Below are 57,671 nucleotides of genomic sequence, written 5' to 3'. Positions count from 1 at the left end.
GGGGTTATATCCCTCGATCGGGGACTGCATAGAGATCATTTACAGCAGGCAAGACCCGGAAGTATCGGCAATCAACTTTAAGCGGGGCATTATTCCTTGCCAATGAAAACAGAGAGACTAGCAGATACCGGGCTTTTCTGTTTTGGGGTTGTTTTTATTGGGGTAGTCTAGCGCAGCCGCACGGAATTGAGACAGAGCTTGCGTTTACCTAAACGGTCCCAAGGTAAACGCGGCTGTTCAAAATAAGGAGTATTATAACACCATCCTCTTCCCACGGCCGATGGCTACTAAGTAATCCACACGGGAATTTCGCGCTCGACGCGTCCCTGATACACTTGGTACACGTTCCCCTGGGCATAGCGCGAAGGTCTGCCGCCTTCCACGCCGGTGCGTTCCACGTAATAGTAGTGACGGCCGTCCCGGCCGTCGCACCGGGCCGAAAACGCCAACAGGATGGCATTCGCTGCGGTGCCGGGACCGTTGACTTGGGTGCGCAACGCTTGCCATTCGGGCGAGGCGTTAGGCGTGGCCAAACACTCCGCCCGCACGGTGAGCGCCATCCCCGCGTCCAAATTGCGGCCTAGCTTCTCGCTTCGGGCCGCAAAATTGGAGAAGTCCGTTTCCTCGGGGAACCGGTGAAAACGGGCGGGCACCACATAAGAGAACATGCTGGGCGGAAGTGGGCCGCGGGCCCGGCCCTGGCCAAGGAGGTGGTCGTGCCCCTCCTGGCGAAGGAGGTCGTCCTGGCGAACGATGTAATCGTAGACCACGCCCACCTCGGACGGTCGGTGCGGGGACGAAGTTTCGTGGCAACCACTGCCCAGGACAGCCACCAGGGCCCAGGCATAGCCAAGCAGAAGAGGTAGACTTTTGGCCATGGCTAAAAAGGTGATCACACAAAGGAAGCGGCTTTCTCCGTTCAAGAAAACGGTCCCAAGGTAAACGAGGTGCTGTCACGCGTTTGGTTACTTGTCGCCGCCTTTCGATAGGTACCGATCATAAAAAGCACCGGTCCCTTTGGCGTCCAGCCGGCCGACAACAACTTCCACTGAACTGTTGCTAAGGTCCAGGTTGGGCCGCAAAGAAATGTGTGCTCGTGCGCCCGGTGGCAGGGCCGGGAACGCGTCTTGCTCGAGGTCGGCTAAACGGAGCAAGAGTTGGGCAAACGAGCGGAGGCCCTCCGGGTCGCCGTGAATCAGGACGGATTGCCATTGTTCGGTTTCGCCTTCCACCAACTCTTTATTGTCTGCCACAAAAAGGTCCAAATGGCCCGTGATTTCGGATTTATACGGTTTCATGGTTACTGCGCCCTTTGAGGCCTTGTGGAAGGAAGCTCACCACAGATGATGCGTTCAACATAAACGGTGGTGCCGTAAACGCGCTCCGTTTAAATTAAGGAGGATTGTACTGCTACTCGTCGCTTTTAACCCAGCGGTACCAGTGTCCCTCCATCTGGTGCCAGTACGTGTACTGCTCCGCTCCTGGGCTGGGTTTCTCCCCCGTCGGGGAATAGGCGTAGCCCCACTGGTGAAAGCTGGCTTGTCCCCCCGTGGGGAACAACTGCACGTCCGAGCGCTGCCTCAGGGACACGTCCGCCGTGCTGGCCGGTGCCCCAGCGAATGGCCCAATTGGCCCGGCGAAGGCCCGGGCCGGGCCAGGCCCCTCCCCCTGCGCCGCCGGGTGGCTGCGGGCGAGCACGAGCGCCTCCAAGCGCGCCCGGCGGCCGAGAAAATCCACGTAGTCGCCGGCTTGCTGCAGCGCCGGGTACACAAAAGCCAGCAGTCCCGCGGCGGCCAGCCCCCCTTAAGCATAGCCCAGGCCCGTGCCGGCTATACGCCGGTGGGGCGTGCCAAACGCCAATGCGGTCGCGGCGGCGGCTGCTACCAGCAGGCCGAGGACCGTGTACGCAAACGGCGCCAGGGATAGGGTCCGTGGCACGAGCACAGGCGGCAGGTAGGCCAGCAGCAGGCCGCCGTAAAACAGGAACCGGGCTACCGATTTTTTGGTCATGGTACGAGGGCGGAGCAATGGCTCCCGGGGCAAGTTAACGCGGGCTTGCTGCTTGACTGGTCCGCGCCGACTGAGCAGCCCCTGAGTGCACCAACACGGGCATTTTGCCTGCTCCTAAACGTTCAGGAAAACGGTCCGAATAGTAAAAGGAGCGTATGTTGTGACACCTTTAGGCTGGTGTATGGTAAAAGCATTGCTTCTGCTCGTTCTGATGATTCCGGCCCTGCCAACTCGGGCGCAGACGCCTTTGCCATCGCGTAAAGCCGTGCTGCCCGCCCCGCCAAACGTTGAGCAGGCCCTTAACGGCCTGATGAATCCGCGGTTGTTGCACGTGCCCCAGGGCACGGTCCTCTACCGGCAGTTGCGCGACACGCTGGGTAACGGCTACGCGCGCCCGCTGCCGCCCGGGGATTGGGACTTGCGCTGGGTGGCGAAGGTGAACCCACGATGGTTAGCGGTGCGTTGGCTGAAGGGCTCGGCCCCCTACGCGGCCGGAGACACGGCCCTCTACTACATGCCTGCCATCAAAGGCTGGGCAACCATCATCCAGCTGTGAGCCGCTACCTGGTTTAAGAAAACGGTGGTGGCTGTTGCAGAACACGTGGGTGGCGCCTGAAATCATGGGAGATGGCGCGTTCGGAGGCAAATAAGCCTCATAAACGGCCGTTCTTGCGGTTGGTCCGGTGAAATAACTTGGGAGCGTTAGCTCGGTCACGAGTTCTGCAACAGCCACGGTGGTTGAGGCAAACGAGCGATACTTTCGTGTGGGAATGGGTGAGGCCTCCCCATCCTGCGCGCGGCAGGCTCTAGTAAATGAGCTGTTACATAGTACTCACCACGATGCGGACAATAAGGCGGGGGCTCCCAACTGCGAGGCCTTGACCCGGCGATGCCATAATGTGATCAGTATGTGGCCAGACTGCCTACCTTTAAATTTATCGAGGGCTTCCTTTTTGCGAATCATCTTGTTTTTCTTTCATGCTATCACTCGCTGCTGCGTTCCGGTATCTTACGGTGCTATTTCAAAGCACCGCGCTGCCGCTGTTATTGCTTGCCGCAGCTAGCTGTTCCGCTCCGGCTCCCCAGCCCTACCGCATAGGCTTTTCGCAGTGCACCAACGGCGATGCCTGGCGGCTGGCGATGATGGCGGGCATGCAGAAAGAGCTCAGCTTTTACCCGCAAGTGACCTTCCGAATGAAGGATGCGCACGATAACAGCGCCGTGCAGCGTGAGCACATTGCCGAGTTTTTGCGCGAAGGCATCGACTTGCTCATCGTCTCGGCCAACGAAGCCGAGCCGATTACCCCCATCGTTGAGGAAGCTTATAACCGGGGCATTCCCGTGGTCATCCTGGACCGGCGCACCACCTCCCCGCTGTACACGGCCTACGTGGGCGGCAACAACCAGGAAGTAGGCCAGACGGCGGCCCGCTACATCAGCAGCCTGTTGCGCCAGCGGGGCGAGGTACTGGAAATCCTGGGGGCGGCGGGCTCTTCCCCGGCCGTGGACCGCCACCGGGGCTTCGTGGAGGGGTTGGCTGCTTACCCCGGCATTCGACGAACCGCCCAGGTGCAGGGCGACTGGAAGCACCCCTCGGTGCTACGAGCCCTGCCGGCCGTGCTCCGCGACCACCCGGAGGTAGACCTGATTTTTGCCCACAACGACCGCATGGCCCTGGGCGCCTACCAAGTGTGTAAACAGCTGGGCTTGGCCGGACGCATCCGCATTGTAGGCGTTGACGGGCTGCCGGGACCGCAGGGCGGCATCCAGATGGTGCAGGACAAGGTGATGACGGCCACGCTGCTTTATTCTCCCGGTGGGGAAGAAGCCATTCGCACCGCCATGAAGATTCTCCTTCGGCAACCTTTTGAAAAGGAGAATATCCTCAGCACCATGGTCATCGACTCGACAAACGTCTTGACCATGAGAATGCAAACCCAAAAGCTGGCTGACCAGCAGCAGGATATTCAGCGGCAGCAGCAGCTGCTCCAGGCGCAGCTGGTCACCTATACCAGCCAGCGCACCGTGCTCTACATTCTGGTGGCCGCGCTGGTGGGGGCCCTGGTGCTGGGGGTGGTGCTGTGGCGCGCTTTTCAGTTTAATCGGCGCATCAGCCGCAAGTTGGCTGGGCAAAACGATGAAATCCGTGCCCAACGCAACCAGATTGAGTTGCTGGCCGAGCAGGCGCGGGTGGAAACCGAAGCCAAGCTGCGCTTCTTCACTAATTTCTCGCACGAGTTGCGCACGCCCCTGACCCTCATCATGGGGCCCGTGGAAGAGTTGCTGACCAACGGGGCCGACCTATCGGTTTCCCAGCGTCACGACCTGAACCTGGTCCGGCGTAATACCCAGCGCCTGCTGCAACTCGTCAATCAGCTCCTCGACTTCCGCAAAATCGACGTGGGCAAGATGCCCGTGCGGGCCACGGAAGGCAACGTAGTGGCCTTTGTACGCGACATCATGGACGTGTTTGAGAAGCCGGCCCGACAGCGCGGCATCAGCCTGCGGTTTTTGCCGGCTGAGCCCAGTATCCGGCTGTGGTTTGACGTGAACATTCTCGATAAAATCATTTTTAACCTGCTTTCCAACGCCCTGAAGTTCACTCCGGAGCGCGGGCAAATTACCGTCAGCATCCAGCCCCTGCCAGCCGAGCGTCAGGTGCGCATCAGCGTCGAAGACACGGGCCGCGGCATCAGCGAACAGGACCGGGCCCACATTTTTGAATGGTTCTACCAAGGCCAGCAGGGCAGCGCCAAAGGGTCGGGCATGGGCCTTGCCCTGGCCATGGGCCTAGCGCGCCTGCACCAGGGAGAGCTCAGTTTTACCAGCACCCCGGGCCAGGGCAGCACCTTCACCGTGACCTTGCCCCAGGAACTGCCCGCAGCCTTACGCAGCACGGAGGCGCTTGCTTCGCCTTTGGCGCTGGCCGCGGTGGAAGAGGCTGCAGCACCTGACCAAGTGCTTGCCGCCGGCCAACCCAGCAAGGACCGCAAGGAGTTGGTGCTGGTGATAGAGGATAACGAAGAAGTTAACGCCTTCCTGGCCCAAAAGCTGGGTGCCCATTTCCAGGTGCAAACCGCCACTGACGGCGCCACTGGCCTGCGCCTGGCTGGTGAGACCATTCCGGACCTCATTGTGTGCGACGTGAACCTGCCCGAGCTCAGTGGCCTGGACGTGGCCGCGGCCTTGAAGAGCGATTGGCGCACCTCGCACATTCCGCTGGTGCTGCTCACCGCCCGCAGCGCTCCCGAGCAACAGGTAGAAGGCGTGCAGGCCGGGGCGGACCTCTACCTGACCAAGCCCTTCAACCCGACCTTTCTGCTCGAAAGCCTGCGCACGTTGCTCGGCAATCGGGAGCGGCAGCGCGAACATTTTCGGCGCGGTATTTCCGTGGACACGGCGACCGTAGCTCCCCAGCGGGTGGACCAGAAATTTCTGGCCGACCTCACGGCCATAGTGGAGGCTAACTTGAGCAATTCTAAGTTGAGCGTGGAAGACGTGGCCCGCAGCTTGGGCACTTCGCGGGTGCAACTCTACCGCAAAACCAAGGCCCTGCTTGGCACGGGCGTTACCGACTTCATCCAGGACATTCGCTTGACCAAAGCCCGGCAGCAGCTGCTCAACACGGAGTTGAACATCGCTGACGTGGCCTACCAATTGGGCTTTGCTTCGCCCTCGTACTTCTCGGCCAGCTTCAAGGCCAAGTACCGCATCTCGCCCTCCGAGTTCCGGGCGCTGCACACAACGCCGAGCGCGTGAATCAATTCTGATAGTCGGGTAACATGAGTGATAGGCTGTAAGCGGCTTATGCTAAATTGCTCTTGCTTAATTTCTGATTATCAGCAGGTTATTTTATTTTCTGTAGGCGAACGAATAGTGATACTATTTGGAATAATCGCGCTACCGGCTGGCCCCGACGCTGCCCCACCTTTGGGACATGAAGCCATTGTGCCTGCTCCCTACTTTTCCTGCCTTCTCTGCTGCAGCTCCCGAGCTGCCTGCTGCCTACAATCGTTTCCGGACGAGCGGGGTAAGCATTGAAGCGCCCCTGAAGGAGTGTGGCTTGATGCGCAAACGCTGCATTTTTCCACTTTCACTTTTCCAAATTCCCATGCGCAAACAAGTACTCCTGGCGCGCCGGCTGTTGTTGCCGACGCTGCTGGCCGCCGTGCCCCTGCTGGCCACCGCGCACCCCGACGGGGCCCACTCAAGTGAGACTTTTGCGGCACCGACTGCCGTGGCGGACCGTCCTATCACGGGCCGCGTGACCGACGAAAAGGGCGAAGGCCTACCCGGCGTAACGGTGCTCGTGAAGGGCACAGCAATTGGAACGAGCACCGGACCGGACGGTAGCTTCGCCCTCACCGTGCCCGACAACGCCACGCTGGCGCTCTCCTTCGTGGGCTACAAGACACAGGAAATCGCGGTGGGTAGCCAGACGACAGTGGCCGTGCAAATGGTGGCCGACGCCGCAGCGCTGGATGAAGTAGTCGTGACCGGCTACCAAAGCCAGCGCAAGGCCGACTTAACCGGTGCCGTGGCCGTGGTGAAGACCGATGAAATCAAGGACATGGCTTCCAACGACGTCACGCGCAACCTGCAAGGCCGCGTACCGGGCGTGCAAGTCAACACGGACGGCGCTCCGGGCAGCGCGGCCACCGTGCGCATCCGCGGCATCGGTACGTTGGGCAACAACGACCCGCTCTACGTCATCGACGGCATTCCCACGAAGGAGGGCATCAACCAAATCAACCAGAACGATATCGAGTCGATTCAGGTGCTGAAAGATGCTTCGGCGGCCAGCATCTATGGCTCGCGGGCGGGCAACGGGGTCATCATCATCACGACGAAGAAGGCCAAGCGCGGCGCGACGCGGGTAGATTTCTCCACCTTTTTCAGCGTGCAGCAGCCAGGGCCGAACATCCAGCTGCTCAACACCCAAGACTACGGCCGCGTGTACGCCCAGGCGGCCATCAACGACGGCACGGTTCCCAGCCTGCCCTACTACAATTTTCAGACGCGCCGCGACGCCAGCGGGCGGCTCGTGCTGGATGGCGTGACGGTGCCCGAGTTCATCGACGCCGACAAAACCCAGCGCGCCGCCAACACCGACTGGTTCAAGGAAACCCAGCAAAACGCCCTGATTCAGAGCTACAACCTGAGTTTGAGCAGCGGCGGGGAGCGGGGCGGGGCGTTGTTCTCGCTGAACTACTACGACAACAGCGGCACCCTGAAGCACACCAGCTTCGACCGCATGACGGCTCGCCTCAACTCCGACTACAATTTCCTGGAAGGCAAGTTGAAAGTGGGCGAAAACCTGACTATTGTGAAGTCGCAGCGGGCCGAGTTTGACCTGAACCTGGTACGCGACCGCACCACGCAGCTCCCTTCCATTGTGCCGGTGCGCACCGTGGATGGCGTGGGCTGGGGCGGGCCGGTGGCGGGCATGAGCGACCGGGACAACCCATTGCGCCTGCTCACCGACAACAAGCAGAACCGTTCTAACACGGGCCGGGTGTTTGGCAATTTGTTTGCCGACGCCGAAATCCTGAAGGGCCTGCACCTGCGCACCAGCTTCGGCATCGACTACAGCCTTTTCAAGTACCGCCAGATTTACAAGACCTACAAGGCAGGCTTTCTCTCCGAGCAGAATAACCGCGTCACCGACAACAACCGTTTCTGGGGTAACTGGGTGTGGCAGAACACACTCAACTACGACATGACCCTGGGCGACAAGCACCAGTTGGGCGTGGTAGCCGGAACGGAACGCATCAGCTACTACGACGAGAGCAGCTTTGCTTCGCGCACCAACTTCGCCAGCGAAGACCCCAACTACGCCTACCTCGATGCGGGAGCTGCTAACAAAGACAACGGCGGCGGGGCCACCGCCTTCCGCCTGGCCTCCTACTTCGCCAAAATCAACTACTCCTTCGCCGACCGGTACCTGCTGTCGGCTACCCTCCGCCGCGACGGCTCGTCGCGCTTCGGCGAAAACGAGCGGTTCGGGGTATTCCCGGCCTTGTCGGCGGGCTGGCGCCTGAGCGAAGAGACCTTTGTGAAGGACGCATTGCCCATCCTGTCGGACCTGAAGCTGCGCGCCGGCTGGGGCCAGACCGGCAACCAGGACATTGCCAACTTCGCTTCGCGCGGCCTTTATCAGTCGTTGTTGGGCACGCTGGACCCCAACTTCGAGTACGACCGCGGCACGGCCTACGACATTTACGGCAACGACACGAACCTGCCCTCGGGCTACCGCCGCGTGCAGCGCGCCAACCCGGGCCTGAAGTGGGAAACCACGACCCAAACCAACATCGGCGTTGATTTTGGCCTGCTGCAAAACAAGCTCTCCGGCTCGGTCGATTACTTCGTCAAGAACAGTAAGGACATCCTCGTGAACCTGCCCTTTCTGGCAGTGGTGGGCGAAGGCGGCGACCAGTTCGTGAACGGCGCCTCCATCCAGAACAAGGGCTGGGAGTTCTTGCTCAGCTACCAAAACGAGCTGGCCGGCGGGCTGACCTACGGCATCACGGGCAACCTCTCGACTTACCGCAACAAGCTCACTTACCTGCCCGATGAAGTGATTAACGCTTACGGCGGTAACGGGCAGGACGTAACCCGGCTGGGCCACTCCATCAACGCGGTGTACGGCTACGTGGCCGATGGCCTCTACCAGAATTCCGCCGAGGTAAGTGGTGGACCCACGCAAGTGGGCGCCGCCCCCGGCCGAATCCGCTACAAGGACCTGAACGGCGATGGCAAGGTGGACAACTTCGACCAGACTTGGCTGACGGAAGGCGTGCCTAACTTCAACTACGGCCTGAACCTGAATGCCGGCTACAAGGGCTTCGATGCGCAGGTGTTCTTCCAGGGGGTGCAAGGCCTGGACGCGTTCAACAACGCCAAATTCCGGACCGACTTCTCGTCGCTGGCTTCGGGCGAAAACTGGGGGCAGCGCCTGCTGGATGCGTGGACGCCGACCAACACCGGTTCGACTATTCCGGCCGCTACGCTTATCAACACCAACAACGAAGGCCGCGCTTCCACCTACTTCATCGAAAACGCTTCTTACATGAAGCTGCGCAACGTGCAGCTGGGCTACTCGCTGCCCAGTGCCTGGGTGAGCCGGGGTAAGCTACAGGGCGTGCGCCTGTACGTGCAGGGCCAGAACATTTTCACGGTCAAGAGCAAAGAGTACACCGGCGCCGACCCCGAGGTGACCAATTATCAGTACCCCTTGCCGCGCATTTTCACCGCCGGCCTCAACGTCTCCTTCTAACCACCCACCCGCACTTTTGCCATGAAAATATTTAAAATCAGCGCGGTGGCTTTGTCGCTGCTCGCACTCGCCTCCGGCTGCAACGATAATAAGTTTCTCGACGTGCAGCCCGTTGGCGCCCTCAGCGACGAGCAGCTCAACACTGCCGCCAACATCGAAAAGCAGGTAATTGCCGCCTACTCCCAGCTCGGCAACGACGTGTACCGCGCCCCCTACACCTCCATGTGGCCTTACGGCAACGTGCGCGGCGGCGACGCCTACAAGGGCGGTAACGGCACGGCCGACGTCGACGCCTTTCACTTCTACGAAACCTTCACCTTCAACCGCGTGGACGTTGGCAACACCGACGAGCTGTGGTTCCTGCTGTACATCGGCGTGTCGCGCTGCAACGACGCCCTGCGCCGCCTCGACGGGGTCGATGCTACCGCCATGCCCACCAAAGCCGTGCGCCAGGGCGAAGTGCGCTTCCTGCGCGGGCACTACTACTTCCTGCTGAAGGAGCTGTTCAAGCGCGTGCCGTATATCGACCAGTCGGTGCCCACGGACAAGTACGGCGAGGTGTCGAATGTTGGCTTGAGCAATGAGGACCTGTGGACCAAGATTGCCGATGACTTCCGCTTTGCAGTGGCCAACCTGCCCGATACTCAGCCCGAAACGGGGCGGGTAACGAAATCAGCAGCCCAGGCTTATTTGGCCAAAACGCTGCTTTACCAAGCCTATGTGCAGAGTGAAACCCACGCCGTTACGTCGGTAGACCAAGCCAAACTGCAGGAAGTAGTAACGCTTACCAACCAGGTTATTGCCTCGGGCAAGTACTCGCTGCACCCCGATTTTGCCACCAACTTTCTAACTGCCGGCGACAATGGCGTAGAGTCGGTGTTTGCCATCCAGTTCTCGCGCAACGACGGCACGCCCAAGGGCCGCACCAACCGCGGCAGCCAGCTGAACTACCCCATGAATCCCGACTACGGCTGCTGCGGTTTCCACCAGCCCAGTCAGAACCTGGTCAACTCCTTCAAGACCGATGCCCAGGGCCTGCCGCTGTTCAACACGTTCAATAACTCGGACCTGACGACCCCGGCGGACTTCCAGGTGAATACCGTGGACCCGCGCCTCGACCACACCGTTGCCATTCCGTCGCATCCCTACAAGTACCTGCCGACGTTCATTTTCGAAACCTCCTGGCTGCGCGACCAAAACACGTACGGCGTGTACATGTCGATGAAGGAGACGGTGCTGCCTTCCGACCCCAGCTTCCAGAAGACGCCGCCCTTCATGAATTCCTCGAAGAACTGGGCGCTTATTCGCTTCGCCGACGTGCTGCTGTGGAAAGCCGAAGCCCTGATTGAGCTGAACCGCGCTTCCGAAGCCCTACCCATCATCAACCAAATCCGACAGCGGGCCCAGAACAGCACAGGCCGCTTGAAAACCACGGCCGGCACCGCTACCTCCAACTACAACATCGGGCAGTACGGCGCCGCCCAATGGACTCAGCCGTACGCCCGCGAAGCCCTGCGCTTTGAGCGGCGCCTGGAGTTTGCCATGGAGGGCTACCGCTTCTTTGACTTGGTGCGCTGGGGCATTGCCGGCGACTACCTGAACACCTACTTCGACAAGGAAAAGACCAAGCGCCTGTACCTGAAGGACGCGCGCTTCACGAAAGGCCGCGACGAGTACCTACCCATCCCCATCAACCAGATTAACTTCAGCAAAGGGCTATACAAGCAGAATCCGGGCTGGTAAACAGCGAACAAATACGTGGAACCATCCGGTAGCGGCAGAGCCGAACCGTGGTGGGTGGACACAAGCCCTCTCTACCGGCTGCATAAGCTTGGTACGCCAGAGGAGGCTTACGCACTGCCGCTGCTGGATGCACCCCGAACGCTCTTTCCAGGGTAACACCCCATTCCTTATACTCTTAATCTATCCCACAGTGAAAAACCGCAACGTATTCTTTTGGTCCTTGGTGGTCGCACTGGGCGGCTTCCTGTTCGGCTTTGACACGGCCGTGATTTCCGGTGCCGAAAAAGCCATCCAACAGCTCTGGGGCTTGAGCTCGGTGGAGCACGGCTTCACCATTGCCATTGCCTTGATTGGCACCGTGGTGGGCGCCATCTTCGGGGGCATACCCTCCGATAAGCTGGGCCGGCGGCAAACCCTGTTCTTCATCGCCGCCCTGTACTTGATATCGGCGCTGGGCGCGGCGCTCACCAGCAATTGGACGCTGTTTGTGGTGTTCCGCTTCCTGGGCGGGCTGGGCGTGGGGGCATCGTCGGTCACGGCCCCGCTTTACATCGCGGAGGTGTCGCCCTCCGCGGTACGCGGCCGCATGGTGGGCATGTTCCAGTTTAACATCGTGTTTGGCATCCTGGCCGCCTACCTCTCCAACTACCTGCTGGCCGGCACCGGCGAGCACGACTGGCGCTGGATGCTCGGCATTCAGGCCGTGCCGGCCGTGGCCTTTTTTCTGCTGCTGTTCCGCATTCCCGAAAGCCCGCGCTGGCTGCTGGGCCAGGGCCGCGTGGAGGAAGGCCGCCAAGTGCTGCGCCTCATCAACCCCGAAACAGCCAACGACGAAGTGACCAGCATCTTAACAACCAATGCTGCTGATGCCGCCGAAAGCGACTCGCTCTTTGCCCGGGCCTACCGCGGCCCGGTGCTGCTGGCCATTACGTTCGCCGTGTTCAACCAGGTGTCGGGCATCAACGCCATCATCTACTACGCCCCGCGCATCTTTGAAATGACAGGGCTGGGCAAAGGCTCGGCGCTGCTCTCCTCGGCGGGGCTGGGCCTGGTGAACTTCGCCTTTACGCTGCTGGCCATGAACTTCATCGACCGGTTTGGGCGCCGCAAGCTCATGCTCATCGGCTCGGTGGGGCTGATAGCCACGCTGGGCCTGGTGTCGTGGGCCTTCTACACGCAGCAGTTTGGCGGCGTGCTCGTGCCGGTGCTGCTGTTCGTGTACATCGCCTTTTTTGCCTTTTCGCAGGGGGCGGTTATCTGGGTGTTTATCTCCGAAATTTTCCCCAATACCGTGCGGGCCAAGGGCCAGGCGCTGGGCTCGAGCACGCACTGGGTGATGGCGGCCCTTATTGCCTTCACGTTCCCCTACTTTGCCGAGAAGCTGGGCGGAGGCAACACGTTTGCCTTTTTCTGCGCCATGATGGTGCTGCAGCTCGGGTTTGTGTGGCGCTTTATGCCCGAAACCAAAGGCACCAGCCTGGAGCAGCTGGAAAAGACGCTGGTCGTTCACTAACTGCTTAATCACAGCATCATGCAACCAACAATAGTTTGTTTTGGCGAAACCCTGTGGGACGTGCTGCCCTCGGGCAAGCAGCCCGGTGGGGCCCCCTTCAACGTGGCCGTGCACCTGCATCAGCTCGGCCAACCGGTGGAACTCATCAGCCGGGTGGGCGACGACGACCTGGGCGCGGAATTGGTGGGTTTCCTGCACGAGCGCGGCCTGAGCACCGAATACGTGCAGCAGGGCCAGACCCACCTCACGGGCGTGGTGAAAGCCAACGTGGGCGACCGCAACGAGGTGGTCTACAAAATAGTGCAGCCCGTGGCCTGGGACTACATTCAGTACGAGGAGCGCCTGAGCAAGCTGGTGGCCGACGCCGCCATGCTGGTGTTCGGCAGCCTGTCGGCCCGCACCCCCGCCACCCGCGAAACCCTCTACCGCCTGCTGCCGCAGGCCCGCTTCCGGGTGTTCGACGTGAACATGCGCCCGCCGCACTACACCCGACCCGTGGTGCAGTACTTGCTGGAACACAGCGACCTGGTGAAGATGAACCACCACGAGCTGGCCGAAATACTGGAGTGGTTTGGGAAAAAGGCCGACGAGGACTCGGCCTTGGAGTGGCTGGCGGCGCGCTTTAACCTGCAGGCGGTGTGTGTCACTTTGGGCGCCGATGGGGCCCAGCTGTACACCAACGGCCAGCTCTACAAAAGCAGCGGTTTTCCCGTCAAAGTCACCGACACCATCGGCAGCGGCGACGCCTTCTTAGCGGCCCTGCTCGCGGGGTGGCTGGCGGGCCAACCGCCGCAGGAATGCCTGCAATTTGCCTGCGCCGCCGGCGCGCTGGTCGCTACTCATCAGGGCGCCACGCCCGCTATCACCCCCGCTGATGTGGCCCGGCTGCGGCAGTCTCAACCGGTGTCGTCCCAATCCTAATTCAAGCAGTTCTGCTGCGACATCCTTGCTTATGAAAAAGTCATTTTTACTGGCCTGTAGCGTATTAGCCCTCGCTTTCGCCGGTCACGCCCAAACGGCGGTGCCCATTCCGCCAGCCACTCCGCAATACCGGCCGGCCTATCATTTCACGCCAGCTGCCCATTGGATGAACGACCCCAACGGCATGGTATACTACCAGGGCACCTACCACCTGTTTTTCCAATACTACCCCGACGGCATGGTGTGGGGGCCCATGCACTGGGGCCACGCTACCAGCCCCGACTTGGTGAGCTGGAAAGAGCAGCCCATTGCCCTGTACCCGGACAAGCTGGGTATGATTTTCTCCGGCAGCGCGGTTATTGACGTGAACAACACCGCCGGGTTCGGCAAAAACGCCATGGTGGCGATTTTCACCCACCACAACCCCGAAAAAGAAAAGAAAGGCCAAAACAAGCACCAGTACCAAAGCCTGGCCTACAGCTTGGACGCGGGCAAAACCTGGAAGAAGTACGAGGGCAACCCCGTACTGCCCAACCCCGGCATCGCGGACTTCCGCGACCCCAAGGTGAGTTGGTACGAGGCCGGTAAGAAGTGGGTAATGACCCTGGCCACCAAGGACCGCATCACCTTCTACTCGTCGCCCAACCTGAAAAACTGGACCAAGGAAAGCGAGTTTGGTGAGAAACTGGGGGCCCACGGCGGCGTCTGGGAATGCCCAGACCTGTTTCCAATGACGCTCAACGGCAAAACCCACTGGGTGCTCATCGTCAACCTGAACCCCGGTGGTCCCAACGGCGGCTCGGGCACGCAGTACTTCGTGGGCAATTTCGACGGCAAAACCTTCACCCCCAGCAGCACCGACACCAAATGGGCTAGTTATGGCCCCGATGACTACGCTGGCGTGACGTGGAACAACACCGGCACCCGGCGCCTGTTCATGGGCTGGATGAGCAACTGGACCTATGCCAACCAAGTGCCCACGTCTCCGTGGCGCAGTGGCACCACGGTGGCCCGGGAGTTGGCCCTCCAGCAGGTCGGGAACCAGGTTTATTTAATCTCACAGCCGGTGAAAGAAACCGCAAAGCTCTTTCCATCGGCGACCACGCTTAAGAACCTGACCGTAAACAAAACCCTGGAGCTCACCCCCAAGCTCAAGAGCATTGGTGACAAGTTTCAACTTAAACTCAAGGCGCAGCAATTGGCCAGTTTCTCGCTGGTCCTGAGCAATGGCAAAGGGGAAGAGGTGATAATTGGCTACGACCAGCCGACTAACCAATACTTTGTCGACCGCACCAAATCGGGCCAGTTGGGCTTTAGCGACAAATTTGCGGGCCGCCACACGGCTCCCCGGCTTGCGACGTCGCCCCAGGCCGATGTTACGCTGCTAGTGGATGCCACCTCGGTGGAAGTATTTGCCGACCAGGGCCTCACGTTGATGAGTGAGCTGTTTTTTCCGACAGAACCAATCTCCACACTGCGGCTCACTGCCGATTCCAGCTTTTTGATTCGGGAACTGACGTACGCTCCCTTCGCGCCCAAGGCGCAGTAAAAAATCAAGCAGCGCAATAGCAAATTTACTTTTTTGGGGTGAAGCCTTTGTAACAGGGAGGAAACGCTCGCCATTCGCGGGTTTCACAACTGCCGCCATACGCCGATGTGTTTCCATAAATCATTTACGAGGCATGGAAGTGAGTCATCTCCCTGATAGTGATTGGTCGCCACGCTGGCGTGCTGCCTGGCCTCCCTGTACGTGGCCTACCCCAACGAGCTCACCATCGGCCTTGCTCAGCTGGGGTTGCTCTTCCTTTCCTTACTTTCTGCACATAGTTCTCCGGGGCGCCGTCACGTTGGGCAAGAATTGGATAGCCGCTTACCGACGGAACAAGCGCTAAGTGTTCAGCAAAAGGATCGTGCCGTGAACTTGCTTTGTTCAAAGTAAGAAGTAGTCTGGCCGCTTCGCAAAGGTCTGGCGTGCCACAGCGGCTGCGTCGCGGGGACGCGCTTAGTGCTTCCGCGCGGCCCGGCGCTGGCGGGCCTCCAGCTTCCGGCTGCGCGTGGCGCTGCTTTTGCCGGGAACCGTGGGGCTTTTCACGGCCCCGCGTTTGCGGGCGGCCCGGGCACTGTCCGTTACGGGCAGAATCCCGCCGGTGGCTTTGTCCACCACGGCTTGGGCTTCCGCGCTTTGCGCCGGGGCGGGGGTTTGGGCAAGAACGGGCGCCGACGCCCACAACAGACAGCACAGGAGGAGTTTCATCCGGCGAAGCTACGCCCGGACCGCGGCGGGGTAACTGCAGGTCGGCGGCAGGGCCGTACTGCTTCGAGGTCGGAAGCACCAGCCACTGCCCCCTAGAAGCAACGTTTATCAAAACGGTCCGAATAGTAAAACGAGCCAAATGCTATACGCTGTGCGCTAAACATGCTTCTTCATAGCCCCATTTGTTGTCCAGGACGCCTGCTTCTAAGTACTGCTTGACCTCAGCATACGAAACGCTGGACGGAATATCGACGGCCAAGAGGACCGGCAGATTACTGAGCTCCGAGTCGCACCCTAGCGCCAGTAACGCGGACTGGGTTGGACGAACGGCACTTTCCTCGGTGAACAAGACGCGGACGGTACTATGGCCGGATTCGGCAACCAACCCTGTGACGTACCACTCGCCTGACCGCTCCTCTACAGACACCACGTCCCCCAGCGCGTACTCCGGCGCATAAAACAAGATGTTGTCTAGGCGGTACGTACCGGCTTCGCACGGCTCAGCCCACGCACTTTCTAAGGCATAGTCACCGGCTAAATCAGTGTACTCGAAGAGTATTTTGGTCTTCATGATGGAGGAAATCGTAGTAATTTTTGGCTGGCTCCAAAACTACCTTAACAAGACCTTCCCGGCTTGGAACAACGCCACAAGTGTGTCCACGAAAAGGGTGGTGGCTGTTGCAGAAGTCTCAGATACGCTTCCAGAACCGGTTGCATTCGCTTTACAGAGAACGGAAAGGGCGTCAGAAGCACGTTTTAGGAAGGTGCCGAGTGAGTACACGGCTTCTGGAGCGCAGGGCGCTGAGTTCTGCAACAGCCACGGTGGTCCCGTAAACGCAGTCCGTTCAGTTGAAGCAGTTTTTTTGCTGCCAGACCTTACTCAGCTTTTCGGTCTAATTGCGCAAAGAACTTGAGCGCCATCAGCAGAGGAATGACGACCACTAACACCCACCCCATCAGGCTTAGGGTCATCAAGATGGTCCGAAAAGCAAAACATGGGAATCGTTTTTCGCCGCTAACCACCTAGGGGCCGCCGCGCTCCCGCGTTCCGGTACGGGTTGATGAGCATACCCCTGGAGGTCGCCTGCGAGCCGACGCCGGCGACCTCACACGCCGAGTCCGGCTCACGTGCAAGAAGGGCCGCCGGTGCAACGCTGGAAAAATTACTATCCGCCGGCCGCGGTTCCGGCCCTGACTTGACACCCGCCGCACGCGACAGCCGACAAATTGCGGCCTATTTTACCTGCCTGTCAAGACCAAGCCGGTTTATCACCCCGGCCTGTAAAGCGCCGGCAGGATTAACCCTTCCACGTGTATAGCGGCTGTGGCCGGACGCGCCATATTTCCCGTCAGGCCTGAAAATGCCCCAGCGCTCTGGAATTATTCTGTTAGTATTGCTAATTCATTCCCCTCCCCATGACCGGCATTTTACGCTTCCCTCCCCGACTGCTATTCTGCGCCGTTTTCTTAACGCTCGCCCTCGGACACGCCAGCCACGCGCAGCTGGCTGCCCCCATTGATAAGGCCGTCTTCAAGCCCAAGTTTATCAAGCAGCAGTTGCTGAAGACGGCGCGCTGGCAGCTGGCTCACCCCAAGCACGCGCTCACCGATTGGACCAACGGCGCCTTTTACTCCGGGGTGTTTGCCGCGTACCAAGCCACCCGGTCCAAGCTCCTGCTCGACTCGCTGATGGCCATGGGCGAGCGCACGCAGTGGCGCCCCGACAAGCGCTACGACCACGCCGACGACATCGTTATCTGTCAGACTTACCTGAATCTGTACCGCCTGAAAAAAGACCGGCGCATGATTGAGCCCACCATTGAGGTGGTGGAAAAGCTGCGCACCGAACCCGGCCCCGAGGTGCAAGCCCACGGCATTACCTGGTGGTGGTGCGACGCCCTCTTTATGGGTCCGCCCGTGCTGGTGAAGCTGGGGCTAATCGAGAACCGGCCCCAGTACCTGACCCTGAGCGACACGCTTTACCAGCAAACCTACCGGCGCCTTTACAACCCGCAGGAGCACTTGTTTGCCCGCGATGCGGCCTACCTCTGGAACGAGGCCGGGGAGGGCCGAAAAGAAAGCAACGGCCAGCGCATCTTCTGGAGCCGCGGCAACGGCTGGGTCATGGGCGGCTTGGTGCAGGTATTGCAAGAATTGCCCCCCACGCACCCTAACCGACCTTTCTACGTGAAGCTGTTTAAGGAAATGAGTGCCCGCCTGGTGCAGTTGCAGCAGCCCGATGGCCTGTGGCGCGCCAGCCTGCTCGACCCGGCCGCTTACCCCGGCGGCGAGGCTTCCGGCTCGGGCTTCGACTGCTACGCCATGGCCTGGGGCATCAACCAGGGCCTGCTGGACCAGGCCACGTACCTGCCGGCCGTGCAAAAGGCCTGGGTGGCGCTCAACAACTGTGTTTCGCCGGAAGGCCGGGTGGGTTGGGTGCAGCCCATCGGCGCCGACCCGCGCCGCGACTTTTCGGCCGACAGCTGGGAGGTGTACGGCACCGGGGCCTTTCTGCTCGCCGGCTCGGAAGTCATCAAGCTGAAGCCCTAGTAGCCTTATTCCTGCCCCTTTTTCTTCTGACTGCATGAAACGACGTGCTTTTGTTGCCGGCACCCTCACGGGCCTTTCGGCCGGTGCCCTCCCCGCCTGGGCCGCCCAGGGGCCCGCTGCCGAAGCGGCAGGGCTGCCCGCCGCGGCCAAACCCACGGACCGCGCCTACTGGCTGGACACCCTCCTGCGCGTCGCCGAGCCCGTACTGGCGGCGGGTGCCCGGGGTCAGCTGAAGGCGATCATGCCCATCGAAGCGGCGGCGGGCCAGCAGGAAGGGCGGCGCCAGGTGTCGCACCTGGAGGCGCTGGGTCGTACGCTGACGGGTCTGGCGCCCTGGCTGGAACTGTCCGCCGTGCCGGCCGCCGAGCAGGCGCGCCAGCAGCGGTTCGCCGACCTAGCCCGCCAGGCCATCGGGCACGCCACCAACCCACAGTCGGCTGATTTTCTAAATTTTACGACGGGCGGCCAGCCGGTCGTCGATGCGGCCTTTCTGGCTCACGCGCTGCTACGGGCGCCCACCCAGCTGTGGGAAAAATTGCCCCCCGCCACCCAACAGCACCTGGTGCAGGCCCTGCAGAGCAGCCGCGTAATCAAGCCCTACTACAACAACTGGCTGCTGTTCAGCGCCATCATCGAAGCCGCGCTGCTCAAGTTTACGGGCAAGGGCGACCTGATGCGCATGGACTACGCCATCAAGGAGCACCAGACCTGGTACAAGGGTGACGGTACCTACGGCGACGGCGCCGATTTCCACTGGGATTATTACAACAGCTACGTCATTCAGCCCATGCTGTTGGATATAGTCGGCACCCTGGTGGCGGCGGGCAAGGAACGGCCGGAGCTGCTGGCCACGCTGCGGACCCGCGCCCGGCGCTACGCCATGGTGCAGGAGCGCCTGGTTGGGCCGGACGGCTCCTTTGCCGCCTTTGGCCGCTCCCTGGCTTACCGCTGCGGGGCCTTTCAGCACCTGGCCCAGGTGGCTCTGCAGCAGCAGCTGCCGCCGGAATTACCCCCCGCCCAGGTGCGCAGCGCCCTGACGGCCGTGATTCGGCGCACGATAGAGCCCAAGGGTACGTTTGACAGCAAGGGCTGGCTCCAAATTGGCTTGTGCGGCCACCAGCCCAGCCTCGGCGAACCGTATATTTCCACCGGCAGTCTGTACCTGTGCACCACGGCCTTTCTGCCCCTGGGCCTGCCCGCCACCGACCCGTTTTGGGCCGCCCCCGCCCAGGACTGGACGGCAAAGAAAATCTGGTCAGGGCAGGATGTGCCCGTCGACCACGCCCTATAGCCCCGCGGTGGATTCGCCGCCATTTGCCCGGTAAGAGCAGCCCGGTGGGTTTTGCCACTAGCTTGGGCATTAGCACAAAAGCTGTCCCCCCTGGGCCCAGGACTGAGGAGGTCTAGCGGAGCCAGCCCGCGTTGCGACGTGTTTCGAAGGTGGGCTTCGATAAGGTTGGGGGCGCGGCAACCGAGGGCCGCGTGGCGGCGTTCGGCGTTGTAATAGGGGAGGTAACGGCTGATTTTCAGCCGGGCTTCGGCTAAGCCCGGAAGGTAGCCGACCAAAGCAGGAGAGGTGCGAGGCGCCTGCAGGCTGACGTTGAAGCATCCCCCCCTGAACTTTGGGCAGAGCAAGGGCTAGGATGACTTACTGGAATGGGCGGCGCCACAGGTGGATTCAGCAGACCGGTTAGCGAATCCGCTGTTGCCACGTTTAAGTGCCGCTCCATTAAGTGGGCTAGTGTTCCCGAACGTGAAGCCGCGCTGATTTATACCCCGCTGCTCCTGATGCCCGGAAGTGGTACGGAGGCAGAGCAGAGCTTCACTCGGAGTGTTCACGCAAAGGGTAAGCATTCTAAAAACGGGACGTGCCTTGAAAAAAGAAAAGCCCTGCGACCAAGTGACGCAGGGCTTTTCTTTCTTTTATCTCGCTTAGCGCACTTCCAGCCTCAGACTTTGCTTGCGAAGTTTGGTATTCACCACCACCGTGTAGGCACCCGGTTTCAGGCCCGCGGTGCTCACGAGGACGGACTGGGAGCCATCCGGATATACTTTGTCGGCCAGGGTGCGCACGCACACTCCCATGAAGTCGTAGACACGGATGGAAACCAGGCTTTTCACGGGCAAGGCGAACGCAACGACCGTCTGGTCGGTGGACGGGTTGGGATAGAGTCGAGCAGCGAACGTTTGGGCGCGCGTGGCTTCTGCTTGCGTAGCCGGGGCGGCCAGCCGGTTACTCGTGCACGCGGCGGCGGTTGGGCCGTTGCCCGTTACCTCCAGCCAGTCGATATTGGCAAACTCCGAAGCCACCGTAGTTTCCAACCGGATGGCATTCACGCCCGCAGACAGCGACACCGTGGCCGTGGTGGTGGTCCAGGTGGACCAGGAGGCGGTCTTGGGGAACGGCACGCTAGCCACGGCCGAAGCACCGTTTACCAACACTTGCGCCGTGGTGGCGCTCTTGCTGCCCCCGTTGGCGTAGCGGAAGCGTAGCGTGTACGTGCCCGCGGCCGGCACGCTCACGCGGTAGTCGATGCCTTGCCCAGAGGAATTGGAGAGGTTGAGGTAGTAGCCATTGTCGGCCCCAGAGTAGCTGTTCTGACGCGACCCGTTGACGCCACAGTAGCCGCTCGTGGCCGTCGCGGCGTCTTCGATGCGCAGGGTGGTGCTGGTACTGGTGCTGGCCGTGAAGTTGGCCGTGATGCCCAGGTTGGCGGTCATGGTCACGCTGGTGCTGGCGGTGGTGGCCGTCGAAGCGCCGCTCCAGCCCGTGAACGTATAGCCCGTGGCCGGCGTGGCCGTGAGCGTGACCACCGTGTTGGGCTCGTACGAGGCGGCGTCGGGGCTGCGTGCAATGGTGCCGCCCGCTGCTGGGTTCGCCGAAGTGGTAAGGGTGTAGGTAGTGGTCGACGTCGGGGTGAAGTTGGCTGTGGCCGTGCTATTGGCATTCACCGTAACGGTCGTGGTGGCGCTAGTGCCGCTGGCCGCGCCGCTCCAGCTGGTGAAGGTGTAGCCGCTGGCGGGCGTGGCCGTGAGGGTGACCACCGTGCCGGCGGGGTAGCTGCTCGCGTCGGGGCTGCGCGTGACGGTGCCGTCGGCTGTGGGGCTGGCCGCGGTGGTCAGCGTGTAGCTGGCGGTGGTGGAGCCACAGCAGCTGGTCGGGCTGCTCAGCGTGGCGCCGGCCCCGCACGTGGAGGTAACCTGGGCCTTGACATCGGCCGCCGGCGTCACCGCTAAAGCGTAGGGCGGAGTAAAAGCGGTCCCGCTGCCCGCTGTATTGCCGGTTGTGCCGATGAATACATTGTTCACGGCAGAAACGGCCGTGAAGTTGTTCTCAAACAGGTCGATGGGCTTGTTGACGTTTTCGAAGTAGTTGCTTTCCACCCGCAGGTCGGCTTCGTAGCCGGCGCGGATGCAATGGTTATTGCCCGCCGAGCTGAAGTAGTTGTTGACGAGGTGGACCTGGCCAAACCGGACCCGCGGCATCCGCTCCCGGCATCCTTGGGCCCACCAGCAGTTCTGCATCGTGATGCGCAGCTTGCCCCGGTCGGCGGTGGCGCCATCACTCGAGCCGAACAAGTTGGAAAACCGGTGGTCGGCCGACCCGCCCGAGCCGCCGGCGATGGGGGGCTTCAGATACACAAAGCGGCACCAGGTGATGGAGATGTAGTCCGCCTGGTTTTTGATGTCGAGGTTGCCGTCAATGCCGTCCTGAAAGTCGCAGTGGTCTACCCAAACGTTGACGCATTGCTCAATTGTCAGGTTGTCGTGTCCGCCCGTATCGTAGGCCCCGGGGCCTTCAAACGTAAGGTTTTTAATGATGACGTTGTTGCACCGCTTCATATACAGAATGCCGGAGCCGGCGGCCGTCAGGTCGGAAGACACCAGGCTGGAGCCAGCCAGACCGTAGATGGTTTTACCGGTCTGGTCCTGAAAGGTGATGCGGCCCGCCGCGGGGATAACAATGCGTCCGGAGATATGCACCACCTTGACGGTGGCCGAAGTGATGGCGTTTTTTAACTCGGTGTACGTGGTGACCACCGTGGGCGTGGCCGAGCCCCCACCGGTGGTGCCCCCGTTTTGCGTGGCCCAGCCCACCACATCGCACGTGGGCGAGGTTTGGGCTGCTGCTTCAAAACTGATGAGCAGCACCAGTAGCAATCGGGTGAAGAGGGATAAACAGTTTGCTTTCATAGGGTTTGGGGTTGGTGGAATGGGGTTGGGAAAAATGGAAATGAAAGAATCAAACACAAAAACCCATCCACCAGCAACCAGAACCGCCTGCTGCGGCAGGCAGAAAGGGCGGCGGTCAGCGATTTAGAAAGGGCGCGTCCCCGTTTTCGTCCAGTGCACCGCCAAGAAGGCAGCGCAGCTGTTGTAGGTCGCTGTATAACTGTGCCTAATGGTACGACGGCGCCCCCACTTTATACCCCAACCGTCGCTACTAAATCTATGCAATCGTTGCCGGCAACGATTGCATAGCACGGGCGGTGAGTTTTGCAGAATAAGACACCTGCCCGGACGTCACTTGCTACCCGATGATGACATGTGCTCGGTGTTCAAGAAAAGGGTCCGAACAGCAAAACAAAGGCAATATTTTTCAGGCTGCACAACCACACGGGCCTGTTTGGTCTACGAGATGCCACGCAGGTAATAAAAAAGCCCCATTTCCAAGGCGGGAATGGGGCTTTTTTACAGGGAAGCGCCGGGGCTTAGCGGCCACCGGGGAAGGCAAAGCCCAGTTGGAATTGAAACACCGAGTTGTACATGTTATTCCCGCCGGGCAGCGCGGCGTCTTCGTCATAAAGCCGGGTGATGCTGCGGTTGTAGCGCACGCCCACATTCGGACCGCTCTCCAGCTGGTAACCCACGCCCACGATGTAGCCGAACTGCAGCTTGTTGAGCTGGCCCCGGGTGGTAATGTCCGGCCTGGCGGAATCCTCGAACTTGGTCTTGTGGGCGAACAAGTAGCCCACCTGCGGACCTGCCTCGAAGACCAGGCCGGCGGCGTTGAGGCGGGCCAGCAGCGGCACGTCGAGGTTGTGAAACGTGGTTTTGGACACGTCCTCGATTTGGTAGCCGCGCTGGGAATACAGCAACTCCGGGTGCAGCTCGAACAGCCCGCCCACGCCCAAGCTCGTCGTGGTCGTGACGCCGGCCTGGAAACCAAAGCGGTTTTGCACGTCGCCTTGGAAGTCTTTGTCGTCGCCGGCCAGCGTGGCGGCCACCACGCCCACTTTCAGACCGAAGCGGGTGCCGCCACCGGCGGTAGATTGGGCCTGGGCAGCTGCGGTCACGCCCGTGAGTAAGGCCAGGGAGAGGAATATCTTTTTCATAGAAAGCAAGAAAGTAGCGGTGGTGAAAGCGTTAAGTGTCGCACAAGAGGATAGGGTCGAAGGGTACAAAATTCACAGTACTTTATCTAAGACGGTACATACGTGGGTTTTGTTTGCTTAACTATTGACTTTCAGTATATAAGCTGGGCTTTTGAGCGAAATAACCAAGTGATTCCTTTACGCTGAAATGGTTGGTGACCCGGTGGAAGAATGTTGCGCTCGCGGCGCTTATCGTGGGCCTGTGCGCCTTTGCCAACGTGGCCAAGTTCCCCCATGAAGAAGGTGTTCCACGCAACCGCAACCCGTGCGTCCCCCGCATTCGATGGCCGATAATCGTATTCGCCTGCTCAGGCTGAGAATGGTGCATGCGCTACAGTGGTCGTTCAGGGAGACGGTCGTGGCTGTTGCAGAACTCGGATTAGATGATTCACCTTCTGGTTAGCGGCTTTGCCAGTGCCCAAGTTGTCGCCTCGATGCGCCAGCTTTGCCGCCCTGCGCGCCGATTGGCCGCTACAGGGGCCGTGGCAGGGCCACGGCCACGCTCACTTGCCGGTTGGGGCGGTGGCGGAGCAGCTTTTTGAGGTTGTAAGCCACGGCCGCGAGCAGCATGGTTTTGTGGGCCCCGGCGTGGCCGCGCACGTTGAGCCGGCGCAGGCCGTAGTAATGCAGCAGATTGCCGAACACGGGCTCGACCGTGCCCTGGCGGACCCGGCGTTTGCGTTGTCCCCGCTGGGTCTGTTGCCGTTCCTAGGCGCGGCGTTAGGCGGCGTCGTAGAGGGTGCGGTTGATTTGCTTGCGCTTGGCCCGCGGCGCACAGAGGGGCTTGCGCGGGCACTGCTGGCAGGTGCGGCACGGGCCCCAGTAGATTTTGTGCCAGCCCTCGTCTTGGTTGGTGTCGTACTTCTGAAAGGGCAACGCCTGGCCTGCGGGGCAGGTGAAGGCATCGGTGGCCCGGTCGTAGGCGAAGCCCTCAAGTTCGGACTTGTACTGGCCAAAGACCGGTATCCACGCCGTAATCCCTTGGCTTTCGAGCAAGGCGTAGTTCGGCCGTTGGCGTAGCCGGGCCTTGGCTTTACTCTACTGGCTGCCCCGTCGTGTCAATTGTGAGGCGGCGGCCTTCAAGGGTGACCTGGGCGCGGCCGTCTTGGAAATCCGTGGCGGCCTCGTACAGTTGAAAGACCGACGGGCCTTTTCCGGCCAGGTTGCCTTGGGTGATGTAGGTGTAGCCTGGCTCGAGGCGCACCCGGGCCAACCCCTCGCGAAAAGAATAGGCTTCCAAAAACAAGAAGGGCGGCGTGGCCGGGTTTTCCGCTTCGGGCCCGCTGATGTAGTGCCAGCCGCGCTGGTCGCGCACGGCCGCGAAGCCTTCCGAGAAGTCACGGGCTTCCAAGTAGGTAGTGGGAAACACCTGTTCTTCCTCGTCGATAAAGGTGTAGGCCCCCTTCACCCGCACCCGGGCGTAACCGTCGGCGTATGGGTAGCGCGCTTTGTAGGGGTCGGCAGCGGGGGGCGCAGTGTCGTCGTTGGCTGACGTTGACTCGGTTTCGTCATCCTCGGCCGAGGGCTTCGGGCGTTCTGTAGTCTGGGTCGGGCTGGTGGCCGCAGCAGGGGCGGAGCGGCTAGATGAAGCCGTATCGGTAGGCGCGGTAGCCGAAGACGGGCTAATGGCCATCCGGCTCACGCCCCACCAGGTACCCAAGCCGAGCAAGGCGGCAATCCCAACCACCGCAGCTGCCCGCGGCAGGTGCCGGCGTCTGCTCGACGGCCGAGTACCGCCGCGGGCCGCAGGAGGTGCCGACTGAAAGGCCCCGGCCGGCCGCTGGGCTCCAGCTGCGGCGGGCTCCGCCGTTCGGGTGTTTAGTCGCTCGATGAGCTGGCCAAGCTGCTGAATCTTGGCGTCCAGGTCCCGGTTGCGGCTGTCTGACTCCGCCCGGGAAGCACGAATGGCTGCTTCCAGCGCGGTTTTTTCCTGGTTTTCGGCGGCCAGACGGTCGCGCAGGGCCTGGGCTTCGGTGGTCACGGGCGGGGCCTGTTCCAATTGCGCACGTAGCTCGTCTATGCGCCGCTCGCGCTCGGCTTCGCGGGCCTCGAGGGCACGGAGTTGCTGCTGCACCTGGGCTTGGGCTTCGCGCTGCAGCTGTTCGAGGCGTTGTTTCTCGGCACTGCTGGCGGCGGCTTGCGCGGCGGGGTGGCCGTAGGGGGTGTCGGCCGGGATGTCGTCGGCCCCGAGCCAACTCCAGGCGCGGCTGAGAAAGCCCCGCTCCGGGGCTGGTTCAGTGGGAGGCAGGTCCGAGGAGTTCCGCAAATCTGGCTGCCGGTCCTCATCAGCGGCAAGGTTATGGGCCCACTCTGTGAGTTCGGCATCGGGCAGGTCAATTTCGGGGCGTGCGAGCTGGGCCAAGCGGCGGGGCAGCTGCCTGGCGTCGGCGAGTAGCTGAAAGCTGCCGTCGGGCAGCTGGCTCAGGTATTGTTCGATTTCGGGGCCGAAGGTGACGGGTGCGCCGAATACAACCAGCCCGGAAATATACTGCAAGTTGGCCTGTTCTGGCCTAAACTGGGGCCCTAGCCACGCCGCCAAAGCCACCTTTTGACGCAGGAATTGCTCGTAGGGATTATCCGCTTCGGTGCCGGACCCGGGCAGAGGGCGGCCGTCGAGCTGCCAGGCGCCGTAGCCCAGGGCCGGCATCTGGAGCTGGCCGCCGCGGGGCACCATCACCAAAATGGTGACGCTGTGCGGACGGATAAGGACGGCATCGAGCGGCTCCCCTTCGTCCTCCACGGCAAAGTGGCCAAGCAGCAGCGTGGTGCCAGGGATGGGGTCAGCGCGCAGCGTGGCCAGCAGCCGGTCATATAGCTGTGCAGTGGCGGGGTCGGCGAAGGGCGCGAAGAGAAAATCGTGCAACATGAGGGCAAAAGAACGGCTTTCTCCCGAACGGAAAGCGAAGCTCCCGCGCCAAAGCTCGCGGGGTAGCTGTGGGGGAGAATGGTTGTGGCCCGAACTTTGACCATAAGGCAGCGTAAGCGCATACATATTCACTTTTTTCCCACCCTCATGAAACTTACTCATTACCTGCTCGCCGCTAGCCTAGTGCTGTCAGCGTCGGCTGCTTCGGCCCAAGACGATGGGAAAGGCAAGGACAAAGACAAGTACAAAAAAGAAAACAAGGACAAGGATTACAAGGACCGGAACGACCGGTACAAGGACAAAGACTACAAAGAGAAAGAGTACAAGGACCGGGACAAAGATGACGACCGGTATAAGAACGGCAAAAATGGCCGCTACGACGACCGGAATTCACGCACCACGGGCGGTGTGGGCGGCGTCCTGGGCCGGGTGATTCTGCCGCGGGCGGGCACGGCCGGGCCGCGGGAGTTGGCGGGCGTGCCGCGCGGCCATTACCCCCCGCCCGGTGAGTGCCGGGTGTGGTACCCGAACCGTCCTCCCGGGCACCAGCCCCCGCCCACCAGCTGCGACCGCCTCGCGGGTGTTCGCCTAGAGCCCGGCGCCTTCATTCTGCACGGCGACCGCGCCTACGACGCCGAGTATAACTGGCGCGAAGAAGACCGGCGCCGCCCCGGCACCGTAGGCCGCGACATCCTCGACATTTTATTTCCGCGGCGCTAGTCGATAGCCAGAAACATAAAACGCCCGACCGCTCATGGAGCGGTGGGGCGTTTGCTTGGCTAACATTCCTGCTGCCCTTCCTTGTACTATTTCTCTCTTATGAACAAGAATCCTTACTCACTGCGCCTGGTGGGCCTGTTTTTCTCGGCTCTGGTGCTGCTCAGCGGCTGCGGCAAAGACAAAGCCGACCCGATGGACCAGGAAATCCGCATCGACAGCTTTGAGGGACTAGAGATAAAAGCAGGCTCTACGGTGGTCCTGACCGAAGGCTCCACCCAAAAGGTGGAGCTGCGCGGTGCTGATGAGAACACCCTGAAGCAACTGCGCACCGGCGTGGACAACGGCACGTGGAAAGTGGAGTTTGACGGCAACGCACCCGACCAGGACCGCATGACCATTGAGGTGACCATGCCCCGGCTGCGGCGGCTGATTCTGACCGGACCAAGCACCGTGCGCGGAACGAATCCGTTTACCTTTTCCGACGTGTCCATCGTCAACACCGGGTCGGGCAGCATCAGTCTGGGGCTGGTGGCCACGGGCGTCAACGTGGAAGTGAAGGGCTCGGGGCCGATAGAACTCGTCGGCACCACGGCCGCCCAAAACGTAATCGTAACCGGCTCGGGCTTCTACCGCGGCTTTGGGCTAAGCAGTGCCAATGCCGACGCGATGGTATCGGGCTCGGGCAATGCCGAAGTGTGGGCCACTTCCGCACTCCGGGCGGTGGTGCAGGGCAGCGGCAATGTGCGCTACCAGGGCCGGCCGGTTATCACGGCGAGTACGCCGGGCTCCGGACGCGTCATTGATAGCAACTAGGATGATGTTGTAGTGCTGTGCTTCGGGCAAGAGGCCGACATTTATGGAATAAACCAAAACGGGCGGGCCAGGTGGTCCGCTCGTTTTGGTTCGGGGCGCTGCTTTCTTTACAGCAAAAGAGCCACCTGACCAGTAAACCGGGCTGTTATGAACCAATCTCCGACCGCTGTTACGAAGCCTACGTTTGCGGAAGCCCTGCGCTTCTGGCTGAAGCTGGGCTTCATCAGCTTCGGTGGTCCGGCGGGCCAGATTGCCATCATGCACACGGTGCTGGTGGAGCAGAAGCGGTGGCTATCGGACGCCAAGTTTCTGCACGCGCTCAACTATTGCATGCTGCTGCCGGGGCCCGAGGCGCAGCAACTGGCCACTTACATCGGCTGGCTGTTGCACGGCACGCGGGGTGGGCTGGTGGCGGGCATCCTATTTGTGCTGCCGTCGGTGTTTATTCTGCTGGCGTTGAGCCTGGTGTATGTGACATTAGGCACGCTGCCGGCCCTGCAGGGCGTATTCATGGGCCTGAAGCCGGCGGTGTTGGCCATCATCGTGCTGGCGATGGTCAAGATTGGGCAGAAGTCTTTGCTGAGCCCCTTGCACTACGCGGTGGCGGTGGCCAGCTTCGTGAGCATCTTTTGGCTGAACGTGCCGTTTCCGCTCCTCATTATTGGCGCGGCGGGGGTGGCGTTGGTAGCTGGCAAACTATTTCCGGCCCCAGCCGCCACCGCTGCCACGCAAGCCAAAGCCGCGCAGGCCGAGGAGGGCTACTTCCTAACGACGCAGTCGGTGGTGCCAGGCACGGGCTTTTCGGGGCCACGCTTGGTGCGGCAGCTCGCCACGGCGGTAGCGCTGTGGGCCCTGCCATTGGTGCTGTTCCGGCTGCTAGCTCCCGATTTTGGGTTCTGGCAGGGGCTGAGCGCATTCTTCACCCAGGCGGCCTTCGTCACCTTCGGCGGGGCCTACGCCGTGCTGCCCTACGTAGCGCAGGTGAGCGTAGAAAAGCTGCACTGGCTCACGCAAGGGCAAATGCTCGATGGGCTGGCCCTGGGCGAAACCACGCCCGGCCCGCTGATTATGGTGCTGGCCTTTGTGGGGTTCATGGGCGGCTACACGCATTTTGGCGGCTCGCTGGCTTTCGGGACGCTGGGGTTGCTCACCACCACGTACTACACCTTTTTACCGTGCTTCGTCTTCATTTTGGTAAGCGCCCCGCTGATTGAGCGCACCCAGCACAATTCCTCCCTTAAAGCGGTGCTGAGCATCATCACGGCGGCCGTAGTGGGCGTGGTCCTCAATCTGGCGGTATACCTGGGACGGGCGGTGCTCTTTCCTACCGGTCAGCTTAACCTGGCGCAGGTGCATTGGCCAAGCCTCACTTGGCTGCTGGTGTCGCTGGTGGCGCTCTACCGCTTCAAGGTGAACATGATACTGTGGATAGGCGTTAGTGCCGGGGCAGGGCTGATGTACTACTTAGTGGCGTCCTACTTCGGGTAACCCTTACCTTCCTATCTTCCCTTTCCTCCACGATTATGAGCGATTCGTGCTTTTCCCGCCGCAACTGGCTCAAGACGGTGGCCTTGGCCACCACGCCAGTGCTGCTGCACCAACGCCCGCAGCGGGTAAAACTCCGGCCCTGACGGCCGGCGAAATCGCGGCCATCGAAGCCGCGATGGGCAAAAAGGGCACTTACGTGGAAGCGCCGGCCACGCACGCCACGCCCCTGCCGCGCAACGATTTGAAGGTCATCATCAAGGGTGAGGCGGTGCCCATTCCGTTTGGCTTGGCGGCTGGGTGGCCATCAAGCGCACGCTGGACGGCAAGTCGTCGCTGCTGATGAGCGACACGGTGCTGCTGCAGGAAGAGGTGAACCCGCTGATGTCGGCGGCGCTTGCCAACGGGCTGGAGATTGGGGCGGTGCACAACCACTTCTTTTACGAGGAACCGCGCATCTTTTATATGCACATCCACGGCATGGGCAGCCCGGGGAGCTGGCCAAAAAGCTTGCCGCCACGGTCAAAGACTCCAAGCTGCTGCCGGCCAACCAGCCCAAGACCGCCGTGGCGGCAGCACCTGCTCAGCCTGGCAACAACGCGACGCCGAGCGCCGGGCCGCCGACGGGCAAGGAGCTATTTGATATTCCAGCATTGGACCAGCTGGTGGGCTACCAGGGGGTGGTCAACGGGCCGACCTACAAATACACCGTGGGCCGGGCCGGCCGGCAGTCCATCATGATGGGCACGGAGATGACGGCCGCCATTGGGCTAAACTCGTGGGCTTCGTTTGCCGGCAAGCAGGCCGACGCGCACATTGCTGGCGACATTGCCATGCTGGAAAGCGAGGTGAATGCGGTGATTAAGATGCTGCGGGCCCACAACCTGGAAGTGGTGGCCGTGCACAACCACATGCTGTTTGACCAGCCCCGCATGATGTTTCTGCACTACTACGGCCGTGGGCCGGCGGCGCAGCCGGAGAAGTGACTTCGCGCCGCCCTCGACCAACGTGGCAAGGGCAAAGCGCCCGGCATGGAGGGGATGAAGCATTGACAAGGGTATGGGTTGTATACGGTCAAACCCAATTGGAATTCACCGCGGCTGCAATGCGTACATAAACCGGAGTTTACTCAAACGGTCGAAACCCCGACCGTTCTCCCAAAGGAGGGTTTTGACAACGTTACGACCCAAGGTTGATGACCGGCCGCGTTTTGTTTTGAAAGCAAGGGGGGTTAGCCCGGCAGTGTGTCAGCGGCAGCAGCGAAGTGGGCCTGGAGAATCGCGGTGACCTTCTCGGCCGTGAGGGGCTTGGTGAGAAAACTGGACACTGGCAGGTGATGGGCGCGCTGGACGTCGCGCGGGTGCAGCGAGGTGGTGAGCATCACCATCACCGTGGCGCACTGCTGGGCGGGTGGTAGCTGGCGGTAGGCGGCTAGAAATTCGAAGCCGTTCATCAGGGGCATGTTCACGTCCAGGAAAATCAGGTCCGGGCACGTCGGGCTGTCCTCATAGCAGTGGGTATTGACCGCAGCCAGCGCCTCTTGGCCGTTCAGGGCGGTAAGCACGCCGTCGGCGATGCCCATTTTGACAAGCAGCTTGCGGTTTAAATAATTCGTGGTCGGGTCATCGTCGACCAGTAGGACGCAGCGTAATTGAGACATAGGAGGGGATTGGCAAGGCCAAAAAGCCCTGCACAGCGTCGAGCGGCGGAAAGCGGGTTATCAGGGAAAGTATACGGAGAAGGTCGAGCCCTGACCGACTTTACTTTCTACTTTGATTTTGCCGCCGGCATTTTCCACCAGCTTCTTCACCATGTGCAGGCCCACGCCCGAGCCCTCCACGTGGGTGTGGAAGCGCCGGAAGAGGCCGAACAATTGGTGGTCGCTGGTTAGGTCCAGGCCGAGGCCGTTGTCCTCCACCTCCAGCACCAGATACGGGGCTTCCACGCGGCTGCGAATGGTCACCTCGGCGGCGCGGGCGGGGTTGTGGTACTTTAAGGCGTTGCTGACCAGGTTGTAGACCACCGAGCGCAGGTTCTTCTCGGCGAAGGTGATGGTGGGCGTGGCCGCGACGTTCACGTGCAGATGGCCGCCTACCTGGGTGAGCAGGGGGGCCAGGTCCAGGCGTACTTCTTCGATGACGTGAGACAACGCTACCAGGATGGCAAACTGGTTGTACTCCTGCTGCAGCTTGGTGATGTCGGTGAGCAGGGAGATGGTGTGGGTGAAGCGCTCCACGGAGTTCTGAATCAGGTCCAGAATGAGGGCCACCTCGCTGCCGGCGGCCGGCGTGGGCAACTCCTCGCGCAGCGTGGCGAGCAGGCCTTCGATGTTGGAGATGGGAGCTTTGAGGTCGTGCGAGGCCGTGTAAACAAAGTTGTCCAGGTCCGAATTGATGCTAACGAGTTGGCTATTGGAATTGCCCAACTCCTCGTTGGTGGCATGCATTTCTTCGTTGATGGCGGCCAGTTCTTCGTTCAGAAGCTGCACCTGCCCACGGGCCGTCACCTGTTCGGTGACTTCGTAGGCAAAGGCCATGACCCCGTCGATGTCGCCGTCGGTATTGCGTCGGGCTTGGTACGTGAACGTGAAGAACATATCCTCCAAGGGGCCACTTTCGGTACGGGCCAAGCGTATCGGCAGTTCTTGCGCCTGGTAGGGTTTACCGGTAATGTACACCTGACGTAGCACTTCGGGAATCGGCGTGTTGGCCAACTCTGGCAAGGCTTCCAGCAAGGGCTTGTTGACTAATTCGCGGCCGGGAAAGATGCGCTGGTAAGCCGGGTTGACAACCTGATACACCATCTCCGGTCCATCCAGGATGACGATGGGCGCGGGGGCCTGCATGAACAGGCTGTGCAACTGCTCGCGCTGGGTTTCGCGCTCCTGCCGGGCCATTTCCTGCTCGGTTACCTCCTCGGCAAAGAGTAAGATGCCGTCGATTTGGCCGGCGGCATCATGCGTGGCTTGGTAGGTGTAGTTGAAGTAGTCCTGGCGCAGCTGCCCGGAATTGTCGCGGTCCAGCAAGACGGGCACCTCCTTGCCGTAGTACGTCTCGCCCGTGCGGTAAACTGCGTCCAGCTGGTCGAAGAAAGGCTGGTTTTCTAAATCGGGCAGGGCCTCCCGGTAGGGCCGGCCGGCAAGTTCGCGGCCGCCAAGCAAGCTGCGGAACTGCTCATTGGCCAACTCCACGAAATGGTTGGGTCCGCGCAGGCGGGCGATGAGGGTGGGGGCTTCGGCAATCAGGGAACGCAGGCGGTGGCGTTCGACTTCGGCCTCGCCGTGGGCCTGTTTCAGTTCCTGCGTGCGCTCCTGCACGCGAGTTTCCAGCTCGTGGTTGAGCTGCTGCAATTGTTGCTGCGCCTGGCTTAGGGCAGTGTTGGTGTTAAGGAATTCGTCGTTACTCGCCCGCAGCTCTTCGTTTATGGCGGCCAATTCTTCGTTGAGCTCCTGCACATGATGGCGAGCCATTACCTGCTCGGTGACATCGTAGGCGAAAATCAGTACGCCCGAGACCGTGTCAGTGTCATCGCGAATGGCTTGGTAGATGAAGTTGAAGTACGCTTCGTCGAGGTTACCGGTATTGGTGCGGTCGAGGGTAGCGGGAACGTCACGCCCGTAATGCGTTTCGCCGGTGCGGTACACGTCGTCGAGCAAGCCTAACAATGGCTGACCTATCAGTTCGGGTATGGCCTCCGCCATGGCGAGTCCCAGCAGCGGCTGGCCACCCGTGAGTTGCTGGTAAAAGGGATTGACAAGGCTGAAAACGTGGTTGGGTCCATCGAGCCGCGCAATGCAAGCTGGCGATTGCATGAACAATGCCGTGAGCTGCTGGCGGCTCCTGGCGGCCTCGGCCTGCGCGGCTCGTTCGGCGGCTTGGCTCTCGCGCAAGGCCACTTCCACAGCCGTCCGGGGTTGGTCGGCCGTGTCGGTAAAACTGGCCACTAGCAAGTCGCCACTGCGCCGAGCGGCTACGTGGAAGTAGTTGTCTAAATCATCGGCTTGGTAGTTGAGGTCGAGGCGACCGTCTTCGCCGCTCTCAAACACGCGCTGGTATAGGTCGAAGACGCCGTTGCTGAAGGTTTCGGGAAAGCGGCTGCGCAGGGTTTCACCGGGCCGTTCGGGCAAGCCCGTCATGCGCTGGCCAGCGGGGTTGAGGTACTCAATGGCGAAATCGTACAGCTCCCCAGTGTGGCTATACAATGGGCGCAACAGGTTGACGGCCGTGAGTGAAACCGCCAGCAGGTCGCGCAGCAGCGGGTCGAACTCAGCAAAGGGAGCGGAGGCCCCGGCAGCATCGTCATGGGTCAAAACCGGAGAGTCAGGCATGGCAACGGGGCTAAATGTTTTCACTGGAGGAGAACGACAAAGCTACAGTAATTCAAGCGCTTTACTCTGTCAGCGTTGTGGTTCTTGGGTTTGCTTGTGGTTGTGGCTGATTCGCTGGGTTTCTCCCTAGAATAAAAAGGGGTGCCAGCAAGTTTCCCGGATTCCATGAAGAATCACGATACTTCGAATGCCTATGCTGGGCTTGTGCCTACTTCGCGGTACCGCTCCACCGCTTGACCGATTGGGCGCCGGACCCGTGACAACCCGCACTACTCTCAAGGGCCAGAACCAAAGACGTAGCTGTTCACCTAAATGGTGGAATTTCTATCCTTTTAATGCTGTCAGAGCTCAATGCCATTAGATAGTTTAACAACCTTTAGTTCAAGGCATGACCAACCCGTCTTAACGGTGCTTAAGCTAATCTTAGCCCGATGCTTCAAAAAAGTCAACAAAAAAGCCCGGCACCTCACGGTACCGGGCTTGTCAAATAGATTAAGCCGAAGCTCAGGCCGCTGCCTTCTCGCCGTTCTCACGGTCGTCGATGGCCTTGCGCAACTTGGCGATGGCCTGCACAGCACGCTCCTCGTCGAGGCGGTTGATGTTGAGCAACATCTTGGTCTTCTCGGGGCGGGTAATCACCGGGTGGTTCAGCAAGCGGATAATTTCCTCTTTCTGAGCCGCAGTAGCATACTGCACCGGAGCAGCCTGCTCGGCAGCAACGGCCGGGACTTCGGCGGGCACCACCTGCATGGCAGGTACGGCCTTGGCTGCGGCTTCAACCGGGGCCGGAGCCGCCGCGGGCGTGTTGGTGTTGTAATCCATTTCTTCAGCAGGCGTCGGCTCGTAGCCAGCGGCGCGGATAATCCAGGCCAGGCAGTTGCGGTACGCCTTGCCAATGGCACGGGTCTGCGCCATGCTCATGATGGCAAACTCCTGGTAGAACTTCTTGCCGCTCTCCTTATTCGAGCACACGGCGAAGCCGGCGCCGACGGTAATCTGATGACGGATGTCAAACAGGGTCACCTTGGCTTGATATTTCATTTCCTGGTCGCTGCTCACGTTGATAACGTGCTCCACGATGGGCACAATACCCAGGCGCGAACCAGCATATTGCCAGCCTTCGACGTTCACGAACTCCTTGCCCTGCACGTTGGTGGTAAGCTTGTTGTCCTTGATGAACTTAGCGAGGTCCTTCGCCAGGTCCAGCGTCTCATCGGAGCGACTGATGTCATAGCTCTCGATTTTCGCTTTTTTGGTAATGTCCTTGGTGTTTTTGGTTGCCTCGTTCATGGCTGTGTTCTTTAGTAATGTGTCCAACTGATGTTCGTATGTATAACCCAAAGATAGAAAATAACGTGCCAGAAAAGCCAGAATTTTTAGTAAATTTTATCACTGTAAGTCAGTTGATTAACAGCAATGGTAAAAATTGTCAAAACTAACATCATTGGGATGAATGACGCCAATTAGAAACACTTGTACTACTTGATTAGTGTCGTCATAAAAGTGATAAATAGTGAGGCGACACACCGAGGGCAGGATAGCGAATATCATATTGATAATCAAATGCTCTTGCCTTTTCTGCTGAGCTTGTCGAACCGAGAGCAGGCGTTACCAAGCGCCACTGTCATTTCACTGGTCATTCAGCAAACGTCTGTCATGCTGAGCCTGCGAAGCATCTTCTCACATTCCAACAAAATCGTTGTGGCGTAAGAGGATGCTTCACAGGCTCAGCATGACAGACGATTTTAACGAAGCGGTAGAGATGCTTCCTTCGTCAGCATGACAGACAGGAACAAAAAAGCCGAAGCATCTCAGGATGCTTCGGCTTTTTAACGATAGTGTTTTGGGCAAGTGCCGTGCGGAATGCGAGAACGATGTATAGACGCGACACTTCGCGTCTCGGCGTCCGCGCCATCAGGGAAATGCAACGGGACTATCGTTCGGGCATCGTTGAACGATGTAGAGACGCGAAGTGTCGCGTCTCTACATCGTTCTAGCGTTCCATTCCTAGACGAGGGTAAATGGGCTATTAGAAAGCCTTTTAAAAGTCCTGGGCTGCTTACCCGCCTTCCAAAATGTGGCCGTCGCGCATCACAATCTTGCGGTCGGCCATCTCGGCCAGCTGGTCGTTGTGCGTGACGATGACGAACGTCTGGCCCAGCTCTTTGCGCAGCAGAAAGAAAATCTGGTGCAGTTCCTGAGCGTTTTTGGTGTCGAGGTTGCCGCTGGGTTCGTCGGCGAAGATGATTTCAGGCGAGTTAATCAGGGCGCGGGCCACCGACACGCGCTGCTGCTCGCCGCCGCTCATCTCGCTGGGCTTGTGGTCGGCACGGAACTCCATGTTGAGCATGCCGAGGAGCTCGCGGGCCCGCACGCGCACTTCTTTTTCGGAGCGGCCGGCCAGGTAAGCGGGCAGGCACACGTTTTCCAATGCCGTGAACTCCGGCAGCAGGTTGTGAAACTGGAAGATGAAGCCAATGTGCCGGTTGCGAAACCGCGCCAAGTCGTTGCGGCCCAGACTGCTAACTGACTCGCCATCAAACAGTACTTCACCTGAGTCGGGGCTGTCCAGCGTGCCCAGAATGTGCAGCAAGGTGCTCTTTCCGGCACCTGAAGAACCCACAATACTGACGATTTCCGACTTCTCAATCGTTAAATCGATGCCCTTGAGCACGTTCAGGGAGTTATAACTCTTATGAATGTTGATAGCTTGCAGCAACGTCGGGCAACGAATAAGCGTGAGTGATGCGGTAGTGGCAAAGCTACGCACAATCCGCGCAGAGCGAAGCTGGACCGCTTGTACATACCGAGCAAACCGTTTGGCGTAAAAGTTATCTGCTTGTGACTGGACTATTTCCCATGCCCCAACTCTTGTTTTTGTGGCGCCGCTGGTGGCCAGTGGCCTTATTGGGTCTAGGTATTCTGCCTTTGCTGGCGTTATGGTCGTGGCCCCGCCGCCCTGGCAACGCGGGCCCGAACATGGTCCGCGAGCTGTCAGCTGCTGGCAATGGCCACCTGTTTACGGAGGGGGAGGGGCGTGCCGCCCTGGCCTACGACAGCACTCGCCTGCGCGGCGTGAGCTGGGTGGGCGGCGACTCCACTACGGCCGCCGAGCTGGAGCCCCTGCGCAAAGCCCACGTGACGTGGATAGCCCAAATGCCCTTCGGCTGGCAGGCCGGGGCCAATGAGCCGGCCATCAAGGTGCGAACGGAGCGGCGGCCCGGCCGCGGTGGCTACTGGGGCGAAAGCGACGCCGGCCTTATCCATACCGCCCAATTGGCACACAAGCACGGCATCCGCACCCTCATGAAGCCGCACCTGTGGGTGCGGGGCAACGGCACCTGGCCCGGCGACATCAAGATGACCAGCCAGAAAGACTGGGATACCTGGTTTGCCAGCTACTCCAGCTACATCCTGCACTACGCCAAGGTGGCCGAGGAGGCGAAATTCGACGGCCTCTGTATCGGCACCGAGCTGCTGCATGCCACCGAGCCGGCGCACGAAAAAGCCTGGCGCAAGCTCATTCGTGAGATTCGGCGCGTGTACCACGGCCCGCTCACCTACGCTGCCAACTGGAGCATCGAATACCAGCAAATTAAGTTTTGGGACGCGCTGGATTACGTGGGCATTCAAGCCTATTTCCCGCTGAGCACTGCGACCAATCCTTCGCTTGAAGCGTTGGTACAAGGTTGGCAGCCCCATTTGCGGGAGCTCGCGGCTTGGCAGAAAAAAATTAAAAAGCCCATCGTTTTCACCGAAGTGGGCTACAAAACCACCCCCGACGCTGCTGCCCGGCCCTGGGAGTGGCCGGAGCGCACGGCGGCCCTCGCCACGCCCGACGAGGCGACCCAGGCCCGTTGTTACGAAGCCTTATTTAGGACCTGTTGGGGTTTGCCGTGGCTGAAAGGCATGTTTATCTGGAAATGGTATCCCGGCCTGGCCGCTGATGGACCAGCCCGGCGTCATGCCGATTTTACGCCTCAGCACAAGCCCGCCGAGGCAGTACTGTCGCGTTGGTATGGGCAATAAGAGCCAGAAGGCGTACTTTCGCGTCAGCAACCGAAGGTCAGCGAAGATAAACCCCACCCCTTTACCGTTTTTATGAACATTCACGAATACCAGGGTAAGGACATCCTGAAAAAATACGGCGTGCGCGTGCAAGAAGGCATCGTAGCCGACACGCCCGAGGAGGCCGTAGCCGCCGCCGAGAAACTCACCGCCGACACCGGCACCAGCTGGTACGTCATCAAGGCGCAAATCCACGCCGGCGGACGGGGCAAAGGGGGCGGAGTGAAGCTCGCTAAAAACCTGGAGCAAGTGAAGGAGATTGCCGGCAACATCATCGGCATGCAGCTCGTCACGAAGCAAACCGGTGCCGAAGGCCGCAAAGTGCACAAAGTGCTGGTAGCCCAAGACGTGTACTACCCCGGCGACTCAGAGCCGAAAGAGTACTACATGAGCGTGCTGCTCGACCGCGCCACCGGCAAAAACGTCATCATCTACACCACCGAGGGTGGCATGGACATCGAGGAAGTAGCCGAGGCGCATCCCGAGAAAATCCACCGCGAGCACATCGACCCGGGCGTGGGTCTGCAGGGCTTCCAGGCTCGCAAAATTGCCTTCAACCTTGGTTTAGAAGGTGAGGCACAAAAGGAAATGGTGAAGTTCGTGACCGCCCTCTACAAGGCCTACGACGAAACCGACAGCGCCATGTTCGAAATCAACCCCGTGTTGAAAACGTCGGACAACAAAATCCTGGCCGTTGACGCCAAGGTGACGTTGGACGAAAATGCCCTGTTCCGTCACAAAGATTTCGTGGCCTTGCGCGACTTCAACGAGGAAGACCCCTTGGAAGTAGAAGCCAGTCAGAACAGTCTGAACTACGTGAAGCTCGACGGCAACGTGGGCTGCATGGTGAACGGCGCCGGCCTAGCCATGGCCACCATGGACATCATCAAGCTTTCGGGTGGCGAGCCTGCCAACTTCCTCGACGTAGGGGGTGGAGCCAATGCCCAGACCGTAGAAGCCGGCTTCCGCATCATCTTGAAGGACCCGAACGTGAAGGCCATCCTGATTAACATCTTCGGCGGCATCGTGCGTTGCGACCGGGTTGCTAACGGCGTGGTAGAGGCCTACAAAGCCATCGGCGACATCCGCGTGCCCATCATCGTGCGCCTGCAAGGCACCAACGCCGAGGAAGGCGCCCGCATCATCGACGAAAGCGGCCTGAAGGTTTCTTCGGCCGTGTTGCTGAAGGATGCTGCCGCCCGCGTGAAAGAAGTGTTGGCTACTGCCTAGTTAGTTGTCAGTTAATAGTTGTCGGTTGTCAGTGATAATCGGCCATAAAGAAGCCCGTCTGAGTAATCAGACGGGCTTTTTAATTTACTCATGCGGTCATTGACGCGTGCGCCTGACAACTCATAACTATCTATTTTTCTTCGGCCACGCCGATGTTCTCTTCTGCTTCTACCGGTACTGCCTTGCCCTGCACGCGCAGCTCCACTTCTATGTTGCCGCTGGTACCTACCGAGTAGGGGCAAATTTTGTGGGCCTGACGTACCATATCAATGGTTTTAGCTTCGTCGAACTTTTTCAAGTCAACGTCGAGAATGGCGCTCAGGCCATAGGCCTCGCCCTCCTGAAACAGCGTGACCGAACACTTTACGCTGGTATCATTGTCGAGCTGGTCGCCGGCTTTTTGGGCAATAACCAGCAATGCCTGCTGAAAGCACGAAGCGTAGCCGGCTGCAAATAACTCTTCGGGGTTGGTAGCGCCTTTTTTGCCGCCCAAGCCTTCGGGAACCGACATATCCAGGTCGATGGTGCCGCTGGCGGAACGAACGTGGCCGCTACGGCCACCAACGGCCGAGGCATCGGCCGTGTACAGATTCTTTTTCATAAATGAGTGTAGAAAGTGAAAGTTTTTAACTGGAAAGCACTGTTGGCTTAACTGCATTTGAGCCCGTTGGGTTGTGGTAGTTCTGGCAAGGTCTTGAGGAATTGTAGCAATAGATTTGGTCAAACTCGCTTTTGAGGCTACTTTTGCACTCCTATCCAGACCCGGCCACGTCGTACAACGGATAGTATGAGAGTTTCCGAAGCTCTTGATTTAGGTTCGATTCCTAACGTGGCCACTGAAAACCCCCTTTACAGCTTGTTTAGGGGGTTTTTCTTTGTGCATAGGACGGCATGTAGGACAAATTTGGTTAATCGAGTTGTGAAATGACCATCCATTCCTTCAATGTCCTATCCAACGAGGTACAACAAGCTTATGTGTACCGGGAAGGGATATACATCGCCCGGCGCTGGGATGATTTTCACCAAGCGGTCAACCTTTACCAAATGCCCGATGGGTTTTTTGTTGAGCTGAACTATGACACTGACCAGAACCGGGTCACGCACCTTTTTGCTTTTGAAGCTGGTAGCGAGGATGACCGACTGCCCGATTACGCCATGTTCGTGAAGTTACCGGATTGGCTGCCAGATTCGAACTAGCCATGTTTGGCAACGGCTACCGCTTTCGCGTAGGTGACATTGTGCACTTGCCCGGCGATACAACATTCATCGAAATACGTTGGCGTGGTCAACTATTGCTGGGGCCCCCAGGCGGGCGGCATCGGGTAAACGTTTACTGGCTGGGTGAGCCGCACTGGGATTGTTATTACGAGGATGAAATTCTGGCTATTGGTCAGCTCCCATTTTAATAGGAAAGCCGCAAACATTTGCCGGGCGTATATTTGCCTAAGCCCGAAAGGTTGTAGTTGCCAGCTCCACCTACGGCAAAAGCCCCGCGTTCCTCAGTCGAGGGCGCGGGGCTTTTTTATGGAAGCGTTACTTAATCTAAAGGAGAGAAGGGGCAGCCTGCTTGTTATGTTAGAATAGCTTACTTACTTGCAATGGATATACTTCACCTACTATGAAAAAGCTGATACTATTTTTGCTGTTCCTGTTATCTAATAATATTTGTTTCTCGCAAGATGCGAACTACCTAGGCTTTGTGCGTCCAGATACGGGTTATAATGATTTTCATGATACAAACTTTAATAGTTACTGGGGCAAAAAAGAAGAGGCGATTACTAATCAAATACTATTAACCAAAAACTTCAAGAAGGTTGTAGACGAGTTTAAGCATTCAACCCATATCATTGTCTATGAAAACCTAAAGCTACATAATACGTCAATTAACCTATACTTTAATGATAAAAATGGTCTTGAAAGGATAGCAGTTAGCCGTTATTATGGCGATTTACCGCAAGAAAAACTGGATCATTTAATACTTCCGATGATGACAGGGTTTACGCCGGACTCAGAAGGTGTTTACCGAGATAAAAAAAAGAATGTAACATCTTGGCGTACGCAGAATGAATCTGAGGGCAGCTTTACTGATATCTACATTCCGTACACAACCCTTAGACTTAACTAAAGGCGCTTAATTATTTAATAAGCCCCGCGTTCCTCAATCGAGGGCGCGGGGCTTTTTAATGACTGTCCTCCTTTTGAAATGGGACAAAACGGCACAGCCTTGGCGGGGCGAAGGCGATAGCCACCCGCTAACCTTACGGACACCAGCTGCTGGATAAGCTGAGGAAACACCAGTGACGTAACTTAGCTTTGAGGTGCCCTACCCAGCTTCGGCGACGACTTATGCCCACGCTTCTCAACTCTACCGCCCCAGCAAATCCGACGTATGCGGTGACGCTGGTGCATGGCACCTTTGCCGAAAATGCTGAATGGATACAGCCCGCCTCTGACTTCGCTCAGCAGTTGGCGGGGCATTTGCAGCACGAGGCCGTCATCTCCGCCTTCAACTGGTCCGGGGAAAACCTGCATTCGGCACGGCTGGACGGCGGCGCCCACTTAGCCGAGCATTTGCGGCGGATGCACCACCAGTACCCCACGGCAGAACAAGTGGTAATTGGGCACAGTCACGGCGGCAACGTCATCATGTACGCCGTCAAAAATTTGGGAGTGTTGCCGTTTACACTGAAGGTGGTCACTATGGCCACGCCGTTCCTGAATATACAAGTACGGGAACTGGCCTCGGCAATGCAGGTGCTGCCCTATATCGCAGCGGTGACTCTTGGGCCGTTACTATTTACGCTTACCATTGCCCTTAATGTATTATTTTTTTTCTATTTGGGCCAATACATTGCTTGGTTTAGTGGTGGAACAGGGATGATCTTCACGTTCATTGGAGTTTTCTATTCGTTGCCCGGAGTTACCTGGCCACTGGCCAAAAAGGGGTTTCTATTTTTCAAGAATCTTGGCCCTGTTCTGGAAGCCTCCGCGCAAGCAAAAAAAGCCATTTTAGACATCGGTGGTGACACCACCTATGCTTCGTTATCGGTTGTATTCCAAGGAGACGAAGCGGGTATGCTCTTGCACTTTTCTCAATTTATGGGCAGCTTTTTCCTGCGCCTGTACGGCCGCATAAATACAGCGGCGCAATTCATCGTGAATCGCTTTGCGTCAATTGCTATGCTCTGGCTTTTTGTCTTAGTTGCAGCGGTTATTGCGAGCGAATTATTGAACAATAAAGCCGATGAAACTTTTACATATGCCTCCATTTACTTCATGTCGTTCCTTCAGACGGTTTTTGCCCTCCTGTTTTGGCTGGTGCCGTTTATACTGCTGAGCTCTCTGCTCATCAAATCCAATCCGTTGTTTTTCGGCTGGGAATCCCTCTCGCAAATTTTCCTGTTGCGGACAGATGTAGACGCCCGCCCTTACCACTTGGGCGCGAATGAACTGCACGTGTACGAAGCCCATTTTAGCCGGTTGGCGAAACGCAACATTCGGCACAGCTTAGTGTATGCCGACGCGGCCATCATCAAAGACATTGCCGAGTGGATTTGCAAATAGGTAACCAATGGCAGTAAGGCCACCCTTTCTGTGAACCGGTGGTGAACAACCAAGCCCGGCTTCTTTATTCAGTCGTTTCCGTCGGCGTTGCAGCAAACAACTGGTTCACCCGAGGCTGCAGCATCCAGAGGCCGACGGGATAAAACCAGAGCAGGAAAAATTCTCCCACGTACTCACTTAGGGGCACGGGCGCGTTTCGTTCCACCGTTTTCAAGGCTTTGGCGGTGAAGTAGAGGCAGTAGAAAATGCCCGCCATCGACGATAAGTGGAGCAGCACGAACACGGCAATCACACCTCCGTTCACCCCGTCTGGCGTCCCGCCGCGGAAGGCGTTCCAGCCGTACCCCAGCAGCAGGCCCACGTACGCCACCGGCAGGAAGGCGGCCATCCGAAACCGATTCAGGCTCATCGGAGCCGTGGCGGGCAGCCGGCTGTGCAGGTGAGTGCCCAGCGCATAAAACCACGCCAGCAGCAGCCCCAGGGTCAGGAACGCGACGACTAGAATGCCTACCGCGGCCCAAGGCCCCGGCTGTCCGGTAAAGAGAACCGACATCACCCCCACTTGGAGCGCCACCGGCACCCCGAACAAGAGAACAAAAAGTTGCCAGGCCTTGAGGTGTAAAAGTGCTTGCATGTTCGCGAAGGACGCCACAGTAAAAATTATCAACTCAAACTTACACCATAAGCCCGCCTTAGTTAGAACGCTCGATTTTCTGAACTACTAGCAACAGCCCCTATTAGGCGGCCTACCTGTTGCTGCAGCGTCTGGCGAGTTTAAGAAACTCGTCTACTAATCAAAGTTCACGAAATGCCTAATGGAGATAAGTTTCGTGAACTCCATTGTATCCAATTAACGCTCGTTTGCTGGGGACTGAATAGACGTTCGGAAAACCTCCATGAAAAGGCAAATCGTTAGGAAAACAGTAGTTTTGCGAATGGAAATTTTTGTAAAAACTAATGCTGTATTAGTCAACTAATTCCTGGCTCTCCTTTATAAGTTCTAGGTTGTAACAACAATGGAAATAAGTATCTATGACTTACTGAAAGATCCAATTTTCAATACTCCTACAGAGTACGATGGGGATTTCTTGCCGCATGTTGAAAAAATACTCACTCAATATCTAACAAAGCTGAAATCGGTTTCTGCTATTACTGGTAAAGGCAATGGTAATAGTATAAGTGGCGAAAATATGTCTCTTGTTATAAGCAGGCAAGAAAAATTCATTAATGGCCTAATTAAGACTATTGAGCTTTATTTAGATGGCCAGCCAGCACTTGCTTATATTCTTTTATATAACACACTGAATATAGATAATAAGGAGCAGCCTGGCATAAGATGGCGAGTCACGTTTTATGCTCCATTGTATAGAGCAAGAGTATCAAATGAAACTGAGCTCTTTATGAATGAATTATTCCATATTTCATTTGCAAAAAGAGGACTTGTTAAAAATCAAAGGTTCAGTATTGCAGGTACTCCATCACTTTACCTATCTAATAATTTATATACTTGTTGGAAGGAACTTGGCTGCCCGAATTTAAATTCACTGCACTACGTGCAAATGCACCATGTCCCAGAGGCACCGGTTAGATTCCTTAATCTAATTTGGGATATCGATGCTTATTCTTTGGATCATTTAAATTGGTTTAATAGCTTAATGAAATGGCCTCTGATTGCTTTGTGCACAATTAAGGTTAAGAATCCAAGTGATAATTTCAAGCCAGAGTATATACTACCTCAATTGTTGTTGCAGTGGGTCAGGAATCATAGTAGTTTTGACGGAATCGCTTATGACTCTACTCATATTGATAAAAATAATACGCCGCAAAAGGGTGCTTTTACTAATGTAGTTCTTCCTGCGAAGGAAAGTAAATCATCTGGATATTGCTTGAATTTAGCTAGTAGACTCCAATCTACTAAGCCATTGTCTGCAGGGAAAATTTTGTTAGACGAAAATAACTTTATAAATCAAGATTTGAAATTAAATACCTCATCTTCGACAATCATTGTTGAAAGTGAAATAGAGCCAGGTGCATATATTACATACGATGATTCGGTAATAAGCAAGTTAGAGGGTTACAGCTATAAGTTTAGCGGAAAAAAAGTAGAAGAATTGTTGGTTCAATGATTAAGGTGGTTAAGATTATTATCCCTACTACAACCGCAGATGAGCCAAGTGGCTTATTTGCCCTAGCCCGAAAGGTTGTAGTTGCCAGCTCCACCTACGGCAAAAGCCCCGCGTTCCTCAATCGAGGGCGCGGGGCTTTTTTTACAAGGCGACAAAATTACCAGGGCGGACCGTCATTCCACAACGCCCCTGGCTGCAATCAGTTTGTCCAGCAGGCTTTGCCTGGCGTCGCCTAAGTTCATGGTGACTTCTATTCGGCTGTTTGCTTCGTCAGTGGCCAGGGCCGTGCGTTGCAGCTTGGGGGTTACAAACTCGGCCAGCTTCACATAGGCATCTATGTAGTCCTTGCCGGTCAGGCTGTCAAGTTGGGCGGCCAGCTTCACGGCATCGGCCCCGGCCAGGGCGGCGGCAATGGTTTCGCGGGCGGCGGCCGTGGCTTTGTTGGCGGCTCCTTTGGGGCGGCCCGTGGGGTTGCCGCTGGTTCCAGTTTCGTAGGGCATGGGACTGTTTTTTATTGTTGTTTACAGTGAAAATACGTCGGGACTTTTGGGGTTCTATTATGCACGTATGCGTGTGCGGCGGGCTTCTACGGTGTGGGCGTGGGCGGCTTTAGACAATTAGACCCCCTACCCGGTGGCTCTAAAATGGCGGGTATGCTTCCAGTTTCACGGCCAGCATATTGCTCAGGCATTCGTGTAGCAGCGCGTAGCCGGCCGCGTCATCGGGGGGCATGGTGGCGTGTAGTTCGGCTAAGTGTTGAGCCGCGTTCAGTACGGCGCAGAAATAAGCGGTTAGCCGTTCGTTGGCCACGTCCTCATTTATTTCCCGCTCTATCTGGTCAATCACAGGAATAGGCACCATATGGCCGTTCTCATCTTGCCTATACAGGGGCATTTCCACGCCGCCCACGGCCGCGAACAGCTTGCGCGGGGCGAAGTCGGTTTGGTGTTCCACGGCTACGGTAAAGCGATGAAAGTCAATCGGGCTGCTGGTGCCGATGTATTCCCCGTGGCTTTCGGGGTCGGGAAAGAACCGGCCCAACTCTTGGTGCAGGCTGTATTCGGCCAGGCGGGCGGGGTCGTCGGTTTCGGTTACTTCCCAGCCTTCGCCCGCTTCGGGGTCGCCCGTGCCGTTGTGGTGCCAGTCGGCATCTTCGCCGTCCCCGTATTCGGTCAGCATATACCGGCGGTGGGCTTTCGCGTAGGCGGTCAGGTCGCCCCCGTGTTCGGCATAGAACTTATCCAGCAGTTCGGCTGCCTGCTCGATGTGCCAATACAGACTACCCAGCGCGTTGCTCAACACCGTTAGCTCATAATAGCGTTGGGCTTGGTCAAGAATGGAGAGGGCGGGCACGTCGCCCCGTGCCTCGGCTGCAAACGCCAGCCGGCACGCCCGCATTGATTCGCGGGGAGTGCTGAAGATTTCCAGCGTGGAAAGGCCGCTCAGGTAGGCATTGAACAAGTGAGCCAGCGGGGTTTCAGCCTTGATTTTTTCCAGAATAGTAAAGCGCATACGGTTGGGGTTGAAGGTGGGCACAGCCCACGGCGTTAGGGGTAAAAGTGGTGTTGCAAAGTGTTGCGTTGCGCTTTTGCAACGTGCAACAGTTGCAACACTCAGGGCAGATTCAGCCAGCGGGAAACCGTGGAATAGTGGATGCCCACTTGCTCGGCTATGTCCCGAACGCTCAGCCCTTGCGCGTGTAGCTCGCGTACCCGCGTTTCCTGCTCGGCCTTCGCGGCGAACTTCCCGCCCCCGGGCCCGCCGTGGGGGTTAGGCAAGGCGGCTAGCACAGCCAGAGCGTGGGCGCGGGCTGTGTCCATAATAGCTAGGGCGGTGCTCACGTCAATTGGGTCGCATTCGAGGCGGCCGGCCGGGGCTTGGCCGTTCTCAAAGCAACGCAGCACGGTCAGCAGCCCGGCAACCCGAAAGGCTATCAGCCCCAGCCGAAACGCTTGGCTAGCTCCCGCGCCCCCGCCGTGGGCGGTGGCATCGGTCAGGCCCGCCGCGCCGGCCGCGTTCAGCCGCTGCCAGTCGCTTACCGATAACGCAATTTCCACGGGGTACGCGCCGGTTTCGTCGGGCACGGGCGCGGCCTTAATCATGCGCGTTAGTTCAGCGGCCAGGGTGTCGAAATACGGATCAAGGGGCGGGCCGGCGCTGGGGCTCACGTCTTGCCAGGCGGGGGCTTGCGCGAAGGTGTAGAACAGGAACCGGCTCACTAATCCGTCCTCCGCCGTGGGCATCAGCCGGGGCAGCTGGCCGGGGGTGCCGGTCAGGGCAATGCTCAGGGCGGGGCGGGCCAAATCGAGGTGTTGCCGGTCGGTTTTGCGCAGCAGCGACACGGGTTCGTGCTGAAAGGCTTTGCGGAGCACGTCGCTGAAGTTGCCAAAGTCCGCCCCCAGTGCCCCGCTCAGGGTGTCGGCTTCGGTTTCGCACATGATGCCGCGCCCGTCGTTTTCAGCCAGAGCCGTGGCCAGCGCGGCGGCTGTGGTGTTGCCCGGCAAGTACAGCAGCTTGTGCGGCGGCGGGGCATCGGGCGGCGGACTCAGACTGGCTTTGGCTTTGCCGGCGTTTTTGTAGGCAGCCAGCTCGGCTTCGTACTCGGCACGGGCCGCGTGGCTCGCGTCGGTCAGTTCTTTGTGATACGGCCAGGCCAGCCGCCGTGCCCAGGCTAAGGTGCCCTTGCCGCTGGCTGCCGGGGCAATGATGAACGCAAACAGGTTCAGCCCAAACCGGCGCTTGTTGTAGGTGCCGCCCACGGCCGGAAAGCAGCCCGACAACACGGCCAACGTGCCCAGCAGCATTACGGCTTTTTCGTGGCCTTCGAAGGGCTGGCAGCAGCGCCGTAGGTAGTCGGGTAGTGCGTCGTACACAGCCGCCGGGAAGGTGTCGGGCAAGGGCGCAGCCTGCAATTTTGCTTTTTGTCCGGAATAGGCGGTAAAATCGGTTTTATTCCCGGCCGCTGTGTAGGGCTTGCGGCCGTGGGCGGCGGCTTCGCGGGTGTAGATGCCGCGTAGGGTTTGCTCAATTTCTCGCCTCTCAAAGTCGGGCGTGGCGTAGCTGGCCAGGGCGTGGCTTTCCAGTTCGGCCAGGGGTACGCCCCGTTCGTTGCAGAAGTAGCCCAGGGCCGTCAGCCAATGGTTGCGGCCGCCCACGGTGGGCAGCGGCCCGTGCCGGCTTTCGTAGTGGGTCAGGCACCAGCCCAGCACGTCATCGGCCGGCATTGTTGGAGCAATACGCGCGGGCGTGGGCGGGCGCGTGTACGCGCGCGTACTGGTAGCGGAATGCGGCGGGGGAGCGGGCGTTGCGGCCCGTAACTTGTTAATATCCATTGTTGCCAGCTTAAGAGTGGGGGTGTAGGGGTCAGGCCGCGTAAGCGGGAGCCAGCCAGGCATCGGGCGCGTAGGGCACGAAACAGGCGCGGGCTACGTCCTTGCCGGCCTCGTCGGGCACCAGCCCCAGGGCGGCGTAATGCGCGGCCAGGTAGTCGGCACAAGCGCGGAAGGTGTCGAGGTGGGCGGCCGTGGGGTCGGTGCGTACAAAGGCTTTGAGCCCGTCCCCGCTGGGGCTGGTGAACAGCAGCACCAGTTCCGGCCCCAGCAGTTCATCGGTCAATAGCGCGGCGCGGGCGGCGCTCAGGTCGGGCACGTGGTCAAAGTCCAGCACTAGCAGGCCCGACGAACGTTCCAGCCCCGTGTTGGCCCGCCGGGTGAAGGTGCCGGCGGGCGTTACGTAGTCGAGTCCCTTTTTCAGTTCGGCCCGCTCAGGACTGCCCACGGGGGCGGCGCGTAGGGCATCGGTTTGGGGGCGGTGCCGGGGCGAGGTCAGTACCGTGTGCAGCTGAGCCGGGGTAATGGCCGCGTCGGGCGTGGTAGTGGCAATGCCGCCCCGGTAGTAGCTGAACCGGGGGGCGGGCGGGCTGGCAGGGCCTTCTACTAGTTCGGGCACGGCCTCGGCTTGCGCGGGCGCGTTGGGCTGTCCGGTTGTGTTCAGTTCTTCAACCGCTGCCAGCCGTTCATCTTGCTCGGCTAGGGTCAGGGGCAGCTGGCGTAGGCCGCGCCCGTCGACAGTGGGCACCAGCCAGCCAGCAGCCAGCAAGTCGGACACGGCGGGGCCGGTGCCGGCGGGGTACATTTCAGCCAGGGCCGTAGCCAGCGCAACAGCCGTGGGCGTGGCCTTGCCAGTTAGGGCAAGGGCACAGGCCAGCGTGTCGGCTCCGAACGGCCGGGCGGGGGTAGGCAATACGACGGCGCTCATTGCTTTCGGCCTTTCCGATAAGCAGCCAGCACAGCGGTTAGCTCAGCATCCGATAAGGCGAAACGGCGGGCCACGTTGCCCCGGCCTGTTTCTGAAAAGTCGAGGCTGGGGAGCGTGTCAAGAAAGACCGACAGCCCCCGGCGCGTCATCAGCAGCGCCCGGCCGGTTACCAAATTCGTGTTGGGGAGCTTAACCACGGCCGCCCCCCTTCCCGGTTTTCACCGTGCGCTGGTGCCCCTGCAACGCGGCCAGCACATCGGCCCGCAAAAAGTACGTGCGAGAACCTAGCTTTTTATAGGGTAATATACCTTTTCTCTTGTGCTCGTGAATGGTTTGCACCGTCACGTCTAGCAACTCAGCCGCTTCGCGCACCGTCAGCAGCTCATCGGCTGGGGCGGCGTTGCCCACAGGCGCGGCCGAGGCGTGGCTTTGAAGTTCGTGCCGAATAACGGCGCGTAAGTCATCAAAGAATTGTGGGTAGTCTATTCCCGCTGTTATTAGGGTGGGCATTTTACAACGCTTAGCCGGGGGTATGAACCGGGTTGGCGTTGTAAAGAGACTGCCCAGCGGGGGGCAGAATTTACAGAATTACAGACTGTAGAAATAATGTAGAACTGTAGAAATTCACCGCTTAGGCAGAAAGGCCAGGGCACGGGTATAGGGCAGGCTGGCGGGTTCAGGCATTGGCGTGTAATTACGGGCAAGGGTGTGTTTGTTTGCTATATCTTCGCCGTAGTGGTGGGATAGAATTCGGGCTATTTTCGCATTGTTAGAATGCTTTAAATAGCCCTGCTCCCGTAGTGCGACAATGATACCGACTACCGCCGAACCCTTAAAATCTGGGGTGGGGGTTCGGGGGCCAGCGTCAAGTAATAGCCCTGCTTTTGTCAGCAGTTCATCAAGCTCGGCAAGGGAGAATTTTACTCCTTTTTTCAATAGGTCAGCCCATTCGGTTTCGAGGTCGGCCGGCTCGGGCGGCGTGTCGAGGGGTTGGGGGGCAGCTATGAGTGGGGCTTCCCCCAGCAACGCGTTTAGCTTTTCAAAGGCGGCGCGGGCCTCTATTTGCTTGCAAAGCAGCACGGCACGCAACCCAAACCAAAAGGTCTGGCTTACCCATTGGCGGGCATGGGATAAGCCGCCCGGCTGTCCCGCCAATTCAAACCGTAATTGTGGGTAATCGGCGGGAAGGTTGGCCGGGAAATATTCTTGACGTTCAAACATTTCCTGTTGGCGCTTTAGCCGCTCGCTATCAATGCCAATCAATGCCTTAACATCTAGGCGTAGCGCTTTCTTTTGGTCAATGCTTAGGGCTGGCAAAGCGTCATCAAATGCTTGCCTTAATGGGGCTATATCGGCTGCAAACCCATCCCAGTCTATCAAGTGTTGCGGCACCGAATAGCGCGGGGTGCCGTTGTCATGTTCTTCTACAATGGGCATCCGTTTTAGGGCGGCCATATAAGCCCCGGCGGGGTCGCGTTGGGCTTTTATTTGCTCCCGTATCCAGCCCGCCCACCATTTCAATACCGCTTCTAAGTTGTTACGTGAGTAGGCACTGTATTCCTTGCCTAGTAAGACTTTGGTTTCTTGTTCAGTTGCAGCCAGCGGTGTTAATGCCTCATGCAGCCGGGCGCAAGCTTTCAAGAACTTGTTTGCGTTGGGGTGGCTATCCCTTTGCTCGCACATCTGGCCCGCTAATGAGTACCGTTTGCCGTTCGGTCGTTCGGCCCAATGCAGCAGCCACACGGCTAACTGGTGTAGGGCGTTTGCATCGTCGGCCGTGGTGCCGTGAATAGCAGCAGCTTTGGTAAAGTAACGGCGCACATCGGCGGCGGGGGTACCCTTTGCGGGCTGGGTAGCTGGGGGCGTGGAATCTAATCGGCGGGCGCATAGGGCTTGCACCTTTTGGCTTTCGGGCACCGTGCTTTGTCGCTCTAGCCAGTAATCAAACTCCTTACCCCCTTTATATTCTTTGGGGTACGGGTAGTCAGTTTTGATTTCCAGTAGGTTGGCCGCCAATTCGCAGGCTTGCCAGTAAATATCCTTTGCGTATTTCAGCAGCTCAGAAACTTGATACGCTGTTAGTTCAGCAACAAATGCCGGATGCTCTAACGCTTTCAGATAGAAAGTCCTTAGAGCCGCTGGGGACAGCGTTGGGTCGTTTACAGGGTTCATAGCTTGCCAGCTCTTTTGTGGGGGGTAATAATACAACCGTGCCCCGCATTGCGCGGGCGCGTTGCGCTGTCGGGTTTTGTCGGGTTCCTCCTACTTATTCCGGCATTTCGTGGAACCGGGCGAATTCCTCAGCAACGCGTTGGGGCGTCAGGTTCACGTACCGCTGAAAGGCTTTGTAAGACGTGTGCCCGCTCAGCTTCATTACAAATTCGGCGCTCATGCCCTTGCCCAGGTTCAGGGTTACGAATGTGCGGCGGGCGGTGTGAACGGTCAGCCGCTCGTACTTCGGGCACGTCGTAACGTCGGCAATGCCGCCCCGGTAGCGTATCACTTCTACGGGGGTATCGATGCCGGCCAGTTGCCCCAGCTCCTTTAGAAACCGGTTCAGCACGGGGTTGGTAATCGGCTGGTTTTTTACGCTGGCCAGTTCCCCAGCCAGCAGCCGGTTCACAATGTCGAGGGCGCGGGCGCTCAGGGGCACGGTTACCACGGCGCGGGTTTTCTTCGCGGTCAGGCGCAAGTGCGCCGGAAGGGTAGCCGTCGCGGGCCGTAGGTGCTGGGGTTTGATGCTCACCAGGTCGGAATACCGCAGCCCCGTATAGCAAGCCAGCAGAAACCAGGCGCGGGCTTTTTCGAGGCGGGAGCCCACGGCCAGGGGCAACGATTCGATGGCGGCCATCTCGGCAATGGTTAGCGTCAATACATCGGGCTCCCGTTGCGCCCATGTCACCCGGTCAAGGGCCGTGTTGGTGGTGTAGCCGCGTTTGGCCGCCCACTTCATAAACGTTTTGAGGCGGGCCAAATTCTTGCTAATGGTGTTATCCGTCAGGCCGGCTACTTCCAACAGGTAGGCTGTCCAGCGGTCGCCCACGGTGGGCGTTAGGGTGTCAAAGTCAATCGCGTACTTATTCAGCTCGGCAAACTCCCTCAAGTGCCGGCCGGCGGTGGCGTGGGCTTGCGCCGTGGCCACGTTGCCGGCGGTGCGGGTGTAAACTACCCATTCCGCGAAGCGTTGCCAGAACAGCCCGCCGGGGGCTACGGCCACGGGGGCGGGCTCAGCCGGGGTTTCAAACTCAGCCAGCGCCCGTAGTTCCTCAGCCGTGGGCACGGTGCCGGCGGCCAGGTGGGCATCGGCACAGGTGCTCAGCCTTTCGGCCAGCAGCTCTAACCAGTCATTGATTGCCCCGTTGCGAGGGTAGCCCCGCGTCAGGGCGCGGCGCTCTGTTTCGTCCCATTGCCGGGGGTGAATGGAACGGCCGGCGTACACCTTTACCCGCTTGCCAGCGAAGCTCAGGAAGGTGAAGATGGGGGTAGGCTTATCCGCGCCGGGCGCGTTCAGCAGGAAGGAGATTTTTGCCACGTTGAAACGGGTTGTAGTTGCCGTTTCAAAGATAAGTAGTCTGTCCTATTTAGGACAGTTTGTAGGACAATAAATCTTATTCATACCGTATTTACACCACATCTAAACCGATAGGACAAAGGAAAAACAAGCCCTATTAGCTGCATTGAGCTATGTTTGTAGCGGTTTGAGTACGGGGCCTGAATGTGGGTTGCATTCCTAACGTGGCCACTACAAACCCCTTCTACACCTTGTGGAAGGGGTTTTTGTTTACTAAGGGTACGCATAGGGGGTACACGTCCTAACTTTCTTGCCTTCTTTTCCAGGGGGCGGGCTGAAAATTTCAGCCGTGTATCTTTGTGCAAGCCCGAAAGGTTGTAGTTGCCAGCTCGCCTACGGCAAAAGCCCCGCGTTCCTCAGTCGAGGGCGCGGGGCTTTTCTTTTGTTCGCTGGCAACAGTAGCCGTCCAAACAAGCCGGAATGGAATTTACGAATAACAGCTGGCGCGGTGCGAAAAATGCGTTTTAGAACAAGTAGGGTTGTGCTTGCCTAATTCATATGAAAAGCACGCAAAAGGCCCGGCAGTAATTACTGCCAGGCCTTTTAATATTACTAGGAACGAGTCCAAATAGGAACTGCGGCATCTAAATGCTTTAGGTTGTCTGTATTACAAATTACGTACGACAACTATTCCACCGCTCAGCACGCCCACCACAACTTGGTTGTCAGAAAGATTCAGCAGGTCATTGAGTAAATTGCTGTTGTTGCTGGCAATCGGGCTGTTATTCAACACGTTGTTGAGGATGTTAACGTTGATGGGTACGTTGTTATTGTTGAGCACGTTTGAGACATCAATTACGTCAGTAATGGTTATGTCGCCGACATTAACTGTGACTAGGCCGGAAACAAGTTGGCCTACAGTCGAGATAACTGGTAATGTTACTTGCGCTTGGGCTTTATTGGTACCTGCAGCTAGGAACATGAGCAGGAAGGTGGCGAAAATTACACTGAGCTTTTTCATGGTATTTGTGAAAAAAGGGTAAAACATGAGCCTTTTTACGTTTTCTATAAACCTCAGACTATTAAAATGCTAGCATGGAAGTTGCTCGCCATATTTAACGAATTCGGGAACATGAAAAGCTAACATGATGGAATGCAAGTCGCTTCTATTTCATTAAGGCGGAGTTTGAAATGGATAAAAGAACTGCTAAAAACGCGATAAATGCCAAAATTATGTAGCGAATTGTTAACCAGTCTGTAATCAGGAATTTGTAAGGATTTAAGAAAAAATTGATCTGCGACAAGTATTTTGATTTTTACTGCACAATATAATAATCTTTTAGTATTTAAGTATTCATCATATCCAGAGACTTACTCATATTTCTCGGGCCCTTATGGGATGCTTCGGGCGGGTTTGAAGTTATAGGTAAAGCCCAGCAGGAAGAAACGGCCTAGGGCGTTCTGCGTCGATTGCTCGAGGAAGTTTATGGTGGCCGTTTGGCTGACGCCGAGGCGGCGGTCCAGGAGGTTGTGGGCCGAGAGGGTGAACTCGCCCCGGTTATCGGGCAGCACCAGCCGCGACAGCGAGGCATTCAGCAAGGGGATGGCCTGCGCCAGCCCGGCGCCGGTGTTCACGAAACGCTGGTAGGATGCATCGGTCGACGCGGCATACTTCTTCAGGAACTGAACCGTGGCATCGGCCGAATAGCTTGTATTGAGGAACGACGCGTTGCCGGGGCGAGCGGTCGGGTAGCGCGCCGAAGTCGCAGTTAGCGCGGCGCGCAGATTCACCTCCACCAACTGCGGAAGCCGATAAGTATACCGCGCATCGCCTCCCGCCGATTGCTGCGTGATGCGCCCCACTACGCCGTTGAGTAGCGTGGCGCTTTGCCCCTGCCGCAGGTACGGGCTCAGCGTGAAGCGGCTTTTCAGCTTTTTGACGGGCATGCTCACGCTCATCACTGCCGCAGCCGACCAGCTTTGGGCCACATTCACGTACCGGGTCGTGCGCACCTGCCGCTCGTCGAGGGTAACGGCGGCCGTGATGGGATTGGCCGAGACAGTGGCGTTCACCGAGCCCGACAGAAAGGCCCCGGCCGTGCCGCGGGCCCCGGTAAAAGTCAGCTTGCCCTGGTGCAGGTACTCAGGGCGCAGGCTAGGATTGCCCAGGTACTGGTTGAGCGGGTCGTAGCGCGACACCACTGGCTGCAGCTGGGCGAGGGTCGGCTCCCGCACCGCCGTACTATAATTGAACGCCACCCGGGTCGAGCGGCTCAGCTGCTGGTTGGCGGAGAGCGCGGGCAGCACGTTGGCGAAGCGCCGGTCCACGCCCTCGCCGCCGGCCGCGGCCTGGCCCGTGAGGCGAGAGAGCTGGGCCAGGGCGCCGGCCGAGAAATTTAATTTACCGCGCTTGAGGCGGTACGTAACCCCGGCCTGCTGGAAGAGAAAGCGCAAGCGGAACCGCGTGCTTTGCTCAGGGTCGGGCAGGTTCGGGTCGAGCAGCAGGTCGAACACGTCCAGTGCGGACCGGGAGGACCGGTTCGATACTGCGTAGGCGGCTTCCACGTACTGCTGCGGGGCCAGGGGTTGGGTGTAGGCCATCCGGGCACTGAAGCTGCCGTCTTGGCCGTCCTGCGCGTTGCGTTGCTGCTGGACTTCGTCGGGCCCCTGCCGAAACCGGGTCAAAGCCGTGGATGCCCCCCGGGTCCGGTCCTGGTTGACCTGGCCTTCCCCGCTGAAAGTCAGCAGCCGGTCCGACCGGCCAAAGCGCTGCCCCAGGAACGCCCCGGCTTGCAGGCTGCCGGTGCCGGTGCGGGTGCGGGCGTCCCGCACGCCTTCGTTCTCCAGCGTGTCGCCCACGCCGAACGAATGCCGGGCTTCCGTGCTCAACACGTCGGTACTCGCGTAGGTCACCGAGGCGTTGAGCTTGACCGTGCGCAATGAGTCCCGGTGCTCCACGCCGGCTATGGCGTTGTGCAGGCCCGTGCTCGTGCGCTGCCCGCTGTTCTGATAATAGAACGCTGTGCCCTCGGGCAGGAAATTTTGCCGCAACAGGTTGGTGCGCACCTGGGCAATGGAGTAGTTGCCAATGTAATTGCCGTTGACGGAGGTTTTCGGGCTGAGCTTCTCAAAGGCTGTAAGGCCCGCCGAATGCGTGGTTGCCACGCCCGGCGAGGCCGACCGGGCCCGGTCCGTGGTGGCCCCCGGGGCGGTGCCGCCCGTCAGGGGTCGGTTGTTAACGTTGTTGCTGGACGCCGAGGCCGACCGCATGGTTTCGCCCCGCAGCCGGGTGTAGTTGCCTTGCGCGCCGTAGCGGCCGTGGGTGCCCGCCGCGGCCGTGGCTTTGCCGAAGCCCGAATTCTTGTGGTCGGCCTTCAGGGTGAGGTTGATAATTTTCTCGCGCCGCCCGTCATCAATGCCCGAAAAGCGGGCCGCCTCGGACTGCCCATCGATGACTTGAATCTTGTAAATGGCGTCGGCGGGCAGGGTTTTCAGGGCCATCTGGAGGTTGCCGCCAAAGAACTCCTTGCCCTCCACGAAGATGCGCGTGACGCTTTCGCCCTGCACCCGCACGTTGCCGTCGGCGCCCACGTCCACGCCCGGCAGGCGGGCCAGCAGCTGGGCGGCATCGACATTGGGCCGGGGGGCAAACGCGCCGGCGTGGTACTCGACCGTGTCCTGCTTGACGGTGACGGGGTTGACGTCGGCCGTGACCGTGACTTCTTTCAAGCCCACGGGCACCGGAGTGAGGGTAATCAACCCCAGGTCCAGGGTGTCGGCCTCCATCGGTGGGGCGACGGTGCGAAAAGCGGCCCGGTATCCCACAAAGCTGACTTTGAGCAGGTAGGCCCCGGTCCCGACGCTGCCCAGGACGAAGCGGCCCAGTTCGTTGGTCACGGTGTTGGCCACCACGGCCGAGTCCGCAGCCTGCAACAACAGGATAGAGGCCGCGGGCAGCGCCTGGCCAGGGGCCTCAACCACCCGGCCGCGGATGGCATAGGTCTGCGCGAACGTCAGGTGCCCCGTAAGCAGCAGAAATAACAGGGCCAATTTTCCCATGGGCGATGTACAGTCTGGCGGGTACCCCCGTCGTTCATTCTGATGAAGCTTAACGAAAGAAGGACTTGGAGGGTACCGGCCCGCATGAATGCTGGGTACGCGAACCCAGCCGAAACGGCCGGCTTCCTTCCCGATGGGGATTGACCGGTCCTGCAACAGCCCGGCGCAAGCCGGTAAGACCGCTGAGGCAGATGCGTAAGCTTGCCGGAGAACGGGCTTCTTGAACGACGGGCCTGCGCCAAGCGCAAGAAGGTGACTAAGCAGCTAGGTTGTGGGTAAGCCGTGGCCCTTGAGTGCGGCTGGGGGCCGCGCCGTTGCGTGCGCAGGGCAGGGCCCGCGGCGGGGCTAGGAGCAGGGTGGCAGCATTCTTTTGAGCAGTTGGATTTCCAGTTGCAGCCGCCCGATGGCCGCGTAGAGCGGCTCCACGTCTGACGGGGCCGGTTCGGCAAAGACCTGCTCCGCCTTCTCCAGCAAATGACCCTTCCAGCGGCAGATCTGCGCCGCCGATACCTGGTAGCGGACCGCGAGTTCAGCCAAGGACTGCCGCCTAGTTAGGGCGGCCAAAGCCACCTCGGCTTTGAAGGCCGCCGGGAAGCAACGACGGGTGCGGGTTTGGTTCATAGCGTTGACGCCGATCTCTGCAACAAAGAGTCCAACTTTGGGGGTGCTTCGGTCGACGTTGGTGAAGTCAAAGCCGGCCCCGGTCTGGGCGCGATGACGTCGCAAAAGTTTAGGCGTTTGCCAGTCTTGAGGTCTTAAACCAACATTCAGCCAAACGGTGGTGGCTGTTGCAGAACTCCCATCCTGGTGGCCTGGGTGGTTCGTAAAAGGAGTATGCAAGGCAAGAAGCAGTTTCTCGACAAAGAGGTGGCCCGCTTTCGGCTCTCCGAGCGGGTGCCGCCGCATAATCTCTACCGCCGGTTGGCCGAGCTGGTCGACTGGACGTTTCTCTACGACGAGACCCGGGCGCTGTACAGCCACACCGGGCAGCCCTCCTTGGACC

The 57,671-nt window shown here is 59.0% G+C and carries 45 protein-coding genes, 1 tRNA gene and 2 pseudogenes; 22 read left to right on the top strand and 26 right to left on the bottom strand.

Translation table 11 applies throughout. The annotated features are described in order from the left end of the window. Nucleotides 1-287 precede the first annotated feature (287 nt). From ACP7AJ_RS20500 to ACP7AJ_RS20490, 3 genes are all read right to left on the bottom strand, one after another. Entirely contained in the window at nucleotides 288-878 is a 591-nt protein-coding gene (locus tag ACP7AJ_RS20500) for a hypothetical protein (RefSeq protein WP_426062080.1), read from the bottom strand. A gap of 87 nt (nucleotides 879-965) precedes the next feature. After that, nucleotides 966-1,298 (bottom strand): Imm32 family immunity protein, encoded by a 333-nt coding sequence (locus tag ACP7AJ_RS20495; RefSeq protein ID WP_426062078.1) that lies wholly within the window; start codon nucleotides 1,296-1,298, stop codon nucleotides 966-968. Between the two features lie 505 nt (nucleotides 1,299-1,803). Further along, nucleotides 1,804-2,010, bottom strand: coding sequence for a hypothetical protein (locus ACP7AJ_RS20490; RefSeq protein ID WP_426062077.1), 207 nt, complete (start codon nucleotides 2,008-2,010; stop codon nucleotides 1,804-1,806). 181 nt (nucleotides 2,011-2,191) lie between these two features. Here ACP7AJ_RS20490 and ACP7AJ_RS20485 point away from each other — a divergent pair, with 181 nt between their 5' ends. The 7 genes from ACP7AJ_RS20485 to ACP7AJ_RS20455 all read left to right on the top strand — a co-directional run bounded on the left by ACP7AJ_RS20485 (nucleotide 2,192) and on the right by ACP7AJ_RS20455 (nucleotide 15,012). After that, nucleotides 2,192-2,566, top strand: a complete 375-nt coding sequence (locus tag ACP7AJ_RS20485) for a hypothetical protein (RefSeq protein WP_426062076.1) — start codon at nucleotides 2,192-2,194, stop codon at nucleotides 2,564-2,566. Nucleotides 2,567-2,988: 422 nt separating this feature from the next. Beyond that, the gene (locus tag ACP7AJ_RS20480; RefSeq protein WP_426062075.1) at nucleotides 2,989-5,769 is read left to right on the top strand and encodes a hybrid sensor histidine kinase/response regulator transcription factor; all 2,781 of its coding nucleotides are present in this window, start codon (nucleotides 2,989-2,991) and stop codon (nucleotides 5,767-5,769) included. Between the two features lie 352 nt (nucleotides 5,770-6,121). Further along, complete coding sequence (locus tag ACP7AJ_RS20475) at nucleotides 6,122-9,286, top strand: SusC/RagA family TonB-linked outer membrane protein (RefSeq protein WP_426062074.1); 3,165 nt, start codon at nucleotides 6,122-6,124, stop codon at nucleotides 9,284-9,286. Nucleotides 9,287-9,307: 21 nt separating this feature from the next. Next, nucleotides 9,308-11,029, top strand: coding sequence for a RagB/SusD family nutrient uptake outer membrane protein (locus ACP7AJ_RS20470; protein WP_426062073.1), 1,722 nt, complete (start codon nucleotides 9,308-9,310; stop codon nucleotides 11,027-11,029). Between the two features lie 190 nt (nucleotides 11,030-11,219). After that, nucleotides 11,220-12,542 carry a sugar porter family MFS transporter gene (locus ACP7AJ_RS20465; RefSeq protein ID WP_426062072.1) on the top strand — a complete coding sequence of 441 codons (1,323 nt, stop codon included), beginning with the start codon at nucleotides 11,220-11,222 and terminating at the stop codon, nucleotides 12,540-12,542. A gap of 18 nt (nucleotides 12,543-12,560) precedes the next feature. Beyond that, the gene (locus ACP7AJ_RS20460; RefSeq protein WP_426062071.1) at nucleotides 12,561-13,463 is read left to right on the top strand and encodes a carbohydrate kinase family protein; all 903 of its coding nucleotides are present in this window, start codon (nucleotides 12,561-12,563) and stop codon (nucleotides 13,461-13,463) included. Between the two features lie 31 nt (nucleotides 13,464-13,494). Then, on the top strand, nucleotides 13,495-15,012 hold the full coding sequence (locus ACP7AJ_RS20455) for a glycoside hydrolase family 32 protein (protein WP_426062070.1): 1,518 nt from the start codon (nucleotides 13,495-13,497) through the stop codon (nucleotides 15,010-15,012). Between the two features lie 453 nt (nucleotides 15,013-15,465). Here ACP7AJ_RS20455 and ACP7AJ_RS20450 read toward each other — a convergent pair whose 3' ends face one another. Both ACP7AJ_RS20450 and ACP7AJ_RS20445 read right to left on the bottom strand, forming a co-directional pair. Then, nucleotides 15,466-15,717, bottom strand: coding sequence for a hypothetical protein (locus tag ACP7AJ_RS20450; protein WP_426062069.1), 252 nt, complete (start codon nucleotides 15,715-15,717; stop codon nucleotides 15,466-15,468). 142 nt (nucleotides 15,718-15,859) lie between these two features. Next, nucleotides 15,860-16,288, bottom strand: a complete 429-nt coding sequence (locus tag ACP7AJ_RS20445) for a DUF4265 domain-containing protein (RefSeq protein ID WP_426062068.1) — start codon at nucleotides 16,286-16,288, stop codon at nucleotides 15,860-15,862. Between the two features lie 845 nt (nucleotides 16,289-17,133). Here ACP7AJ_RS20445 and ACP7AJ_RS20440 point away from each other — a divergent pair. Together ACP7AJ_RS20440 and ACP7AJ_RS20435 are read left to right on the top strand one after the other, a co-directional pair. Further along, entirely contained in the window at nucleotides 17,134-18,267 is a 1,134-nt protein-coding gene (locus ACP7AJ_RS20440; protein WP_426062067.1) for a glycoside hydrolase family 88/105 protein, read from the top strand. Between the two features lie 34 nt (nucleotides 18,268-18,301). Beyond that, entirely contained in the window at nucleotides 18,302-19,558 is a 1,257-nt protein-coding gene (locus ACP7AJ_RS20435; protein ID WP_426062065.1) for a DUF2264 domain-containing protein, read from the top strand. Between the two features lie 641 nt (nucleotides 19,559-20,199). Here ACP7AJ_RS20435 and ACP7AJ_RS20430 read toward each other — a convergent pair. The 4 genes and pseudogenes from ACP7AJ_RS20430 to ACP7AJ_RS20415 form a co-directional block, all read right to left on the bottom strand. After that, entirely contained in the window at nucleotides 20,200-22,461 is a 2,262-nt protein-coding gene (locus tag ACP7AJ_RS20430) for an InlB B-repeat-containing protein (RefSeq protein ID WP_426062064.1), read from the bottom strand. 518 nt (nucleotides 22,462-22,979) lie between these two features. Further along, nucleotides 22,980-23,603 carry a porin family protein gene (locus ACP7AJ_RS20425; protein ID WP_426062062.1) on the bottom strand — a complete coding sequence of 208 codons (624 nt, stop codon included), beginning with the start codon at nucleotides 23,601-23,603 and terminating at the stop codon, nucleotides 22,980-22,982. 510 nt (nucleotides 23,604-24,113) lie between these two features. Then, nucleotides 24,114-24,638: pseudogene (locus tag ACP7AJ_RS20420) on the bottom strand (transposase). A gap of 37 nt (nucleotides 24,639-24,675) precedes the next feature. Beyond that, nucleotides 24,676-26,508: a WG repeat-containing protein gene (locus ACP7AJ_RS20415; RefSeq protein ID WP_426062060.1), complete on the bottom strand. Its 1,833-nt coding sequence runs from the start codon at nucleotides 26,506-26,508 to the stop codon at nucleotides 24,676-24,678. 147 nt (nucleotides 26,509-26,655) lie between these two features. Here ACP7AJ_RS20415 and ACP7AJ_RS20410 point away from each other — a divergent pair, with 147 nt between their 5' ends. From ACP7AJ_RS20410 to ACP7AJ_RS20385, 6 genes and pseudogenes are all read left to right on the top strand, one after another. Then, a complete protein-coding gene (locus ACP7AJ_RS20410; RefSeq protein ID WP_426062059.1) occupies nucleotides 26,656-27,228 on the top strand; it encodes a hypothetical protein in 573 nt (190 codons plus the stop codon). A gap of 99 nt (nucleotides 27,229-27,327) precedes the next feature. After that, nucleotides 27,328-28,041, top strand: coding sequence for a head GIN domain-containing protein (locus ACP7AJ_RS20405; RefSeq protein ID WP_426062058.1), 714 nt, complete (start codon nucleotides 27,328-27,330; stop codon nucleotides 28,039-28,041). 147 nt (nucleotides 28,042-28,188) lie between these two features. After that, nucleotides 28,189-29,529: a chromate efflux transporter gene (chrA, locus tag ACP7AJ_RS20400; RefSeq protein ID WP_426062056.1), complete on the top strand. Its 1,341-nt coding sequence runs from the start codon at nucleotides 28,189-28,191 to the stop codon at nucleotides 29,527-29,529. 46 nt (nucleotides 29,530-29,575) lie between these two features. Next, entirely contained in the window at nucleotides 29,576-29,869 is a 294-nt protein-coding gene (locus ACP7AJ_RS20395) for a hypothetical protein (protein ID WP_426062054.1), read from the top strand. After that, nucleotides 29,869-29,961, top strand: a pseudogene (locus ACP7AJ_RS20390) (DUF1259 domain-containing protein); the annotation flags it as partial. The gene ACP7AJ_RS20395 and the pseudogene ACP7AJ_RS20390, both read left to right, overlap by 1 nt. Nucleotides 29,962-30,092: 131 nt before the next feature. Continuing rightward, a complete protein-coding gene (locus tag ACP7AJ_RS20385) occupies nucleotides 30,093-30,512 on the top strand; it encodes a DUF1259 domain-containing protein (RefSeq protein ID WP_426062053.1) in 420 nt (139 codons plus the stop codon). A 245-nt stretch (nucleotides 30,513-30,757) separates the two neighbouring features. Here the strand turns inward: ACP7AJ_RS20385 and ACP7AJ_RS20380 are convergent, their stop codons facing one another. The 4 genes from ACP7AJ_RS20380 to ACP7AJ_RS20365 all read right to left on the bottom strand — a co-directional run bounded on the left by ACP7AJ_RS20380 (nucleotide 30,758) and on the right by ACP7AJ_RS20365 (nucleotide 36,572). Then, the gene (locus ACP7AJ_RS20380; protein ID WP_426062052.1) at nucleotides 30,758-31,186 is read right to left on the bottom strand and encodes a response regulator; all 429 of its coding nucleotides are present in this window, start codon (nucleotides 31,184-31,186) and stop codon (nucleotides 30,758-30,760) included. A gap of 60 nt (nucleotides 31,187-31,246) precedes the next feature. Then, complete coding sequence (locus tag ACP7AJ_RS20375) at nucleotides 31,247-33,853, bottom strand: PAS domain-containing protein (RefSeq protein ID WP_426062051.1); 2,607 nt, start codon at nucleotides 33,851-33,853, stop codon at nucleotides 31,247-31,249. Between the two features lie 504 nt (nucleotides 33,854-34,357). After that, nucleotides 34,358-35,143, bottom strand: coding sequence for a hypothetical protein (locus tag ACP7AJ_RS20370; protein WP_426062050.1), 786 nt, complete (start codon nucleotides 35,141-35,143; stop codon nucleotides 34,358-34,360). Nucleotides 35,144-35,912: 769 nt separating this feature from the next. Beyond that, entirely contained in the window at nucleotides 35,913-36,572 is a 660-nt protein-coding gene (locus tag ACP7AJ_RS20365) for an ABC transporter ATP-binding protein (protein ID WP_092674649.1), read from the bottom strand. A 140-nt stretch (nucleotides 36,573-36,712) separates the two neighbouring features. On the opposite strand from ACP7AJ_RS20365, the gene ACP7AJ_RS20360 reads away from it, so the two are divergent. Next, on the top strand, nucleotides 36,713-37,882 hold the full coding sequence (locus tag ACP7AJ_RS20360; protein ID WP_426062049.1) for a glycoside hydrolase family 113: 1,170 nt from the start codon (nucleotides 36,713-36,715) through the stop codon (nucleotides 37,880-37,882). Between the two features lie 72 nt (nucleotides 37,883-37,954). Next, a complete protein-coding gene (sucC, locus tag ACP7AJ_RS20355; RefSeq protein ID WP_426062048.1) occupies nucleotides 37,955-39,151 on the top strand; it encodes an ADP-forming succinate--CoA ligase subunit beta in 1,197 nt (398 codons plus the stop codon). A 130-nt stretch (nucleotides 39,152-39,281) separates the two neighbouring features. Here sucC and ACP7AJ_RS20350 read toward each other — a convergent pair whose 3' ends face one another. Beyond that, complete coding sequence (locus ACP7AJ_RS20350; protein ID WP_426062047.1) at nucleotides 39,282-39,752, bottom strand: Ohr family peroxiredoxin; 471 nt, start codon at nucleotides 39,750-39,752, stop codon at nucleotides 39,282-39,284. 163 nt (nucleotides 39,753-39,915) lie between these two features. On the opposite strand from ACP7AJ_RS20350, the gene ACP7AJ_RS20345 reads away from it, so the two are divergent. The 4 genes from ACP7AJ_RS20345 (at nucleotide 39,916) to ACP7AJ_RS20330 (ending at nucleotide 42,715) form a co-directional block, all read left to right on the top strand. Beyond that, nucleotides 39,916-39,987: transfer RNA gene (locus ACP7AJ_RS20345), tRNA-Arg, on the top strand. An 88-nt stretch (nucleotides 39,988-40,075) separates the two neighbouring features. Next, nucleotides 40,076-40,348 (top strand): hypothetical protein, encoded by a 273-nt coding sequence (locus ACP7AJ_RS20340; protein WP_426062046.1) that lies wholly within the window; start codon nucleotides 40,076-40,078, stop codon nucleotides 40,346-40,348. Nucleotides 40,349-40,769: 421 nt separating this feature from the next. Continuing rightward, nucleotides 40,770-41,276, top strand: coding sequence for a hypothetical protein (locus ACP7AJ_RS20335; protein ID WP_426062045.1), 507 nt, complete (start codon nucleotides 40,770-40,772; stop codon nucleotides 41,274-41,276). A gap of 221 nt (nucleotides 41,277-41,497) precedes the next feature. Next, nucleotides 41,498-42,715 carry an esterase/lipase family protein gene (locus tag ACP7AJ_RS20330; protein WP_426062044.1) on the top strand — a complete coding sequence of 406 codons (1,218 nt, stop codon included), beginning with the start codon at nucleotides 41,498-41,500 and terminating at the stop codon, nucleotides 42,713-42,715. A gap of 64 nt (nucleotides 42,716-42,779) precedes the next feature. Here the strand turns inward: ACP7AJ_RS20330 and ACP7AJ_RS20325 are convergent, their stop codons facing one another. Further along, nucleotides 42,780-43,349, bottom strand: coding sequence for a hypothetical protein (locus ACP7AJ_RS20325; protein ID WP_426062043.1), 570 nt, complete (start codon nucleotides 43,347-43,349; stop codon nucleotides 42,780-42,782). Between the two features lie 382 nt (nucleotides 43,350-43,731). Here ACP7AJ_RS20325 and ACP7AJ_RS20320 point away from each other — a divergent pair, with 382 nt between their 5' ends. Next, nucleotides 43,732-44,841 carry a hypothetical protein gene (locus ACP7AJ_RS20320; protein ID WP_426062042.1) on the top strand — a complete coding sequence of 370 codons (1,110 nt, stop codon included), beginning with the start codon at nucleotides 43,732-43,734 and terminating at the stop codon, nucleotides 44,839-44,841. Between the two features lie 173 nt (nucleotides 44,842-45,014). Here ACP7AJ_RS20320 and ACP7AJ_RS20315 read toward each other — a convergent pair whose 3' ends face one another. The 11 genes from ACP7AJ_RS20315 to ACP7AJ_RS20265 form a co-directional block, all read right to left on the bottom strand. Further along, entirely contained in the window at nucleotides 45,015-45,341 is a 327-nt protein-coding gene (locus ACP7AJ_RS20315) for a hypothetical protein (RefSeq protein ID WP_426062041.1), read from the bottom strand. Between the two features lie 139 nt (nucleotides 45,342-45,480). Next, entirely contained in the window at nucleotides 45,481-46,353 is an 873-nt protein-coding gene (locus ACP7AJ_RS20310) for a hypothetical protein (RefSeq protein ID WP_426062040.1), read from the bottom strand. A 101-nt stretch (nucleotides 46,354-46,454) separates the two neighbouring features. Further along, complete coding sequence (locus ACP7AJ_RS20305) at nucleotides 46,455-48,065, bottom strand: DUF3987 domain-containing protein (protein WP_426062039.1); 1,611 nt, start codon at nucleotides 48,063-48,065, stop codon at nucleotides 46,455-46,457. A 139-nt stretch (nucleotides 48,066-48,204) separates the two neighbouring features. After that, on the bottom strand, nucleotides 48,205-49,098 hold the full coding sequence (locus ACP7AJ_RS20300; RefSeq protein WP_426062038.1) for a BT4734/BF3469 family protein: 894 nt from the start codon (nucleotides 49,096-49,098) through the stop codon (nucleotides 48,205-48,207). Then, a complete protein-coding gene (locus ACP7AJ_RS20295) occupies nucleotides 49,095-49,295 on the bottom strand; it encodes a hypothetical protein (protein ID WP_426062037.1) in 201 nt (66 codons plus the stop codon). The genes ACP7AJ_RS20300 and ACP7AJ_RS20295 overlap by 4 nt, the downstream gene beginning before the upstream one ends. Then, nucleotides 49,288-49,608, bottom strand: coding sequence for a helix-turn-helix domain-containing protein (locus ACP7AJ_RS20290; RefSeq protein WP_426062036.1), 321 nt, complete (start codon nucleotides 49,606-49,608; stop codon nucleotides 49,288-49,290). The genes ACP7AJ_RS20295 and ACP7AJ_RS20290 overlap by 8 nt, the downstream gene beginning before the upstream one ends. A gap of 114 nt (nucleotides 49,609-49,722) precedes the next feature. Next, complete coding sequence (locus ACP7AJ_RS20285) at nucleotides 49,723-51,270, bottom strand: hypothetical protein (RefSeq protein ID WP_426062035.1); 1,548 nt, start codon at nucleotides 51,268-51,270, stop codon at nucleotides 49,723-49,725. Between the two features lie 94 nt (nucleotides 51,271-51,364). Next, nucleotides 51,365-52,630, bottom strand: coding sequence for a tyrosine-type recombinase/integrase (locus ACP7AJ_RS20280; RefSeq protein ID WP_426062034.1), 1,266 nt, complete (start codon nucleotides 52,628-52,630; stop codon nucleotides 51,365-51,367). A gap of 646 nt (nucleotides 52,631-53,276) precedes the next feature. Continuing rightward, a complete protein-coding gene (locus tag ACP7AJ_RS20275; RefSeq protein ID WP_426062033.1) occupies nucleotides 53,277-53,630 on the bottom strand; it encodes a hypothetical protein in 354 nt (117 codons plus the stop codon). A gap of 371 nt (nucleotides 53,631-54,001) precedes the next feature. Beyond that, the gene (locus tag ACP7AJ_RS20270) at nucleotides 54,002-56,668 is read right to left on the bottom strand and encodes an outer membrane beta-barrel protein (RefSeq protein WP_426062032.1); all 2,667 of its coding nucleotides are present in this window, start codon (nucleotides 56,666-56,668) and stop codon (nucleotides 54,002-54,004) included. 345 nt (nucleotides 56,669-57,013) lie between these two features. Further along, nucleotides 57,014-57,394: a transposase gene (locus tag ACP7AJ_RS20265; protein WP_426062031.1), complete on the bottom strand. Its 381-nt coding sequence runs from the start codon at nucleotides 57,392-57,394 to the stop codon at nucleotides 57,014-57,016. Nucleotides 57,395-57,671 lie beyond the last annotated feature (277 nt).

Source organism: Hymenobacter sp. B1770, from assembly GCF_049896385.1.
Classification (GTDB): domain Bacteria; phylum Bacteroidota; class Bacteroidia; order Cytophagales; family Hymenobacteraceae; genus Hymenobacter.
Note: the sequence above shows the minus strand (reverse complement) of the source record. Positions and strands in the feature narration are given on the sequence as shown.

Excerpts from the sequence above, each read along its gene's own strand:
- chrA (WP_426062056.1), top strand. The coding sequence starts at position 28,189 with ATGAACCAATCTCCGACCGCTGTTACGAAGCCTACGTTTGCGGAAGCC.
- ACP7AJ_RS20460 (WP_426062071.1), top strand. The coding sequence starts at position 12,561 with ATGCAACCAACAATAGTTTGTTTTGGCGAAACCCTGTGGGACGTGCTG.
- ACP7AJ_RS20435 (WP_426062065.1), top strand. The coding sequence starts at position 18,302 with ATGAAACGACGTGCTTTTGTTGCCGGCACCCTCACGGGCCTTTCGGCC.
- ACP7AJ_RS20500 (WP_426062080.1), bottom strand. The coding sequence starts at position 878 with ATGGCCAAAAGTCTACCTCTTCTGCTTGGCTATGCCTGGGCCCTGGTG.
- ACP7AJ_RS20445 (WP_426062068.1), bottom strand. The coding sequence starts at position 16,288 with ATGAAGACCAAAATACTCTTCGAGTACACTGATTTAGCCGGTGACTAT.
- ACP7AJ_RS20320 (WP_426062042.1), top strand. The coding sequence starts at position 43,732 with ATGGAAATAAGTATCTATGACTTACTGAAAGATCCAATTTTCAATACT.
- ACP7AJ_RS20415 (WP_426062060.1), bottom strand. The coding sequence starts at position 26,508 with ATGTTGCACGATTTTCTCTTCGCGCCCTTCGCCGACCCCGCCACTGCA.
- ACP7AJ_RS20325 (WP_426062043.1), bottom strand. The coding sequence starts at position 43,349 with ATGCAAGCACTTTTACACCTCAAGGCCTGGCAACTTTTTGTTCTCTTG.
- sucC (WP_426062048.1), top strand. The coding sequence starts at position 37,955 with ATGAACATTCACGAATACCAGGGTAAGGACATCCTGAAAAAATACGGC.
- ACP7AJ_RS20450 (WP_426062069.1), bottom strand. The coding sequence starts at position 15,717 with ATGAAACTCCTCCTGTGCTGTCTGTTGTGGGCGTCGGCGCCCGTTCTT.
- ACP7AJ_RS20425 (WP_426062062.1), bottom strand. The coding sequence starts at position 23,603 with ATGAAAAAGATATTCCTCTCCCTGGCCTTACTCACGGGCGTGACCGCA.
- ACP7AJ_RS20440 (WP_426062067.1), top strand. The coding sequence starts at position 17,134 with ATGACCGGCATTTTACGCTTCCCTCCCCGACTGCTATTCTGCGCCGTT.
- ACP7AJ_RS20485 (WP_426062076.1), top strand. The coding sequence starts at position 2,192 with ATGGTAAAAGCATTGCTTCTGCTCGTTCTGATGATTCCGGCCCTGCCA.
- ACP7AJ_RS20290 (WP_426062036.1), bottom strand. The coding sequence starts at position 49,608 with ATGCCCACCCTAATAACAGCGGGAATAGACTACCCACAATTCTTTGAT.
- ACP7AJ_RS20275 (WP_426062033.1), bottom strand. The coding sequence starts at position 53,630 with ATGAAAAAGCTCAGTGTAATTTTCGCCACCTTCCTGCTCATGTTCCTA.
- ACP7AJ_RS20270 (WP_426062032.1), bottom strand. The coding sequence starts at position 56,668 with ATGGGAAAATTGGCCCTGTTATTTCTGCTGCTTACGGGGCACCTGACG.
- ACP7AJ_RS20480 (WP_426062075.1), top strand. The coding sequence starts at position 2,989 with ATGCTATCACTCGCTGCTGCGTTCCGGTATCTTACGGTGCTATTTCAA.
- ACP7AJ_RS20495 (WP_426062078.1), bottom strand. The coding sequence starts at position 1,298 with ATGAAACCGTATAAATCCGAAATCACGGGCCATTTGGACCTTTTTGTG.
- ACP7AJ_RS20350 (WP_426062047.1), bottom strand. The coding sequence starts at position 39,752 with ATGAAAAAGAATCTGTACACGGCCGATGCCTCGGCCGTTGGTGGCCGT.
- ACP7AJ_RS20370 (WP_426062050.1), bottom strand. The coding sequence starts at position 35,143 with ATGAACGAGGCAACCAAAAACACCAAGGACATTACCAAAAAAGCGAAA.
- ACP7AJ_RS20335 (WP_426062045.1), top strand. The coding sequence starts at position 40,770 with ATGAAAAAGCTGATACTATTTTTGCTGTTCCTGTTATCTAATAATATT.
- ACP7AJ_RS20380 (WP_426062052.1), bottom strand. The coding sequence starts at position 31,186 with ATGTCTCAATTACGCTGCGTCCTACTGGTCGACGATGACCCGACCACG.
- ACP7AJ_RS20375 (WP_426062051.1), bottom strand. The coding sequence starts at position 33,853 with ATGCCTGACTCTCCGGTTTTGACCCATGACGATGCTGCCGGGGCCTCC.
- ACP7AJ_RS20300 (WP_426062038.1), bottom strand. The coding sequence starts at position 49,098 with ATGAGCGCCGTCGTATTGCCTACCCCCGCCCGGCCGTTCGGAGCCGAC.
- ACP7AJ_RS20405 (WP_426062058.1), top strand. The coding sequence starts at position 27,328 with ATGAACAAGAATCCTTACTCACTGCGCCTGGTGGGCCTGTTTTTCTCG.
- ACP7AJ_RS20360 (WP_426062049.1), top strand. The coding sequence starts at position 36,713 with ATGCCCCAACTCTTGTTTTTGTGGCGCCGCTGGTGGCCAGTGGCCTTA.
- ACP7AJ_RS20315 (WP_426062041.1), bottom strand. The coding sequence starts at position 45,341 with ATGCCCTACGAAACTGGAACCAGCGGCAACCCCACGGGCCGCCCCAAA.
- ACP7AJ_RS20310 (WP_426062040.1), bottom strand. The coding sequence starts at position 46,353 with ATGCGCTTTACTATTCTGGAAAAAATCAAGGCTGAAACCCCGCTGGCT.
- ACP7AJ_RS20285 (WP_426062035.1), bottom strand. The coding sequence starts at position 51,270 with ATGAACCCTGTAAACGACCCAACGCTGTCCCCAGCGGCTCTAAGGACT.
- ACP7AJ_RS20455 (WP_426062070.1), top strand. The coding sequence starts at position 13,495 with ATGAAAAAGTCATTTTTACTGGCCTGTAGCGTATTAGCCCTCGCTTTC.
- ACP7AJ_RS20475 (WP_426062074.1), top strand. The coding sequence starts at position 6,122 with ATGCGCAAACAAGTACTCCTGGCGCGCCGGCTGTTGTTGCCGACGCTG.
- ACP7AJ_RS20470 (WP_426062073.1), top strand. The coding sequence starts at position 9,308 with ATGAAAATATTTAAAATCAGCGCGGTGGCTTTGTCGCTGCTCGCACTC.
- ACP7AJ_RS20340 (WP_426062046.1), top strand. The coding sequence starts at position 40,076 with ATGACCATCCATTCCTTCAATGTCCTATCCAACGAGGTACAACAAGCT.
- ACP7AJ_RS20410 (WP_426062059.1), top strand. The coding sequence starts at position 26,656 with ATGAAACTTACTCATTACCTGCTCGCCGCTAGCCTAGTGCTGTCAGCG.
- ACP7AJ_RS20490 (WP_426062077.1), bottom strand. The coding sequence starts at position 2,010 with ATGACCAAAAAATCGGTAGCCCGGTTCCTGTTTTACGGCGGCCTGCTG.
- ACP7AJ_RS20430 (WP_426062064.1), bottom strand. The coding sequence starts at position 22,461 with ATGAAAGCAAACTGTTTATCCCTCTTCACCCGATTGCTACTGGTGCTG.
- ACP7AJ_RS20330 (WP_426062044.1), top strand. The coding sequence starts at position 41,498 with ATGCCCACGCTTCTCAACTCTACCGCCCCAGCAAATCCGACGTATGCG.
- ACP7AJ_RS20305 (WP_426062039.1), bottom strand. The coding sequence starts at position 48,065 with ATGCCGGCCGATGACGTGCTGGGCTGGTGCCTGACCCACTACGAAAGC.